Source organism: Oceaniglobus trochenteri, assembly GCF_020529025.1.
Taxonomy (GTDB): domain Bacteria; phylum Pseudomonadota; class Alphaproteobacteria; order Rhodobacterales; family Rhodobacteraceae; genus Oceaniglobus; species Oceaniglobus trochenteri.
Map to the genome: position 1 here is coordinate 219,942 of NZ_JACNMM010000003.1, position 56,041 is coordinate 275,982.

Annotated in this window: 56 protein-coding genes (2 of these 56 only partly in view); 30 read left to right on the top strand and 26 right to left on the bottom strand. The window is 63.8% G+C overall.

Features of this window, described 5'->3' with window-relative positions; translation table 11 throughout:
• From H7828_RS05360 to H7828_RS05380, 5 genes are all read right to left on the bottom strand, one after another.
• Window positions 1–304, bottom strand: partial view of a TRAP transporter large permease gene (locus H7828_RS05360; protein WP_226779976.1) — the start only. It extends 1,004 nt beyond the left edge of the window; 304 of the gene's 1,308 nt are visible here — the first part of the coding sequence; it begins with the start codon at window positions 302–304; its stop codon lies beyond the left edge, outside the window.
• Window positions 301–876: a TRAP transporter small permease subunit gene (locus H7828_RS05365; protein ID WP_226779977.1), complete on the bottom strand. Its 576-nt coding sequence runs from the start codon at window positions 874–876 to the stop codon at window positions 301–303. Before H7828_RS05365 ends, H7828_RS05360 begins: the two co-directional genes overlap by 4 nt.
• 162 nt (window positions 877–1,038) lie before the next feature.
• The gene (locus tag H7828_RS05370; protein ID WP_226779978.1) at window positions 1,039–2,673 is read right to left on the bottom strand and encodes a hydantoinase B/oxoprolinase family protein; all 1,635 of its coding nucleotides are present in this window, start codon (window positions 2,671–2,673) and stop codon (window positions 1,039–1,041) included.
• Window positions 2,670–4,730 (bottom strand): hydantoinase/oxoprolinase family protein, encoded by a 2,061-nt coding sequence (locus tag H7828_RS05375; RefSeq protein ID WP_226779979.1) that lies wholly within the window; start codon window positions 4,728–4,730, stop codon window positions 2,670–2,672. Before H7828_RS05375 ends, H7828_RS05370 begins: the two co-directional genes overlap by 4 nt.
• A gap of 92 nt (window positions 4,731–4,822) precedes the next feature.
• The gene (locus tag H7828_RS05380) at window positions 4,823–5,728 is read right to left on the bottom strand and encodes a LysR family transcriptional regulator (RefSeq protein ID WP_226779980.1); all 906 of its coding nucleotides are present in this window, start codon (window positions 5,726–5,728) and stop codon (window positions 4,823–4,825) included.
• Window positions 5,729–5,874: 146 nt separating this feature from the next.
• On the opposite strand from H7828_RS05380, the gene H7828_RS05385 reads away from it, so the two are divergent.
• Window positions 5,875–6,258, top strand: coding sequence for a DUF1761 domain-containing protein (locus tag H7828_RS05385; protein ID WP_226779981.1), 384 nt, complete (start codon window positions 5,875–5,877; stop codon window positions 6,256–6,258).
• Window positions 6,258–6,908 carry a hypothetical protein gene (locus tag H7828_RS05390; protein ID WP_226779982.1) on the top strand — a complete coding sequence of 217 codons (651 nt, stop codon included), beginning with the start codon at window positions 6,258–6,260 and terminating at the stop codon, window positions 6,906–6,908. The genes H7828_RS05385 and H7828_RS05390 overlap by 1 nt, the downstream gene beginning before the upstream one ends.
• Window positions 6,909–6,962: 54 nt before the next feature.
• On the opposite strand, the gene H7828_RS05395 is transcribed toward H7828_RS05390, so the two are convergent.
• The 3 genes from H7828_RS05395 to ahcY all read right to left on the bottom strand — a co-directional run bounded on the left by H7828_RS05395 (window position 6,963) and on the right by ahcY (window position 9,796).
• Window positions 6,963–7,304: a DUF2853 family protein gene (locus H7828_RS05395; RefSeq protein WP_226779983.1), complete on the bottom strand. Its 342-nt coding sequence runs from the start codon at window positions 7,302–7,304 to the stop codon at window positions 6,963–6,965.
• A 136-nt stretch (window positions 7,305–7,440) separates the two neighbouring features.
• Entirely contained in the window at window positions 7,441–8,409 is a 969-nt protein-coding gene (locus tag H7828_RS22925) for a ketopantoate reductase family protein (RefSeq protein WP_226779984.1), read from the bottom strand.
• Window position 8,410: 1 nt separating this feature from the next.
• A complete protein-coding gene (gene ahcY / locus H7828_RS05405; RefSeq protein WP_226779985.1) occupies window positions 8,411–9,796 on the bottom strand; it encodes an adenosylhomocysteinase in 1,386 nt (461 codons plus the stop codon).
• Window positions 9,797–9,877: 81 nt separating this feature from the next.
• On the opposite strand from ahcY, the gene H7828_RS05410 reads away from it, so the two are divergent.
• Window positions 9,878–10,468, top strand: coding sequence for an HD domain-containing protein (locus H7828_RS05410; protein WP_226779986.1), 591 nt, complete (start codon window positions 9,878–9,880; stop codon window positions 10,466–10,468).
• Between the two features lie 129 nt (window positions 10,469–10,597).
• Here the strand turns inward: H7828_RS05410 and H7828_RS05415 are convergent, their stop codons facing one another.
• Together H7828_RS05415 and H7828_RS05420 are read right to left on the bottom strand one after the other, a co-directional pair.
• A complete protein-coding gene (locus H7828_RS05415) occupies window positions 10,598–11,143 on the bottom strand; it encodes an ActR/PrrA/RegA family redox response regulator transcription factor (RefSeq protein ID WP_226779987.1) in 546 nt (181 codons plus the stop codon).
• Between the two features lie 68 nt (window positions 11,144–11,211).
• Complete coding sequence (locus H7828_RS05420) at window positions 11,212–11,862, bottom strand: SCO family protein (RefSeq protein WP_226779988.1); 651 nt, start codon at window positions 11,860–11,862, stop codon at window positions 11,212–11,214.
• 94 nt (window positions 11,863–11,956) lie between these two features.
• Between H7828_RS05420 and regB the strand changes: the two genes are divergently transcribed.
• From regB to trxA, 7 genes are all read left to right on the top strand, one after another.
• On the top strand, window positions 11,957–13,357 hold the full coding sequence (gene regB / locus H7828_RS05425) for a sensor histidine kinase RegB (RefSeq protein WP_226780363.1): 1,401 nt from the start codon (window positions 11,957–11,959) through the stop codon (window positions 13,355–13,357).
• 155 nt (window positions 13,358–13,512) lie between these two features.
• Window positions 13,513–15,078 (top strand): PAS domain-containing protein, encoded by a 1,566-nt coding sequence (locus H7828_RS05430; protein WP_226779989.1) that lies wholly within the window; start codon window positions 13,513–13,515, stop codon window positions 15,076–15,078.
• 41 nt (window positions 15,079–15,119) lie between these two features.
• Window positions 15,120–15,602: a tRNA (adenosine(37)-N6)-threonylcarbamoyltransferase complex ATPase subunit type 1 TsaE gene (tsaE, locus tag H7828_RS05435; RefSeq protein WP_226779990.1), complete on the top strand. Its 483-nt coding sequence runs from the start codon at window positions 15,120–15,122 to the stop codon at window positions 15,600–15,602.
• Entirely contained in the window at window positions 15,599–16,285 is a 687-nt protein-coding gene (locus tag H7828_RS05440; RefSeq protein ID WP_226779991.1) for a nucleotidyltransferase family protein, read from the top strand. Before tsaE ends, H7828_RS05440 begins: the two co-directional genes overlap by 4 nt.
• A complete protein-coding gene (gene addB, locus H7828_RS05445) occupies window positions 16,278–19,232 on the top strand; it encodes a double-strand break repair protein AddB (RefSeq protein ID WP_226779992.1) in 2,955 nt (984 codons plus the stop codon). Before H7828_RS05440 ends, addB begins: the two co-directional genes overlap by 8 nt.
• A complete protein-coding gene (gene addA, locus H7828_RS05450; RefSeq protein WP_226779993.1) occupies window positions 19,229–22,576 on the top strand; it encodes a double-strand break repair helicase AddA in 3,348 nt (1,115 codons plus the stop codon). The genes addB and addA overlap by 4 nt, the downstream gene beginning before the upstream one ends.
• 58 nt (window positions 22,577–22,634) lie before the next feature.
• Complete coding sequence (gene trxA / locus H7828_RS05455; RefSeq protein ID WP_226779994.1) at window positions 22,635–22,955, top strand: thioredoxin; 321 nt, start codon at window positions 22,635–22,637, stop codon at window positions 22,953–22,955.
• A 58-nt stretch (window positions 22,956–23,013) separates the two neighbouring features.
• Here trxA and H7828_RS05460 read toward each other — a convergent pair whose 3' ends face one another.
• Entirely contained in the window at window positions 23,014–23,931 is a 918-nt protein-coding gene (locus H7828_RS05460) for a hypothetical protein (protein WP_226779995.1), read from the bottom strand.
• A 67-nt stretch (window positions 23,932–23,998) separates the two neighbouring features.
• Between H7828_RS05460 and hslV the strand changes: the two genes are divergently transcribed.
• The 3 genes from hslV to H7828_RS05475 all read left to right on the top strand — a co-directional run bounded on the left by hslV (window position 23,999) and on the right by H7828_RS05475 (window position 27,213).
• Window positions 23,999–24,556: an ATP-dependent protease subunit HslV gene (gene hslV / locus H7828_RS05465; protein ID WP_226779996.1), complete on the top strand. Its 558-nt coding sequence runs from the start codon at window positions 23,999–24,001 to the stop codon at window positions 24,554–24,556.
• Window positions 24,557–24,620: 64 nt separating this feature from the next.
• Complete coding sequence (gene hslU / locus H7828_RS05470) at window positions 24,621–25,928, top strand: ATP-dependent protease ATPase subunit HslU (protein ID WP_226779997.1); 1,308 nt, start codon at window positions 24,621–24,623, stop codon at window positions 25,926–25,928.
• A gap of 40 nt (window positions 25,929–25,968) precedes the next feature.
• On the top strand, window positions 25,969–27,213 hold the full coding sequence (locus H7828_RS05475; RefSeq protein WP_226779998.1) for an MFS transporter: 1,245 nt from the start codon (window positions 25,969–25,971) through the stop codon (window positions 27,211–27,213).
• On the opposite strand, the gene H7828_RS05480 is transcribed toward H7828_RS05475, so the two are convergent.
• From H7828_RS05480 to H7828_RS05490, 3 genes are read right to left on the bottom strand one after another with little or no spacing between them, the layout of a single operon-like run.
• Window positions 27,175–27,771, bottom strand: coding sequence for a Smr/MutS family protein (locus H7828_RS05480; RefSeq protein WP_226779999.1), 597 nt, complete (start codon window positions 27,769–27,771; stop codon window positions 27,175–27,177). The genes H7828_RS05475 and H7828_RS05480 overlap by 39 nt on opposite strands.
• 3 nt (window positions 27,772–27,774) lie before the next feature.
• Window positions 27,775–28,761, bottom strand: a complete 987-nt coding sequence (gene mltA, locus H7828_RS05485; RefSeq protein WP_226780000.1) for a murein transglycosylase A — start codon at window positions 28,759–28,761, stop codon at window positions 27,775–27,777.
• Window positions 28,762–28,802: 41 nt separating this feature from the next.
• The gene (locus tag H7828_RS05490) at window positions 28,803–29,465 is read right to left on the bottom strand and encodes a Tim44/TimA family putative adaptor protein (RefSeq protein ID WP_226780001.1); all 663 of its coding nucleotides are present in this window, start codon (window positions 29,463–29,465) and stop codon (window positions 28,803–28,805) included.
• Between the two features lie 116 nt (window positions 29,466–29,581).
• Here H7828_RS05490 and H7828_RS05495 point away from each other — a divergent pair, with 116 nt between their 5' ends.
• On the top strand, window positions 29,582–30,085 hold the full coding sequence (locus H7828_RS05495; RefSeq protein ID WP_226780364.1) for an FxsA family protein: 504 nt from the start codon (window positions 29,582–29,584) through the stop codon (window positions 30,083–30,085).
• 45 nt (window positions 30,086–30,130) lie between these two features.
• Complete coding sequence (gene secB / locus H7828_RS05500; protein WP_226780002.1) at window positions 30,131–30,646, top strand: protein-export chaperone SecB; 516 nt, start codon at window positions 30,131–30,133, stop codon at window positions 30,644–30,646.
• Here secB and dnaQ read toward each other — a convergent pair.
• The 4 genes from dnaQ to H7828_RS05520 are packed head-to-tail and all read right to left on the bottom strand — an operon-like array spanning window position 30,643 to window position 33,356.
• Entirely contained in the window at window positions 30,643–31,335 is a 693-nt protein-coding gene (gene dnaQ, locus H7828_RS05505) for a DNA polymerase III subunit epsilon (RefSeq protein WP_226780003.1), read from the bottom strand. The genes secB and dnaQ overlap by 4 nt on opposite strands.
• A complete protein-coding gene (gene coaE / locus H7828_RS05510; protein WP_226780004.1) occupies window positions 31,328–31,927 on the bottom strand; it encodes a dephospho-CoA kinase in 600 nt (199 codons plus the stop codon). Before coaE ends, dnaQ begins: the two co-directional genes overlap by 8 nt.
• The gene (locus H7828_RS05515) at window positions 31,924–32,760 is read right to left on the bottom strand and encodes a shikimate dehydrogenase (RefSeq protein WP_226780005.1); all 837 of its coding nucleotides are present in this window, start codon (window positions 32,758–32,760) and stop codon (window positions 31,924–31,926) included. Before H7828_RS05515 ends, coaE begins: the two co-directional genes overlap by 4 nt.
• The gene (locus H7828_RS05520) at window positions 32,757–33,356 is read right to left on the bottom strand and encodes a Maf family protein (protein ID WP_226780006.1); all 600 of its coding nucleotides are present in this window, start codon (window positions 33,354–33,356) and stop codon (window positions 32,757–32,759) included. The genes H7828_RS05515 and H7828_RS05520 overlap by 4 nt, the downstream gene beginning before the upstream one ends.
• Window positions 33,357–33,774: 418 nt before the next feature.
• Here H7828_RS05520 and H7828_RS05525 point away from each other — a divergent pair, with 418 nt between their 5' ends.
• From H7828_RS05525 to H7828_RS05555, 7 genes are all read left to right on the top strand, one after another.
• Window positions 33,775–34,227, top strand: a complete 453-nt coding sequence (locus H7828_RS05525; RefSeq protein WP_226780007.1) for a CopD family protein — start codon at window positions 33,775–33,777, stop codon at window positions 34,225–34,227.
• 119 nt (window positions 34,228–34,346) lie between these two features.
• On the top strand, window positions 34,347–35,618 hold the full coding sequence (rho, locus tag H7828_RS05530; protein WP_226780008.1) for a transcription termination factor Rho: 1,272 nt from the start codon (window positions 34,347–34,349) through the stop codon (window positions 35,616–35,618).
• Between the two features lie 28 nt (window positions 35,619–35,646).
• Entirely contained in the window at window positions 35,647–36,936 is a 1,290-nt protein-coding gene (gene mnmE / locus H7828_RS05535; RefSeq protein WP_226780009.1) for a tRNA uridine-5-carboxymethylaminomethyl(34) synthesis GTPase MnmE, read from the top strand.
• Window positions 36,937–36,939: 3 nt separating this feature from the next.
• Window positions 36,940–38,817, top strand: coding sequence for a tRNA uridine-5-carboxymethylaminomethyl(34) synthesis enzyme MnmG (gene mnmG / locus H7828_RS05540; RefSeq protein ID WP_226780010.1), 1,878 nt, complete (start codon window positions 36,940–36,942; stop codon window positions 38,815–38,817).
• Between the two features lies 1 nt (window position 38,818).
• The gene (gene rsmG, locus H7828_RS05545; RefSeq protein ID WP_226780011.1) at window positions 38,819–39,448 is read left to right on the top strand and encodes a 16S rRNA (guanine(527)-N(7))-methyltransferase RsmG; all 630 of its coding nucleotides are present in this window, start codon (window positions 38,819–38,821) and stop codon (window positions 39,446–39,448) included.
• Entirely contained in the window at window positions 39,438–40,244 is an 807-nt protein-coding gene (locus H7828_RS05550; RefSeq protein WP_226780012.1) for a ParA family protein, read from the top strand. Before rsmG ends, H7828_RS05550 begins: the two co-directional genes overlap by 11 nt.
• Before the next feature lie 14 nt (window positions 40,245–40,258).
• Window positions 40,259–41,158 (top strand): ParB/RepB/Spo0J family partition protein, encoded by a 900-nt coding sequence (locus H7828_RS05555; RefSeq protein ID WP_226780013.1) that lies wholly within the window; start codon window positions 40,259–40,261, stop codon window positions 41,156–41,158.
• Here the strand turns inward: H7828_RS05555 and hemW are convergent.
• Genes hemW through rph form a run of 3 tightly spaced genes read right to left on the bottom strand, consistent with a single transcriptional unit; the run spans window position 41,155 to window position 43,626 of the window.
• A complete protein-coding gene (hemW, locus tag H7828_RS05560) occupies window positions 41,155–42,306 on the bottom strand; it encodes a radical SAM family heme chaperone HemW (RefSeq protein ID WP_226780014.1) in 1,152 nt (383 codons plus the stop codon). The genes H7828_RS05555 and hemW overlap by 4 nt on opposite strands.
• Window position 42,307: 1 nt before the next feature.
• Window positions 42,308–42,919 carry an RdgB/HAM1 family non-canonical purine NTP pyrophosphatase gene (rdgB, locus tag H7828_RS05565; RefSeq protein ID WP_226780015.1) on the bottom strand — a complete coding sequence of 204 codons (612 nt, stop codon included), beginning with the start codon at window positions 42,917–42,919 and terminating at the stop codon, window positions 42,308–42,310.
• A complete protein-coding gene (gene rph, locus H7828_RS05570; protein WP_226780016.1) occupies window positions 42,916–43,626 on the bottom strand; it encodes a ribonuclease PH in 711 nt (236 codons plus the stop codon). Before rph ends, rdgB begins: the two co-directional genes overlap by 4 nt.
• A gap of 119 nt (window positions 43,627–43,745) precedes the next feature.
• Between rph and hrcA the strand changes: the two genes are divergently transcribed.
• Window positions 43,746–44,810 carry a heat-inducible transcriptional repressor HrcA gene (gene hrcA / locus H7828_RS05575; RefSeq protein WP_226780017.1) on the top strand — a complete coding sequence of 355 codons (1,065 nt, stop codon included), beginning with the start codon at window positions 43,746–43,748 and terminating at the stop codon, window positions 44,808–44,810.
• Between the two features lie 12 nt (window positions 44,811–44,822).
• Entirely contained in the window at window positions 44,823–45,425 is a 603-nt protein-coding gene (locus H7828_RS05580; RefSeq protein ID WP_226780018.1) for a nucleotide exchange factor GrpE, read from the top strand.
• Here the strand turns inward: H7828_RS05580 and mutS are convergent.
• Window positions 45,403–48,066 (bottom strand): DNA mismatch repair protein MutS, encoded by a 2,664-nt coding sequence (mutS, locus tag H7828_RS05585; protein ID WP_226780019.1) that lies wholly within the window; start codon window positions 48,064–48,066, stop codon window positions 45,403–45,405. The genes H7828_RS05580 and mutS overlap by 23 nt on opposite strands.
• Before the next feature lie 66 nt (window positions 48,067–48,132).
• Entirely contained in the window at window positions 48,133–48,795 is a 663-nt protein-coding gene (msrA, locus tag H7828_RS05590) for a peptide-methionine (S)-S-oxide reductase MsrA (RefSeq protein WP_226780020.1), read from the bottom strand.
• 113 nt (window positions 48,796–48,908) lie between these two features.
• Here msrA and H7828_RS05595 point away from each other — a divergent pair, with 113 nt between their 5' ends.
• Both H7828_RS05595 and H7828_RS05600 read left to right on the top strand, forming a co-directional pair.
• Window positions 48,909–49,661, top strand: a complete 753-nt coding sequence (locus H7828_RS05595) for a sulfotransferase (RefSeq protein ID WP_226780021.1) — start codon at window positions 48,909–48,911, stop codon at window positions 49,659–49,661.
• Window positions 49,662–49,708: 47 nt separating this feature from the next.
• Complete coding sequence (locus H7828_RS05600; protein ID WP_226780022.1) at window positions 49,709–50,125, top strand: DUF7282 domain-containing protein; 417 nt, start codon at window positions 49,709–49,711, stop codon at window positions 50,123–50,125.
• Window positions 50,126–50,210: 85 nt separating this feature from the next.
• Here H7828_RS05600 and H7828_RS05605 read toward each other — a convergent pair whose 3' ends face one another.
• Complete coding sequence (locus H7828_RS05605) at window positions 50,211–51,428, bottom strand: argininosuccinate synthase (RefSeq protein ID WP_226780023.1); 1,218 nt, start codon at window positions 51,426–51,428, stop codon at window positions 50,211–50,213.
• A 173-nt stretch (window positions 51,429–51,601) separates the two neighbouring features.
• On the opposite strand from H7828_RS05605, the gene H7828_RS05610 reads away from it, so the two are divergent.
• Both H7828_RS05610 and ilvA read left to right on the top strand, forming a co-directional pair.
• Entirely contained in the window at window positions 51,602–51,835 is a 234-nt protein-coding gene (locus tag H7828_RS05610; RefSeq protein ID WP_226780024.1) for a hypothetical protein, read from the top strand.
• Window positions 51,836–51,876: 41 nt separating this feature from the next.
• A complete protein-coding gene (ilvA, locus tag H7828_RS05615; protein ID WP_226780025.1) occupies window positions 51,877–53,124 on the top strand; it encodes a threonine ammonia-lyase IlvA in 1,248 nt (415 codons plus the stop codon).
• Between the two features lie 16 nt (window positions 53,125–53,140).
• Here ilvA and H7828_RS05620 read toward each other — a convergent pair whose 3' ends face one another.
• Window positions 53,141–53,476: an Hpt domain-containing protein gene (locus H7828_RS05620; protein ID WP_226780026.1), complete on the bottom strand. Its 336-nt coding sequence runs from the start codon at window positions 53,474–53,476 to the stop codon at window positions 53,141–53,143.
• A 180-nt stretch (window positions 53,477–53,656) separates the two neighbouring features.
• Here H7828_RS05620 and H7828_RS05625 point away from each other — a divergent pair, with 180 nt between their 5' ends.
• A complete protein-coding gene (locus H7828_RS05625) occupies window positions 53,657–54,922 on the top strand; it encodes a PP2C family protein-serine/threonine phosphatase (RefSeq protein ID WP_226780027.1) in 1,266 nt (421 codons plus the stop codon).
• Between the two features lie 133 nt (window positions 54,923–55,055).
• Window positions 55,056–55,922 (top strand): polyprenyl synthetase family protein, encoded by an 867-nt coding sequence (locus tag H7828_RS05630; RefSeq protein WP_226780028.1) that lies wholly within the window; start codon window positions 55,056–55,058, stop codon window positions 55,920–55,922.
• 16 nt (window positions 55,923–55,938) lie between these two features.
• On the opposite strand, the gene H7828_RS05635 is transcribed toward H7828_RS05630, so the two are convergent.
• A protein-coding gene (locus tag H7828_RS05635; RefSeq protein WP_226780029.1) for a L,D-transpeptidase crosses the window boundary here: on the bottom strand, window positions 55,939–56,041 show its 3' end. The gene runs 467 nt beyond the window's last position; the window shows 103 of its 570 coding nt (coding positions 468–570); its start codon lies off the right edge, out of view; the stop codon is at window positions 55,939–55,941.

Below are 56,041 nucleotides of genomic sequence, written 5' to 3' on the forward strand. Positions count from 1 at the left end.
CGCTGGCGGCGATATTGGTGTGCATCAGCCGCCCGGGCAGGCGGGCGAACCAGGGCGTGAGTGCCGTGAACAGCCGCCCCGACACGCCGGAACGGTGCATGAGTTCGCCCATCATGATGAACATGGGTGCGGCGATCAGGATGAAATCTTCCGAACTGTTCCAGGCCAGTTCGCCGGCGGCCCCCGTCATCGGGAAAAAGGCATATTGCTCCGAAAGGATATAGCCGGTCAGGGCCAGCACCGCCGCGACAGGCAGGGACAGAACCAGCATCCCCAGCAGCAGAAGAAAGGCCGTGAGGATCATGGCCGATCCCCCGCGGCGTGCACCGCCTCGTCGATCTCGGCGTCCAGGTCGGCCGAGCCCACCGCCGCGTCGAACCCGCGCCGGTCGCGCCGCAACAGCCGCCAGATGGCCTGAAGCGGGGCCAGAACCGCGACACAGGCGAACCAGAACAGCCCGATCCACCAGATGCCTTGGGGAATGAAGATCGGGATCTGCAGGTTCGACATCGACCGCGCCCCCATGGACCAGGACTGCGAAACCGTGCCCCAGGCAAACCAGGCCAGCGCGACCGCCACCAGCGCCAGCGCGGATGAAGCCAACAGATCGCAGGCCGCACGTAACGGAAACGGCAGGTGCGAGACGATGAAATCGACCCGGATATGGGCCTTGGTGGTGACGGTATAGGCCATGCCCAGCCCGATGCAGGCGGCAAGGCCGTAACCCGAAATCTCGAAACTCTCGATCACCGAGCGGTTGAGGAAGAACCGTGCCAGCACGTCGATGGTGATAGGCACCGCGCAGCCGAACAGGATCACCGCGCCGGCCACCCAGGCCAGCCATCGTGAAACCCGATGCGTCAGCGGTTCGCTCATCCCATGCTCCCTTCCCGGTTCAGCCCAGCACGCGGGGCCGCCATTGTCCAGTTTGCCGGGGCCCTGGCAAAGGATTTGCACCGCCTGCGGCGGCACAAGGCCTCCGGCGGGAGTTTTTCAGGCAAGAAAGAGGGGGGCGCGGCGCCGGGGGCCAGGTGGGGTTCAGTCATCGACATAGCCATCGGCCCGATCCTCGGCGCTGGCCTTGGGGTCGCGCGCGGCGGGGTCGCCGTGGCCACCGCCGCCGGGGGTTTCCATACGCACCACGTCGCCCGGGCGCAGGGGGTGGCCGATGGTCTTGGCCGCCAGGGGCGTGGTGACGCCATCGCGGGTGACCGAAAGGCTGCCGCCGCGGCCCGGCTGCCCGCCGTCCAACCCGTAGGGCAGGGAATCGAAGGCGTCGAAGGCGCTGTTGAGCAACCCGCTTTCGGCCAGGAACTCCCATTCGCGCACAATGCCGAGGCCGCCGCGCATCCGGCCCGCGCCACCCGACCCGGGCACGAGGCCGTAACGGGTGAAGCGCAGGGGAAACAGCGCCTCGATCATTTCCACCGGCGTGTTCTGTCCATTGTGGAACCCGGCGGCCAGGCCATTTGGCCCGTCGCGTTCGGGGTGCGCACCCCAACCGCCCAACTCGCTGTCGAAATAGACCTGCCGCCGCCCATCGCTGTGGCGGATGTTGACCGCGTGGTTGAAGGTGGTGCCGTAGTAGGAGGCCGGTATCCGGTCGGGCAGAACTTGTGCAAAGGCCCGCAGCACGGCGGTGGCGATCTTGTGGCCCGGCAGCATCCGCATCGACACCGGCGCGGGAAAGGCGGCGTTCACAAGGCAGCCTTCCGGCGCGGTGACCGTGATCGGGCGATAGCAGCCGGCGTTCACCGTGCCCGTCACCCCGCAGGCGGCGATCACGGCGTAATAGACCGCCGATGTGGTGGTGGCCATGGTGGCGTTGATCGGACCCTTGGCCTGATCCGCCGTGCCGGTGAAATCCAGCGCGATGTCGCTGCCGCTGATCGTCAGGGCGACGCTGATCCGCTTGCGCCCTTCCTCCAACCCATCGCCATCGACGAAATCCTCGGCTTTGTAGGTGCCATCGGGCAGGGCCGAGAGGGCGGCGCGCATTTCGTGTTCGGCATGGTCCAGCAGGGCGCCGCCGATCTGTTCAAGCGCGGCGGCGCCGTATCGGTCGGCCAGCCGCAGCATCGCCCGCGCCCCCACGTCCAGCGCGGCGATCTGGGACAGGAAATCGCCGCGAAAGGTTTCAGGTTCGCGCACGTTCTGCAGGATCGTGGCAAAGAGATCCTCCTGCATCCTGCCATCGCGCACGATCCGGACGGGGGGCAGGCGCAGCCCCTCCTGGAATACCTCGACCGCATGGGCGTTGTAGCCGCCGGCCGCACCGCCCCCCACGTCGACGTGATGGATCAGCACGCAGGTGATGGCGATGCGTTCACCGTTGCGGAACACCGGCTTGAAGGCGATGAAATCGGGCAGATGCTGACCGCCGCAATAGGGATCGTTGGTGACGATGACATCGCCATCGCGCCAATCCTCCAGCGGGATATGGTGCTGCACGACGTGATGCAGGCACAGCTCCATCGAGTTCAGATGCACCGGCATCCGCGCCGCCTGGGCCACGTTGCGCCCCTGCCCGTCGAAGACGGCGGTGGAGTAATCCAGCAGTTCGCGCACAGTGGTGGAGCGCGAGGTGCGCCAGACCGTGACCGACATCTCCTCGGCCACCGAGACCAGCGCCGCCGAGACGATTTCAAGCAACACGGGATCGGGGCGGGTCATGGGGTTTTCCTTGCGGTCATGTCGCCGGTGTCGGTCATGGTCAGGGACCAGCCGCCGGGGATCAGAAGGGTGGTATAGGCCTGTTCGATGATGGCCGGGCCCTGCACTTCGGTGCCCGGGGGCAGCGAAAGCTGGCGATGCACGGGTGTGTCCTGCCATTGCCCGTCGATGTGAACCGGGCGATGGCCCGGCGCATCGGTTTCGCTGGGGGCATAGGGCGTGGCCCCTGTGGCGGTATCGCCCAGGGTGCCGATGGCGGTCAGGCGCAGGGTCACGATTTCCACCGCCTCGGCCGGGTCGTCGAAGGAAAACCGCTGGCGATGCTGATCCTCGAACCGGTCGCGCAGGGTTTGCAGACTGGCCTTGTCGGCCTCGCCCTCGGGCATCGCCACCAGCAATTCAAACGCCTGTCCGCGATAGCGCATATCGGCGGCCAGGGTCAGGGCGCGGCGATCCTCGGGCAATGCGTCACGGTCCAGCAGCGCCGCGCCCTGTGCGCGCAGATCGGCGGCAATGGCGTTGAGCGTCGGCAGGCTGTCGGGCGCAAGCGGCAGGATCTCGGTGCGCGACAGATCGTGCTGGATGTCCGAGAACAGGATGCCATGGGCCGAGAATGTCGAGGGATCGCGCGGAAAGATCACGCGGGTGATGCCCAGTTCCTCGGCCACCTCGCAGGCGTGCAATCCCCCGGCGCCACCAAAGCTCATCAAGGCGAAGTCGCGCGGGTCCAGCCCCTTGGCGAACAGCGAGAACTTGATCGAGGCGGCAAGTTTCGCGTTCACCACCGCAAGGATGCCCGCCGCCGCATGATCGGGGTCAAGGGACAGGGGCTGTTCCACCTTTTCGCGCAGGGCACGGCGCGCGCCGTCGAGGTCAAGCGCGAAGCTGCCGCCCAGGAAGGTGGCCGCGTCCAGCCGCCCGAGGATCAGGTTCACGTCGGTGACCGTGGGTTCCGTTCCGCCGCGCCCGTAACAGACCGGCCCCGGCACGGCGCCCGCGCTGCGCGGCCCCACCTGCAACCGGCCCGAGGGATCGACAAAGGCGATGGAGCCGCCCCCTGCCCCGATGGTGTGCATTTCCACCATGGGCACGCGCACCGGCAGGCCGTCGATTTCGCCCTGGGTCACAACCGTGCGTTCGCCGCCCGATACCACCGCCACGTCATAGCTGGTGCCGCCCATGTCGACGCCCACCACATCGGGGGCGTCCAGCCTGTTCGCCAGTTTCTGCGCCGCCAGAACCCCGCCCGATGGCCCCGACAACAACAGCTTCACCGGTGCCTGAACCGCCGCTTCAAGGCTGATCGCGCCGCCGTTGGACTGGATCAGATACAGCGGCGCCGTGATCCCGGCCTCGGACAGGCGGCGGCGCAGCGCCGCGACATAGCGCGAGATCACGGGCACCAGAAGGGCGTTCAGAACCGTGGTCGCCGTGCGTTCGAATTCGCGGATCTCGGGTGAAACCTCGTGACTACAGGACACCGCCATGTCGGGGCAGCGGGCCAGCAGGCGATCGCGGATGGCGATTTCATGTTCGGGGTTGGCAAAGGCGTTCAGCAGGCAGACCGCACAGGCCGTCACCCCCGATTGCGCCACCCGGTCGATCACCCCGTCCAGCGCGCCCATATCGATGTCGCGCACCACCTCGCCCGCGGCACCGATCCGCCCCGGTGCGCCGAACCGGTGACGGCGCGCAATCAGGATGCTGCGGTCGGGGCCTTTCAGGGCGTATATGTCCTGGCGGGCGTGGCGGCCGATTTCCAGCACATCCTCGAACCCTTCGGTGGTGATCAGCGCACCAGAGGGCAGATCGCGGGTCAGCACGGCGTTGGTGGCGATGGTGGTGCCATGGAGGATCAGCGCGATATCGGCGCTGGAAAAGCCGAACCTTTCGCCCGCCAGCGCGATGGCATCGGTCAGCCCGCGCGCCGGATCGTCGGGCGTTGTGGGCGATTTCAGGCTGTGCGCCGCGCCGGTCGTGGCGTCGCGAAACTCCAGATCGGTGAAGGTGCCGCCAATATCGACGGCAATGGTGATCCGGGGGGCGGTGGGCGGCATGAGAGAGGTTCATCCTGTTGATCGGCCTGTTCCGGGACAAGGTTTGCCGATGCCAGCCATAATATCAAATCGATTATTCTTGGCAGAAGTTATCAGGTTTTTCTATCACCCTGCCAATCGCGCGCCGTCCGCAGCGCCATCTGCGCCGCCGTCGACACCACGTGGCTTTTCGGATCGCCAAGATAGCTGGCGGTGAATTGCAGCGGCTGTGGTGTCCAGCCGGGTTCGAAGCGGCGCAGGGTGCCGCGCGCTACCATGGGATGGCCCAGGGCCGACGGCAGGGCGGCAACGCCCAGCCCCGCCTCGACCAGCCGGAAACAGGCCGAAAGCGACGACGACGAGAAAAGCTGCACCCCCGGCCCGACCCTTTCGAACAGGGCCGCCTTCAGTTCGCGGTGGGGGCGGGTGTTGCGGGCATAGGTGATGACCGGGCGGGTGGCGATCAGCGCGGCGTCACCCCCGGGCGGGGCGGGGCAATCGGCGGCGACATACCAGGCCAGGTCGAACCCCGGCAGCGCGACATTGTCGACGCTGGAATCCGACACCGGGCCCAGCAGGAAGGCCAGGTCGATCTCGCGGTTCACAAGTGCATTGCGCAGGTTCGACGACACATCGACGGCGATCTCGATCTCGACCTTGGGAAAGGCGCGATGCAGGGCGCCCACCAGATCGGGAAGCCAGCATTGCGCCACGGTTTCCGCCACGCCCAGCCGCAGGCGCATCTCGATCCCCTCGGGGGCGACAATGTCGGCGGCCACCTGCTCGGACAGGTGTTCGAACTGTTCGGCATAGCGGATCAGCATTTCACCCCGACGGGTAAGGGCAAGGCCGCCTGCCGTCCGGTCGAACAGCGGCACCGCCAGCGATTCCTCAAGGGCCTTGATCCTGGCACTGACGGCAGGCTGGGTCACGCCCAGGCTTTGCGCGGCGCGGCGCACACCGCCCAGGCGCACCACCTCGAGAAAGGTTCGCAGCTGTTCAAGGTTGAGCCGGGTCATCGGGTCTCCTGCCGGGTGGGCGATCGGTGTCACCATTGGCCGGCGCGGGCCGCTTGGCAACGCAAAGCCGCCCCGGCCCGGCAATGCGAAGGTGGATCGAATCCGCGAAGGGGCGCATAGTTCACCCCATAACCAGGGAGGGACAGATGGGTATTGTCAGCGTGATCGCCGCCGCTGTGGTGGCATGGCTGTTCGGGGCGGTGTGGTACGGGCTGATCGCCAAGCCCTGGATCGCCGCATCGGGCCTTGACGAAGAAAACCTGAACCGCAAGGATCCGGTGCCCTATATCGGCAGTTTCATCGCCACCCTTCTGGTTGCCGGCATCCTGCGGCAACTGCTGGGGATGAGCGGCGTCATGACCGTTTCGGGCGGTATCGTGACCGGGTTCTTCCTGGGGCTGTTCATGGTCACCCCCTGGATCGCCACCAACATCCTGTTCCAGGGGCGGCCGAAATCGCTGATCTGGATGGACGGGGCCTATCCCACTGTCGGCATGGCCCTGATGGGGCTGGTCCTGACACTGTTCTGATGCGCGCGATCACCAGTTTCGCCGCGCTTGAACGCCTTGGGCGCCAGCGCCTGTCGCGCCATTTCCACATGCGCGATTTCCTGATGAGCGAGATCGCCAGCTTTCACGCGATCCCGAACATTCCCGACGATCCGGCCCTGGCCCTTGCGGCGGGGCGTGGGCTGTGCCGGAACCTGCTTGATCCGCTGGTCGAAACCTTCGGCCCGCTGACCCTGCGTTCGGCCTTTCGCAGCGCCCGGGTGAACGGGTTCGGCAATGCCCATGGGCTGAACTGTTCGCGCAATGAGGCCAGCTTTGCCAACCACATCTGGGACAGGCGCGATGATGCGGGCGGCATGGGTGCCACGGCCTGCATCTCGATTGCGTGGTTTGCCGACCAGTACGACAGGGGGCGTGACTGGCGCGACCTGGCCTGGTGGCTGCACGATCATCTGCCCTATTCCGAGATCTTCTTTCACCCCGTCCGCGCCGCCTTCAACCTGACCTGGCATGAGATGCCCCGGCGCAGCATCTCATCCTATATCGCGCCGCGCGGCAAACTTCTTGCCGCCGGGGCCGAACCGGGCGAACCCCCGGACGTCCGGCGCCGCCGCTATGCCGATTTTCCGCCGCTGGGCGAGATCGCCTATCCGCCCGTGCCGTGCCCCTGAAACGACAACGCCGCCCGAAAGGGGCGGCGTCTCCGGCTGTTGGTGCGGGGCGGTTCAGCTATAGACCGCTTCCTTGCCGAAATGCTTGGTCAGCATGTAATAGATGACGGCGCGATACTTGTTGCGCTCGGACTTGCCGTAGATCTCGATCACCTTGTTGATCGCATCCATCAGCTCGGGGCTGTCGGGCAGGCCCAGCTTCTTGATGAGAAAGTTGTTCTTCACCGTCTCCAATTCGTCCGGCTGGGAACCGGCGACCGTCGAGGCATCGGCATTGTAAATCGCCGGGCCACAGCCCTTGGTGACCTTGGTCAGAAGATCCATGTCCGGCGTCATGCCGCATTTGTTCTTCAGGTCGTCCGCATATTGCGCGATCAGATCGTCACGTTTTCCCATCGGTCCCTCACTGTTGTCATTTCGCCGTCCATCGTTTGCGCCCCGCAGGTCACAGCCGGATAAAAGCGCAGGAGCCGCCCGTCTGACAATGGCCAATCTGCCCGAATGGCCCGGCAAGGCCGATTACCGCCGCAATTCAGCGCCCAAGAAGGCCTTCCAGGGCGTCGCGCCCGATGGACCCGGGGGCAAGACCTTCGCGCGCCATGCGGCGCCCCAGTGCGACAAGCGCCGCGTTCAGGGGTGTTTCCACCCCATGCGCCTTGCCCAGTTCCACGATTTCGCCGTTCAGGTAATCGGTTTCCACCGACCCGGTGCCGCGCAACAGGCTTTGCAGGGTCGATCCCCCCGGGCGCGGCACGCCTTCGATCTCGCCCGACCGCAGAAGGGTTTCGCGCCGCGGGTCCGAGGCATCCTTGTCGTCCCATGCAATGCCGGCGGCGGCAAGGACCGCCCGCGCCTCGGCCCGGACGGGGCCGGTCAGGTCGTCGGCGGGTTCGCCCGCCCCCAGCGCGGCCTGGATGATGTTGCCCAGGTTCAACAACAGCTTGCCATGCTTGCTGTCCATCACCCGGTCGAGAACGAAACAGGCCATGCCCGCCGCCTCAAGCGCCCCGGCAAGGGCGTGATCGTCCCTGTCGTTGCCCTGGGGGTATCGCCCGATGTCCAGGATCGCCAGGCGCGGGGTGGCGTGCACCGCAACGGTGCCGGGCGTCAGGTAGGTGCCGGGCATCATCACGGTGACGCCATGGGTGTTCATCCCCATGGACGCGGCAAGCCGTTCGTTGGCGACACCGTTCTGAAAGCAGAACACCGGCTGATCCCGCAACCCGCATTCCGCCAGCCGCGCCAGGGCGGCGGCGGTATCCTGCGATTTCATCGTCAGCAGGATCATGTCGCCCTCGCGCAGGTCGATCTCTTCCGGCCCGCCGACGCAGGGAAAATGCGCGTGGCGTTCGCCATCGGGGGTCAGCAGGCGCAAACCGCCCTTGCGGATCGCGTCCAGCTGCGCGCCGCGCGCGATCCCGATCACATCCTGCCCGCTGTCGGCAAGGGCGACGGCCAGGCCGCCGCCGATCCCGCCGACACCGTAGACGATGAACCGCACGTCAGTAGCGGTAGTGTTCGGGCTTGAACGGCCCTTCGGGCGACACGCCGATATAGGCGGCCTGTTCGGCGTTCAGCTTGCTCAGCTTCACGCCGATCCGGTCAAGGTGCAGGCGCGCGACCTTTTCATCCAGGTGCTTGGGCAGGATGTAGACCTCGTTCTTGTACTGCCCGCCGTTGGTCCAGAGTTCGATCTGCGCCAGCACCTGGTTGGTGAAGCTGGCCGACATCACGAAGCTGGGGTGACCGGTGGCATTCCCGAGGTTCAGAAGGCGGCCTTCGGACAGAAGGATCAACCGGTGCCCGTTGGGCATCTCGATCATGTCCACCTGTTCCTTGATGTTGGTCCACTTGTGGTTGCGCAGGCTGGCCACCTGGATTTCGTTGTCGAAGTGGCCGATGTTGCCGACGATGGCCATGTCCTTCATCTCGCGCATATGCTCGATGCGGATCACGTCCTTGTTGCCGGTGGTGGTGATGAAGATGTCGGCGGTGGACACCACGTCTTCCAGCAGGACCACCTCGAACCCGTCCATGGCGGCCTGAAGGGCGCAGATCGGGTCAACCTCGGTCACCTTCACCCGCGCACCGGCACCGCGCAGCGACGCGGCGCTGCCCTTGCCCACGTCGCCATAGCCCATGACGACGGCGACCTTGCCGGCCATCATGGTATCGGTGGCGCGGCGGATGCCGTCGACCAGGCTTTCCTTGCAGCCGTACTTGTTATCGAACTTCGACTTCGTGACGCTGTCGTTGACGTTGATGGCGGGGAAGGGCAGATCGCCTTTCTTCACCAGGTCGTACAGACGGTGAACGCCGGTCGTCGTTTCTTCGGAGACACCCTTGATCTGGTCGCGCATCTTCGTGAACCAGCCCGGCGACTGCTCCATCCGCTTCTTGATCTGCGCGTGGATCGCCACTTCTTCCTCGGACGAGGCAACGCCCAGGTCTTCGCCCGCCTCGGCCTTGGCGCCCAGCAGGATATAGAGGGTCGCGTCGCCGCCATCGTCCAGGATCAGGTTCGGGCCGTCGGCAAACTGGAAGGACCGGTCCAGGTAATCCCAATGCTCTTCCAGGCTCTGGCCCTTGATCGCGAAGACCGGAACGCCGGATTCGGCAATCGCCGCCGCCGCGTGATCCTGGGTCGAGAAGATGTTGCACGAGGCCCAGCGCACATCGGCGCCCAGTTCCACCAGCGTTTCGATCAGGACGGCGGTCTGGATCGTCATGTGCAGCGAACCGACGATGCGCGCGCCGCTCAGCGGTTTCTTCTGGCCGTATTCCTCGCGCAGGGCCATCAGGCCCGGCATTTCGGTTTCGGCAATATCCAGCTCCTTGCGGCCATAGGCGGCGAGTGAGATATCCTTTACGACGTAATCCTTGGCCATGGTGCCAGACTCCTGATGCAAACCCTCGGTTGCGGGGGGATTATCACCCTGTCCCCCCCGCCGCAATGAAAGGCAGCTGCGATGAAACAACCACGCGCATGGCAACGCATGCTGTCGGGGCGCCGGCTGGACCTGCTGGACCCGACGCCGGTGGATATCGAGATCGAGGATATCGCCCATGGCCTGGCCTTCGTGGCCCGCTGGAACGGCCAGACCCGGGGCGACCATGCCTATTCCGTGGCCGAACATTCGCTGCTGGTGGAAACGCTGTTCACGCGGATCGCGCCCGAGGCGCCGGTGAAATGGCGGCTGGCGGCGCTGCTGCATGACGCGCCGGAATACGTGATCGGCGACATGATTTCACCCGTGAAGGCAGCGGTCGGCCCCGGCTATGGCGCGCTGGACGATCGGCTGACGGCGGCGATCCACCTGCGGTTCGGCCTGCCCGCGACGATCCCGGCGACGATCAAGAAACAGATCAAGAGGGCCGACAAGATCAGCGCCTGGCTGGAGGCGACCCAGATCGCCGGATTTGCCGAAGCCGAGGCGTCGAAGTTCTTCGGCAGGCCCGATCCCGCGATGATCGAGGGGCTTGCCATCATCCTGCGCCCGCCGGTCCAGGTGCGAGCCGATTTCACCGCACGCCACCACGCCCTGCTGGCCCGGATCTGAAGGAGGCGCTTCGCGCCATTCCATACCCTGTCTGGCGCCCTTTTCCGATGGACCGCGCAACAACCTGTGATGCGCGCCCGGCCGACGCGCCTCCGGCGGGAGTATTTTCGGCAAGAAAGAGGGGGCGGTTCAGCGGGGCGAGCGTTTGGCCAGGATGCGCTGCAGGGTGCGGCGGTGCATGTTCAGGCGGCGGGCGGTTTCACTGACGTTGCGGTCGCATTGTTCATAGACGCGCTGGATATGCTCCCAACGCACCCTGTCGGCCGACATCGGGTTTTCGGGGGGCGGGGGCAGGGCATCGCCCTTGGCCAGAAGCGCCGCCGTGATCTCGTTCGCGTCGGCGGGTTTGCTGAGATAATCGGTCGCGCCGATCTTGACCGCCGCCACCGCCGTGGCGATCGCGCCATAGCCGGTCAGCACGACGATGCGGCTGTCGGGGCGGCGTTCGCGGATGGTTTCCACCACGTCCAGCCCGTTGCCGTCTTCCAGCCGCAGGTCGATCACCGCATAGGCCGGGGGGCGGGCGGTGGCGATGGCGCGCCCGCCGGCCACGGATTCCGCCGTCTCGACCTCGAACCCGCGCTTTTCCATGGCGCGGGCCAGGCGTTTCACGAAGGGTTCGTCGTCATCGACCAGAAGCAGCGTCCTGTCGTCACCGATTTCGTCTTCTGCCATCTGGACGCCCCTTTTCGGCACTGCGCTTTCCCCAACCAACTAGAGCGCCGGTGGCCGCGCGTCAATTTCTAGGCGGCCTTGTCGAGGAAACAGGCTGTCCGTTCGGCAACTTCCTGTTCTGTCACGCCTTCGTTGCCGTTCACGCCGGGTGCTCCGCGGAAGAATTCGACGAAGCCCTGTTCGGGCAGGACGAGATAGGTGAAGACCGAATGATCCATCAGGTAGAATTCATCGTCCTCGGCCCCGCGCCGGGCATAATAGGTCTTGAAGGCCTGCGACGCCGCCTTGATCTGTTCGGGCGAACCGGTCAGACCCAGCATCTCGGGGTGCATGTAATCGGTGAACTCGGCCAATACCTCGGGGGTGTCGCGGGCCGGGTCGATGGTGATGAAGACCGGCTGCACGTCGTATCCCTGTTCGGCCAGAAGATCGACAGCATAGGCGTTGCGCGTCGCATCCATGGGGCAGACATCGGGGCAGAAGGTATAGCCGAAGTAGATCAGCGACGGCTTGGTGATCACGTCCTTGTCGGTCACCGTTTCACCGGTTTCGGAAACCAGGGTGAAGGGCCCGCCGATGGCCGCCGATCCGCCCGCGATCTGGCTTTCGCGGCACGAGGCGAAAAGATCGCCCGAGGTGCCCGCCGTCACATACCACCACAAGGCGCCCAGCATCGCCAGCAGGGCCACGACCGCCGCGATTGCATATATCCTGATCATCCGTAACTCTCCAATTCGACCGCATTGCGTTGATCCGCCGCCCGGGCCGGACTTACAAGGGGACAACGTGACACATTCCCGCGACGCCGTGCGCATGAAGGGGGCCATCTTGCATTCTGCCTTTGACAATGCCCACCGCTCGAACTGGGTGCGGTTGCGCACCCTGATCTACCTGCGCTCCATCGCGGCACTGGGTCAGGCGGCGGCGATCCTTGTGGGCTATTACGGGTTCGGGCTGGCCTTGAACCTGGGGTGGTGCTTTGTCGCCGTGGGGGCGGCGGCGATTTCCAACATCGTGCCGCTGTTCATCTTTCCGGGCAACAAGCGCCTGTCGGAATCCGAGATGCTGGCCATCCTGCTGTTCGACATCACGCAGCTGAGCTGTCTGCTGTTCCTGACCGGCGGCATGCACAACCCCTTTGCCCTGCTGATCCTGGCGCCGGTGACGATTTCGGCTACCGCCCTGCAACTGCGTTCGACCGTTCTGGTGTCGGGGGTGGCCATCCTGGCCATGACCCTGGTGACCTGGTGGTACATCCCCCTGGCCACCCAGAGCGGTTACCTTCTGGAAATGCCCGAGATCTTCGTCTTCGGGTTCTGGACGGCGGTCATGATCGGCATCCTGTTCCTCGCCGCCTATGCCCGGCGCGTCACATCAGAAGTGAATGCCATGGCCGATGCCCTGGTGGCCACGCAACTGGCCCTGTCGCGCGAACAGAAGCTGACTGACCTGGGCGGCGTGGTGGCCGCAACCGCGCACGAGCTGGGCACGCCCCTGGCGACCATCAAGCTGGTCTCGGGCGAAATGCTGGACGATATCGAAGACCCCGACCTGCGCGACGACATCCTTCTGATCGCGCAGCAGGCCGACCGGTGCCGCGACATCCTTCGCTCCATGGGTCGGGCGGGCAAGGACGATCTGCACCTGCGCACGGCGCCCATCGCCACCGTCGTGCAGGAAGCGGCCGAACCGCACGGCACAAGGGGCAAGACCATCGTCTATCATGTGGCCCCGTTGCCCGGAGCAGATGAGCGCCAGCCCGAAATCTACCGCCGGCCGGAGATCATCCATGGGTTGCGCAACCTGGTACAGAACGCCGTTGATTTTGCCAGCACGACCGTGCGGATCGACATCACCTGGTCGAAAGACCAGATTCGCGTTCGCATTGCCGATGACGGGCCGGGCTATCCCGCGCATGTCCTGCCACGGCTGGGCGATCCCTTCCTGCGGTCGCGCGGCGCTGGCGACTCGAACCGGCAAAGACCGGGGTATGAGGGCATGGGGCTGGGTCTTTTCATCGCCAAGACGCTGCTTGAGCGGTCGGGGGCCGAGCTGAGCTTTGCCAACGGGCGCGAGGATGGGCCGGGCGGCGGACAACCCGGTGCATCGCCGGGGGCCATCGTCGAATCGCTTTGGCGCCATGACGAGATTGCCCTGTCGCCCCGTGACGGGCGAATCGCCCTAGGGTTGAATCGCCAGATTGAAACCCCATAGCGGCCAATCGGCATCTTTGGCGGTGAATTGATGACGATTCAGCGGCTTTCCGGGGCCGGAACGGGGGCGGTTAACCTTTCGTTAAGAAATGACTCAACAGGCTGCATCCGGGACGAGAGTAACGGTGCAAGACAATGACGCTTCAGGTTGTAGGAATGGCTGTGCTGGCCATGACTGCCGCCTTGATCGTGTCGTTCGGTGCGTTGATGGCGCTGAACGCATGGGACAGGTGGCGAATGGTGCAAGGCGCGGCGGCGGTCGATCCGGCGGGGTCGGCGGTGTCGTTCCTGTTCGATGGTCCGCAACTGGTGGATTACAGCCAGGCCGGGCAACTTCTGATGTCGTCCAGCGGGCGGGACATACAGGATTTCTCGGGCCTTGCCGGCCTTCTGGGGCAGCGGTTTCCCGACCTGGTGGACCAGCGCGACCGGCTGGGCCTTTTCGGACAGTGCAACCTCTATTCCGCCGACCGAAGCGAGATCGCAACGCTCAGCCGGCACCGCGACCGGCTTCGCCTTGCCCTGGCCGAGGTCGAGGCGCCGGGCGACCGCATCAGCCTGGACCGCCCGACCCTGCTTTCGATCGAGCGTGAGCTGGGCAATCTGCGCGACACCACCGAGAACATGCCCTTCCTTGTCTGGCGCCAGGATGGCGAGGGCAACATCACCTGGGTCAACCGCGCCTATCTTGACACCTGCAGGGCCCATGGCGATCCGGCGCGCCTGGGGGTCTGGCCGCCGATCCGCCTGTTCGACATCGACATGGGGCAGATCGCCACTGCCCAGCGCCAGAGGCTGACCACAAAGGGCGACGCGCCCGACCGGTGGTTCCAGTTCCATATCACGCCGCTGGGGGATGAATTCCTGATCTCGGGGATGAATGTCGACACCGTGGTCAAGGCCGAGGAATCGCAGCGCACCTTCGTTCAGACCCTGTCGAAGACATTTGCCGATCTGCCCGTCGGTCTTGCCGTCTTCACCCGCGACCGGCGGCTGGCCCTGTTCAACCCGGCCCTTGCCGACCTGACGACGCTGGCCCCCGAAAAGCTGATCATGCGGCCCACGATCTTCGGGTTCTTCGACATGCTGCGCGATCTTCAGATGATGCCCGAACCCAAGGACTACAACTCGTGGCGCGAACAGATCGTCGATCTCGAGGCATCGGCGGCCAATGGCACCTACCGCGACACATGGCACCTGCCCTTCGGGCGCACCTTCCGCGTGACGGGCCGCCCGCAGATCGATGGCGCCGTCGCGCTGCTGTTCGAGGATATCAGCGACGAAATCGGGATGAGCCGCCGCTTCCGCACCGAGCTTGAGATCGGGCAATCGGTGCTGGATAGCCTGGAGGACGGCCTGGCCGTCTTTACCCCCAACGGCGTGCTGACCCTGACCAATGCCGCCTACGACAGCTTGTGGAAGACGGAAACGCGCGAAGGGCTGGACACGCCCTATGTCGATGATGCCACGCGCCATTGGGCCGCGCTCAGCGCGCCCAGCGCCATCTGGGGCGAGGTGCGCGATTACATCCTGTCGGACCGTCGCGGCGAGGCATGGATGGGCGAGGCGATGCTTCTGGATGGCCGGCCGATCCGCGCCACGCTCAGCCCGGTCGTGGGGGGGTCGACCCTTGCGCGCTTTGAAATATGCACCGACCGGATGAAGCCGATCCGCCCGACACAGCCCGTCGCCCGCAGCAGGCGGGCCACACAGGGCGCCTGATCCGGCTTGCGATGGCGCCAGCGCGGCGGCAAGGTGGCGCCATGTTCGATCTTCGCCTCACCACCGCTTCGCCCGCGCAGACCGCCGATCTGGCCGCCGACCTTGCCCGCCTGCTTTCGCCGGGGGACGTGGTGTTGTTGCAGGGGCCCATCGGGGCCGGGAAAACCCACCTGGCCCGCAGCCTGATCCGGGTCTTGCAGGGGCCGGACATGGCCGAGGACATCCCCTCGCCCACGTTCACGCTGGTGCAGACCTATGACACCCCCCGGGGCGAGGTCTGGCATGCCGATCTCTATCGCCTGACCGATCTGACCGAGGTGCTGGAACTGGGCCTGGACGAGGCTTTCGAGACCGCGATCTGCCTTGTGGAATGGCCCGACCGGCTGGGCGATGCGGCACCGGAAGATGCCCTGACCATCACCCTTGCCCCTGCGGGCGAAACCGAACGCGCAATCGCGGTGTCCGGCTCGGCCGATTGGGCCGCGCGGATGGCGGATCTTGCCGCCAGATGGGCCGCCCCGTGACCGGTGACCTTCCGGCCGTCATGGTCTTTGCCGCCGGCCTTGGAACACGGATGGCCCCGCTGACCCGGACCATGCCCAAACCGATGGTGCCCGTGGCCGGACGCCCCCTGATCGACCATGCGCTGGCGCTTTGCGATGGCTTCGCGCGGCGGGTCGTGAACCTGCACCACATGGGCGATCAGCTGGCCCGCCATCTTGCGGGGCGCGATGTTCTTCTGTCGTGGGAAACCGATGGGCTGCGCGATACCGGGGGCGGGCTGCGCCAGGCCCTGCCGCTTCTTCGGGCCGAAACGGTGGCCACCCTGAACACCGATGCCGTCTGGACCGGCGCCAACCCCTTTCAGGCGCTTCGCACCGCCTGGGCCCCCGACAGGATGGACGCGCTTTTGCTGGTGATCCCTGCCAGCCGGGCGCAGGGGCATGGCGGGGCGGGCGATTTCGCCCGCGCCGCCAATGGCAGCTTGCGCCGGGGTGGCCACCTGGTGTTCACCGGCGCGCAGATCATCAAGACCGCGCTTCTTGACGGGATCGAGGGCGATGCCTTCTCTCTCAACCTGGCGTGGAACATCGCCGCGTCGCGCCATCGGCTGTTCGGTGTGGAACATTCCGGCGGATGGTGCGATGTGGGGCATCCCGCCGCCATTCCCCTGGCCGAAGAACTGCTGAGCGCCCCCCATGTTTGACCCCCAGGATCACCCCCGCGTCCTTGCCCTGCCCCCCGGCGCGGATTTTCCCGCGCAACTGGTCGCCGGGCTGAAATCGCGCCTTTCGGGCCAACCGCCCGAAGCCATGGCAAGGGTCGAACTGGTGCTGAACACCACGCGGATGCGCCGCCGGGTCACGGCCCTGTTCCAGCAGGAACAGGCGCTGTTGCTGCCCCGGTTGCGGCTGCTGACCGACCTGGCCACGCAGGTGCCGCTGGCCGGGCTGAAACCGCCCGTGTCGCCCCTGCGCCGCCGCCTGGAACTGGCCCAGCTGATTTCCGGCCTGATCGCCCGCGACGAAACCCTGGCCCCCCGCGCGGCCGTCTTCGAACTGGCCGACAGCCTGGCCGGGTTGATGGATGAAATGCAGGGCGAAGGCGTGCCGCCTGAGGTATTGCAGAACCTGGATGTGAGCGACGAATCCGGCCATTGGGCGCGCAGCCTGTCGTTCATTTCCATCGTCCAGCCCTATTTCGATACCGAAGGCGCCCCCGATGCCGAAACCCGCCAGCGCCGCGCGATCGAGGCCCTGATCGAAGGCTGGCAGGTGGCACCGCCCGAACACCCTGTCATCCTGGCCGGATCGACCGGGTCACGCGGGGCGACGGCGCTGCTGATGGCGGCGGTGGCGCGCCTGCCCCAGGGCGCTGTCGTGCTGCCCGGGTTCGATTTCGAAATGCCCGCCGCGATCTGGGATAATCTCGACGATGCGCTGGTGTCCGAGGATCACCCCCAGTTCCGCTTTGCCCGCCTGATGCAATCGCTGAACCTGCGCCCCGACCAGATCGCCCGCTGGAGCGATCACGACCCGCAACAGCCGCGCAACCGGCTGGTGTCGCTGGCCCTGCGCCCGGCCCCGGTGACCGATCAGTGGATGCACGAAGGCCCGATGCTGGGCGATCTGTCGCTGGCCACCCGCAACATCGCCCTGATCGAGGCCCAGACCCCCCGGCAAGAGGCGCTGGCCATCGCCCTGCGCCTGCGCCAGGCCGCCGAAGACGGCCAGACCGCCGCGCTGATCACGCCTGACCGGATGCTGACCCGCCAGGTGACGGCGGCGCTTGACCGCTGGTCACTGACCCCCGATGACAGCGCCGGGCGGCCGCTGCACCTTTCAGCCCCGGGGCGGTTCCTGCGCCATGTGGCCGCCCTGTTCGGTGAGCGGTTGACGGCCGAACCGCTGCTGACCCTGCTGAAACACCCGATCTGCAACACCGGCAGCGCCGAACGCGGCCCCCACCTGCGCCTGACCCGCGAGTTGGAACTGTGGCTGCGCCGCAAGGGGCCGCCCTTCCTGACGCCGCAAACCCTGACCTCTTGGGCCGCCGAAACCGAAACCCCCGAGGCTCTGGCCTGGGCGAACTGGCTGGCCGATCTGCTGGCGGGGCTTGAAGATGTGGCCACCCGCCCCCTGACCGAACACCTGGATCAACACATTTCGGTGGCCGAGCGTCTGTCGTCTGGCCCCGATGGCCACGCCGGCGAGTTGTGGCTGAAGGATGCCGGCATCGCCGCGCTGCGCCAGGTGGATGCCCTGCGCGCCGAGGCCGGGCATGGCGGCGATATGGGGCCGCGCGAATACCAGGCGCTGTTCCTGACCGTGATCACCGGCGAGGTGCGCGAACCGCTGGCCGCACATCCCGGCATCATGATCTGGGGCACGCTCGAAGCGCGGGTGCAGGGCGCCGACCTGGTGATCCTGGGCGGGCTGAACGATGGTGTCTGGCCCGAACTGCCCGCCCCCGACCCCTGGCTGAACCGGCGGATGCGCCAGCAGGCCGGGTTGTTGCTGCCCGAACGGCGTGTCGGGCTGTCGGCCCACGATTTCCAACAGGCCATCGCCGCCCCCGAGGTGGTGCTGACCCGCGCCACCCGCGACGCCGAGGCCGAAACCGTCGTGTCGCGCTGGCTGAACCGGATGACCAACCTGCTGAGCGGGCTGCCCGACACCGGCGGACCCCAAGCGCTGGTCGGGATGCGGACCAGGGGGCGCACATGGCTGGACATGGCCCGCGCTGTCGAGGCGAACTTTGCCCCCGTGGCGCCCGAACCCCGCCCCTCGCCCCGCCCGCCCGTGGCGGCACGGCCGAAACAGCTTTCGGTGACGCAGATCAAGACGCTGATCCGCGATCCCTATGCCATCTATGCCCGCCATGTGCTGGGGCTGCGCCCGCTTGATCCGCTGCGCCAGGCGCCCGACGCGCCCCTGCGCGGTACGGTCATTCACGCGATCTTCGAAGAGTTCATCCGCGCCTGCCCCGACCCCTCGGCACCCGATGCCCGCGACCTGCTGATCGGCATCGCCCGCGATACCCTGGAAATCGAGGTGCCCTGGCCCACCGCCCGGCGCATCTGGATGGCCAAGCTGGGCCGCGTGATCGACTGGTTCCTGAACGGCGAGATCGAGAGGCGCCAGCAAGCCACGCCGCTTCTTTCCATGCTGGAGGGCAAGGGCGCCCTGCCCCTGCCCGACCCCGAATTCACCCTGACCGGCAAGGCCGACCGTTTCGACCTGCGCGAGGATGGCACGCTGGTGATCTACGATTACAAGACCGGCACACCGCCCAGTGCCGCCGAGATGCAGTATTTCGACAAACAACTGCTGCTTGAGGCCGCCATGGCCGAAGCGGGCGCCTTCGAGGGGCTGGCACCGCGCCGCGTGGCCGAGGTGGCCTATATCGGGCTGGGGTCGAAACCCGCCTTCGCGCCCCTGGCCCTGCGCGATCACGGCGCCAAGGTGGTGCTGGACCCCGATCAGACCATTGCCGAACTGGGCAAGCTGCTGAACGCCTATGCCCGCCGCAACCGCGGCTACACCAGCCGCCGCGCCATGCACAAGACATGGAATACGGGCGACTACGATCACCTTGCCCGTTTCGGAGAATGGGACGAAAGCCAGCCCCCCGAACCGGAGGACGTGGGATGACCGCCCCGAACGAAGCCACCGCCCGCCAGATCCAGGCCGCCCGCCCCGGCACCTCGACCTGGCTTTCGGCCAATGCCGGGTCGGGCAAGACGCGGGTTCTGACCGACCGTGTGGCGCGGCTTTTGCTGGATGGCGCGTCGCCGCAGAACATCCTTTGTCTGACCTATACCAAGGCCGCCGCATCCGAGATGCAGAACCGCCTGTTCAAGCGGCTGGGCGAATGGGCGATGACCAGCGACACCGCCCTTCTGGGCAAGCTGCGCGACCTTGGCGTCGAAGGCACGCTTTCGCCCGAACGACTGGGCCTGGCGCGCACGCTGTTCGCCCGCGCCATCGAAACGCCCGGCGGGCTGAAGATTCAGACGATCCATTCGTTCTGCGCCTCGCTTCTGCGCCGCTTCCCGCTTGAGGCCGGGGTGTCGCCGCAATTCACCGAGATGGACGAACGCGCCGCCCAGCTTCTGACCGCCGAGATCGTCGAGGAAATGGCCGATACCCTGGCCCCCGATATCATCGACGAGGTGGCCCGCCACTATACCGCCGAGGATTTCTCGGCCCTCACCGCCGAGATCGCCAAGCACCGCGACAGCTTTGCCGCGATGCAGGACGACACGGCCATCCGGGCGCAGTTCGGCCTGCCTGACGGGTTGACCACCGACAGCCTGCTTTCCGCCGTTCTGGGCGAGGGTGAGATTGCCCTGCTGGGCCGGGTTGCCAGGGTGATGGCAGGCGGCACCGTAACCGACGCGAAGAACGCCGCCATCCTGGCCGAGGTGGCAAAGGCCCCCGTCACGCTTGACAGCCTGGCCAGACTGGAAGGCGCGATGTTGTTCGGATCGGGCGCCAAGGCGCCCTTCGGGGCCAAGGTCGGAACCTTTCCCACCAAGAAGACGCAAGGCGCCATCGCCGAGGATCTGGATGATCTGAACGACCTGATGCTGCGCATCGAAGACGCGCGCGAAACGCGTCTGGCCCTTCTGGCCGCGCAGAAATCCATCGCCCTGCACCGCTTTGCCCGGGCCTTCCTGCCGCTTTACGAGGCGCGGAAGCTGGCGCGCGGCTGGCTGGATTTCGAGGATCTGATCCTCAAGGCGCGGGCGCTGATGACCGACCCCGCCGTCGCGGCCTGGGTGCTTTACCGGCTGGATGGCGGCATCGACCACGTCCTGGTGGACGAGGCGCAGGACACCAGCCCCGAACAATGGCGCGTGATCGAGCTGTTGACCCAGGAATTCACCGCCGGGGTGGGCGCACGCGAACCGGGCGAACGGTCGCTGTTCGTGGTGGGGGATCGCAAGCAGTCGATCTATTCATTCCAGGGCGCCGACCCCGAGGCGTTCTCGCGGATGTTCGATCTGTTCCGCGAAAGGCTGGACGGGTCGGCGCCACTGCAACGGCTGGAACTGCAACATTCGTTCCGGTCGTCCGCCGCGGTCCTTACGGCGGTGGATGCGGTGTTTCACGGTGACGGCGACGGCCCGCTTGACCTGGCCTCGAACCACCGGGCCTTTCACGAAGACCTGCCGGGCCGTGTCGATCTGTGGCCGATCATCGAAACCGAAGACACCCCCGAAGAGGCGGAATGGCACGATCCGGTGGATCGGGTCAGCCCCGGGGCCGCCGATGTGAAACTGGCCCAGACCATCGCCGACGAAATCCACCGCCTGATCTCGACGGGCGAGACCATTCCCGGCGAAAAAGGAACGCGGCGCCGGGTGCAGCCCGGCGATTTCCTGATCCTCGTGCAGCGGCGCAAGCGGTTGTTCACCGAGATCATCCGCGCCTGCAAGCAGCGCAACCTGGATATCGCCGGGGCCGACCGCCTGAAACTGGGGGCCGAACTGGCGGTGCGCGATCTGCGTGCCCTGCTGGCCTTTCTGGCCACCCCCGAAGACAGCCTGTCCCTGGCCGCCGCCCTGCGTTCGCCGCTCTTCGGCTGGCGCGAGGGGCAGCTTTACGATCTGGCCGCCGGGCGCAGCGAAACCTACCTGTGGGAAACCCTGCGCCGCGCCGGGGCCGCCTATCCGGCGACCATGGACATTCTCAGGGATCTTCGCGCCAGTGCCGATTTCCTGCGGCCGTTCGATCTGCTGGAACGCATCCTGCTGCGCCACGGGGGCCGCGCGAACCTTCTGGCGCGGCTTGGCCCCGAGGCGCAGGACGGGCTGGATGAACTGCTGAACCAGGCGCTGGCCTACGAGAGGATGGACATTCCCAGCCTCACCGGATTTCTGGCCTGGCTGGATGCCGATGACGTCGAGGTCAAGCGCCAGGCCGACAGTGCCGGCAACCGCATTCGCGTGATGTCGGTGCATGGGGCCAAGGGGCTTGAGGCGCCGATCGTGATCCTGCCCGACACCCTGCGCGCCAAATCCGACGTGCGCGATCAGCTTTTCCCGGCCGAGGACGGCACGCTGTTGTGGCGCACGGCGGCCGACGACATGCCCGAGGTTCTGGCCCAGTCGAAGGCCGGGATGGTCGCCGCCGACGATGCCGAACGGGCGCGGCTGCTTTACGTGGCGATGACGCGGGCCGAAACCTGGCTGATCGTCTGCGGGGCGGGCAAGCCGGTCAGCCCTTCGTGGTACGAGGCGGTGCAGACCGGGTTGGAAAGCCTCACCGCCCTGCCCTGCCCCTTTCCCACCGGCGAGGGGCTGCGCCTTGCCCATGGCGCATGGGAGTCAGGCGCGCTGGTCGATCTGCCGCCCCCCTCGGCCAATGCGGCGGCCCTGCCCGACTGGCTGGACCGCGCCGCGCCCCCGGTGCCCGAGGTGACGTTGTTGAACCCGTCAAAGCTGGGCGGGGCCAAGGTTCTGTTCGGCGACGCCGGGGAACAGGACAGCGAGGCGGCGAAGGAACGCGGCACCGCGCTTCACCTGCTGCTGGAACATCTGCCCGCCCTGCCCGAGGCCGATTGGGAAACCGCCGCGGCAAGCCTTCTGGATGGTGCACGGGCGGGCGAACTTCTGCCCGAGGTGCGCGCCATCCTCACCGCGCCCGACCTGGCGCACCTGTTCCGGCCCGGCACCCTGGCCGAAGTGGCCATCACCGCCGAACTGCCCGAACGCGACGGTGAGCGGATGTTCGGTACCATCGACCGGCTGATCCTTGGCGAGGATTCGATGCTGGCGGTGGATTTCAAATCCAACGCCCTGGTGCCCGACACCCCGGCCCAGGTGCCCGACGGGCTGTTGCGGCAGATGGGCGCCTATGCCGCCGCCCTGCGCGCCGTCTATCCCGACCGCCGGATCGACACCGCGATCCTGTGGACGACAACCGCCCGCCTGATGCCCCTGCCGCACGACATCGTGAGTGCCGCCCTGCAAAGGGCCACGACATCTTGACGCCATGCCGGGCTGTCCATAGGTTTCGGCTTCAAATTCATCCGCTGGGAGACTATCCATGGCAACCGTAGCCGTCACCGACGACACCTTCGACGCCGAAGTGAAGCAATCCGACATTCCCGTGGTCGTCGACTTCTGGGCCGAATGGTGCGGCCCCTGCAAACAGATCGGCCCCGCGCTGGAAGAACTGAGCGATCAGTACGAAGGCAAGGTCAAGATCGTGAAGGTGAACGTCGACGAGAACCCGAATTCCCCCGCCCAGATGGGTGTGCGCGGCATTCCGGCCCTGTTCATGTTCAAGAACGGCGCAGTGGTGTCCAACAAGGTGGGCGCCGCCCCCAAGGCCGCGCTGGAAAGCTGGATCAAGGAAGAAATCTGAGCGGGTTCACCTGCCGGATCATGGGGCGCCTTGCGGGGCGCCCCTTTTCGTTTGCGCCCTATACCTGCCAGCCATGGCGCCGCACCGCCGCCAGAATCTGATCCTCGGCCTCGGGGGCGCCGGCGTTCAGCGTGTTCTGTTTCAGGAACCAGTAAAGATAGCGGGCAAAATCGGGCCGGTGATCTGCGATGGCGGCAAAGGCCGGGGCAATGCCGATGTCCTGCACGTTCAGCGCGACATGGTGAAAATCGATCCGCGCGAACAGGATCGCGGGCTTGTCCACCAGCCCGGCAAAAAGCGCCACCGACGAATTCTGAGACACCACATAGGCACATCCGCGCAAAAGCGGCGCCATCTGGCCTGTCACCACGCTCAGGCGCCTGTCGCCCTCGCGCAGGGCGTCCAGCGCGGCAAGATCGCCCCTTGAATAGCTTTCCTTGGGGTGCAGCCCGGCAATGACCCGGCGATCGCCGCAATGGGCCAGGGTCTGGGCGATCATCTCGACCGGGCTGCACATCTGAAAGCTGCGATGTTTGCGCAGCATGCCCTGAAGCGGAACATAGACGAAGCCCCCCGGTTCACGGGCCGTATCATCGCCCCCCAGAATGGCCTGGGCCTGGCGACGCTGAAACTGGCGCGCTTCCCCGGGTTCGACCGTTTCGGGATGGAAGGGCGCACGCGCCACCTCCCACTCCCAGCGTTTTGCCGATGCCTCGATCTGCCAGAAGGGCGCGGCATAGACGAGCCGCGTCGTAAGCGCATTTCGATGGAACGGCGCATCCATGTGGAACAGGGCATAGCCCGGCTGCACCGCCGAAAGCGCGCGGGCGGCGGGGGTGTTGCGACACAACCGCACCTCGACGCCCACGCGATCGAACGCTGCCCTCAACCTGTTGGTGAAGTTGTGTTTTCCCGCCTCGGCCCGGGCCACGAGATGTTCGTGGAAAAAGACGCGCAGCACCCGCTGTCCGCTCAACTGTCACCCCCGTACGGTTGGCAAATAGGCTTGTTCCCTCCATATACCCGGAAACGGAGTAGAAAATATGGCAAAGCAAGAATTTCCCGGATGGCACGGCACCACGATCATCGGCGTGCGCAAGGGCGGCGAAGTGGTGATCGCGGGCGACGGACAGGTTTCGCTGGGCCAGACGGTGATCAAGGGCACGGCGCGCAAGGTGCGGCGCCTGAAGCCCGGCGGCCACGAAGTGGTGGCGGGGTTTGCCGGTTCGACCGCCGATGCCTTTACGCTGCTGGAACGCCTGGAAGCAAAGCTTGAGGCGACCCCGGGCCAGTTGCAGCGCGCGGCCGTCGAACTGGCCAAGGACTGGCGCACCGACAAGTATCTTCAGAAGCTCGAGGCGATGCTGATCGTCACCGACGGATCGGATCTCTATGTCGTCACCGGTGCCGGCGACGTTCTGGAGCCCGAGCATGACATCGCCGCCATCGGATCGGGGGGCAACTATGCCCTGGCGGCCGGGCGAGCGATGATGGACACCGACCGCAGCGCCGAAGACATCGCCCGGCGCGCCATGTCCATCGCCTCGGACATCTGCGTTTATACCAACGGCAACCTGACGGTGGAAAAGATCGCCCGCTGAGGCGCCCATCCTGCGGGGCGAAACCCGCCCCCACCTGACACAGAACAGAGACAAGGCCCCCCCAATGAGTGATCTGACCCCCCGCGAGATCGTTTCGGAACTGGACCGGTTCATCATCGGCCAGAAGGACGCCAAGCGCGCCGTCGCCGTGGCCCTGCGCAACCGCTGGCGCCGCAAGCAGCTGGGCGATGACCTGCGTGACGAGGTTTACCCCAAGAACATCCTGATGATCGGCCCCACCGGCGTGGGCAAGACCGAGATCTCCCGCCGCCTGGCGAAACTGGCCCGCGCGCCCTTCCTGAAGGTCGAGGCGACGAAGTTCACCGAGGTCGGATATGTCGGCCGCGATGTCGAACAGATCATCCGCGACCTGGTGGAATCCGCCATCACCATGACCCGCGACCACATGCGCGAGGATGTCCGATCCCGCGCCCAGGAGAACGCCGAGAACCGCGTGCTTGAGGCGATCGCGGGCGAGGGTGCGCGCGAACAGACGCGCGAGATGTTCCGAAAGAAACTGCGCAACGGCGAACTGGACGATACCGAGATCGAACTTGAGGTGACCGACACCTCGAACCCCCTGGGCGGAATGGAGATTCCCGGAATGCAGCCCGGCCAGATGGGTGGCATGATGAACCTGGGCGATCTGTTCGGCAAGCTGGGCCAGCGCAAGGTGCGCAAGAAGCTGACCGTCGCGCAAAGCTATGACGTGCTTCTGGGCGAAGAGGCCGACAAGCTGCTGGACGATGAAACGGTGCATAAGGCCGCGCTTGAGGCGGTGCAGGAAAACGGCATCGTCTTCCTGGACGAGATCGACAAGGTCTGTGCCCGCAAGGATGCCCGCGGCGGCGACGTGTCGCGCGAAGGCGTGCAGCGCGACCTGCTGCCCCTGATCGAGGGCACGACCGTTTCAACCAAGTATGGCCCGGTGAAGACCGACCATATCCTGTTCATCGCCTCGGGCGCCTTCCACATCGCCAAACCTTCGGACCTGCTGCCTGAATTGCAGGGGCGTCTGCCGATCCGGGTGGAACTGCGCGCCCTGACCGAGGATGACTTCGTGCGCATCCTGACCGACACCGACAACGCGCTGACCCTGCAATATACCGCGCTGATGAAGACCGAAGAGGTGGCGGTGACATTCACCGAAGACGGGATCAAGGCCCTGGCCAAGATCGCGTTCGAGGTCAACGAAAGCATCGAGAACATCGGCGCCCGCCGCCTTTACACGATCATGGAGCGTGTCTTCGAGGAACTGTCCTTCACCGCACCCGACCGTGGGGGCGAGGAAATCGTCGTAAACGACGCATTCGTCGAACAGAACCTGGGCGAACTGGCAAGATCGGCAGATATGAGTCGCTACGTGCTTTAATGCCTCTTCACATTCGGCGCTAACAGGCCGAAAGAGAAGCATGAGCTTTTTCAGATTCCTGCGCGAGAACTGGCTGTTCCTGACAGCCGGTGTTCTCATCTCGTTTTCGTCCAGCTATGGGCAGACCTTTTTCATCTCGCTTTTCGCGGGCGAGATCATGGCCGATTACGGCCTGTCCCATGGGCAGTGGGGGATGATCTACATGATCGCCACCACCGCCTCGGCGATCACGATGATCTGGGCGGGGGTGCTGACCGACAGGTTCAGGGTGCGCCAGCTGAGCATTTTCGTCTGCCTTGCCCTGGCGGCCACCTGTCTTGCCATGGCAGTGGGGCAGGGGATGCTGGTGCTGGTGGTGCTGATCTACGCGCTGCGCCTTCTGGGCCAGGGCATGATGAGCCAGCTTAGCCTTGTCACCATGGCGCGCTGGTTCGTGGCCACGCGGGGGCGGGCGCTTTCGATTGCGGCCATGGGGTTTGCCCTGGGCCAGGCGGTGCTGCCGCTGATCTTCGTTTCGCTGCTGGAAACCTATGACTGGCGCTGGTTGTGGGTTCTGGCCGCCGGGCTGGTCTTGCTGGCGATGCCGGTGATCTATCGGCTGATGAAGGCGGAACGCACGCCGCAATCAGCCGCGCAAAGCACCGCTTCGGCGGGCATGTCAGGGCGCCACTGGAACCGGCACGACGTTCTGCATCACTGGCTGTTCTGGGCGATGATCCCGCTTCTTCTGGGCCCGCCGGCCTGGGGCACCGCGCTGTTCTTTCACCAGGTCCACATGACCGAGGTAAAGGGTTGGGCGCTGCTTGAATTCGTGGCGATCCTGCCGCTGTTCACCGCGGTTTCCATCGCCACGACCTTCACCACGGGTTCGCTGATCGACCGGTTCGGCACCCCCCGGCTGGTGCAGCTTTACATGGTGCCCTTCGCCATCGGGTTCTTCCTGCTGGCCAGCGCTCAAACCATCCTGGGGGCCACCGTGGCGATGGTGGTTCTGGCCTTCGGGATCGGATCGCAGGCCACCGTTCCGGCCGCCTTCTGGGCCGAATTCTACGGCACCCGCAATATCGGCGCGATCAAGGCGATGGCCGCCGCGGTGATGGTGTTCGGATCGGCCATCGGGCCGGGCATCACGGCAATCGTCATTGACCACGGCATCGACTTTCCTTTGCAGATGTTCGCGATTTCGGCCTATTTCGCCTTTGCCGCCGCCCTGTCGACCGCAGCCATCGGCAAGGCCCGCCACAGCCTAGCGCCGACGCCTGAGGTAGACATAGTAAGCGCCTGAGCCACCGTGGCTTCGGTGTGCTTCGCTGACCTGAAGCACGGCACCGGACAGCGGCGCCATGCGCAGCCAATGGGGCACCTGACGTTTCAGCGCGCCGTGGCCACGGTGCCATTCATCACGCTGGCGCTGGGTCTGCCCCTTGCCGGTGATCACCAGCACCAGCCGCTTGCCCGCAATCTGTGACCCCAGGATGAAGTTCGTCAGCGTCGGTTGCGCCTGATCCAGGGTCATGCCGTGCAGGTCGATCCGGCCCTCCAACGGCAACTTGCCCCGGCGCATCCGGGTGAAGGCCTTGTGATCCATCGACAGCGGCTGTTGCGCGATACCCTGAGACAGGGGTGGCGCGGTGTCGGTGGTAACGCGGCTGGGGGCCGGTGTGCCACCGATCTGAAAGGGTGCGATGGGGTCGGGCATCCGGGGTTTTGCCGGGGGGGCCTTGGGGGGTATCGGCGTCGGCACCGGCTTGGTCGGGTGCATGGGAACGGCACGCTTGACCACCGCGCGCCAAAGCTCGGTTTCCTCGGCACTCAGCCGACGGGGTTCGCGCCGCCGGGACACCGCCTAGATATCCGGTGCAAGGGCATAGGCCCGCTGAATCGGCATCAACACCACCATCCGCCCCGGATCGCGCACCCGACCGGCGGCGCGGCCTGCCTTGTGGCCGGTGCCGAAAAAGATGTCGGCCCGTTGCGCACCCTTGATCGCGCTCCCGGTATCCTGCGCCACCATCAACTGGCGCAAGGGCCCTTGCCCGCCCTTTTCGATCCAGACCGGCGCTCCAAGGGGCGTGTGGGCCGGATCGACGGCGATTGACCGCATTGCGGTGATCGACCGGTTCATCGCGCCCAGTGGCCCCTTGTCGGCCGGCACTTCGCTGACTTCGCGAAAGAAAACGTAGGACGGGTTGTGGCGCAAAAGCTCGGCGCCCTCTTCGGGGTTGCGTTTCACCCAGTTGCGGATCACCTGTGCCGAAACCTGGTGGGGTTCATAAACGCCCTGACGCACCAGCTCCTGCCCGATCGAGCGATAATTGTGGCCGTTCTTTCCGCCATATCCAACCCGCAGATACGACCCGTCAGGCAGTTTCACCCGCCCCGACCCCTGCACCTGAAGGAAATAGACATCCACCGGATCGTCGATCCATGCGATCTCAAGCCCGCGATCATCGAGAAGGGCCTGTTCCTCGATATCGCGGCGGGAAAACCAGGTGCTGCCCGACGATGCCTCTTCGGGCAGACGATAGAGCGGGTACTGGTACGGCCCGCCCCTTGTGCGCGATCCCCTGAGTTCGGGTTCGAAATAGCCGGTGAACAGCATGTCCTGCCCGTCCTCGATCAGGACGGGGCGGAAGAACAGTTCAAAGAAGGTTTTCGCGTTGGTCTGATGGCGCGCCACGGCGCAGACCCCGCGCCAGTCGGGGTCGGGCATGTCGCCGCAGGTGTCCAGGAAGACCGAAAGGGCGGCTTCGTGATCGTCCTCGGCCCAGCCGTTCAGATCGTCGAACGATAGAATGGTATGCGTCACCTCGGACGCGGCGGGGGTTGTCATCGCCATGGCCCCCGCAACACATGCTGCAAGCAGCGCACGCATCATTCCCCGGTGGCGACAAGCTGCCAGTTGGGGTCATTCGCGCCCATGGTGCGCCCGAAGGTCCAGACATCGCGCTGGCGCTTGATCTCGCTGGCGCTGCCTTCGATGATGTCGCCGCCCTTGTCGCGGACGACATAGGTAAGTTCGCCGGTAAAGCGCACCGTCAGTTCGCCGAACTTGGCGTCGCGGTCGAACTCGGCCTCGGAAAGGGCAATGTCGCGCAACCCGATGAAATTCGCCTCGACCGTCAGGCCCTGTTCGCGCCGCTGGGCGATCACGTCGTCGAAGGCTTCGGCCACTTCCGGGCTCAGGAAGCTGCGGACCTCGGAGATGTCGCCATTCTCGAAGGCCATGAGGATCATCTCGTAGGCGCCGCGCGCGCCATGCAGGAATTCGCCCACGTTGAAGCCCGGCTCGGCCAGCTTCATCGCCGCGAGGGCCTTGGCGCTCGGGCTGCCATCCTCGACGTGGTCGGTGATGTCACGATCGGGCCCGCCTTCGATCACCTCGAATTCGGGGCGGTTTTTCTTGCCGGCCGGGGTGGGCCCGGTGACCGGCGGTTTTTCAAATCCATCCCGCGTGCCCAGCACGTTGCGAAGCCGCAGGATCAGGAACACTGCGATTGCGGCCAAAACCAGAAGCTGGATCACGGCAGAACTCATCTAAACCTCTTTCGGGTGCCATCTGTCGGTGACAGGGTTGGTAACGGGCGTCATTGCTCCCTATGTAGGGGCGGGGCGTGGCCAAGTCCACTGTTGCCCCTGATCTGGAGGTTGTCATGTGGCTCTTTGCCCTGTTTCTTGCGGTGCCCATCGTGGAAATCGCGCTGTTCATTCAGGTTGGCGGATGGATCGGGCTTTGGCCGACCCTTGGAATCGTCATCCTGACCGCCGTTCTGGGCACCTGGCTGGTGCGCACCCAGGGGGCGTTGGCCATGTCACAGCTGCGCGGATCCTTCAATGAACTGCGCGATCCGACCGAACCTCTGGCCCATGGTGCCATGATCCTGCTGGCGGGCGCGCTTTTGCTGACGCCCGGCTTCTTCACCGATGCCACCGGTTTTGCCCTGCTGATCCCGCCGGTGCGCCAGGCGGTGTTCCGGTTCCTGCGGGCGCGGATCAAGGTGCAGACCTTCGAATACGGGCAGGCCCGTGGCCCCGGCGCGCGGCCCGGCCCGGCAGGGCGGGGCGACGTGATCGATGGCGATTATGTCGAGGTCGATCCGCCCAAGAAGCCCACACACGACACATCGAATTCGCCTTCGGGCTGGACCCGGCATTGAGCGCCCTGCTAGACATCCACGAAAGAAATGATTGAGGAGCCACAGATGGCTGAATCCGACACGACTCCCGCCGCCAATTCGGAAACCCCCAAGGCGCCCACGCCGCCGCAACTGCGCATCCTGGGCCAGTTCATCCGCGACATGTCGTTCGAGAACATCGTCGCGCGCAACGGGACCGGCGGCAACGTGACTCCGGACGTTCAGGTGCAGGTGGCGCTGGATGCCAAGAAGCGTGCCGAGGGCCAGTTCGAGGTCGTGGGCAAGTTCAACATCACCTCGAAGGACAAGGAATCGGGTTCCACCCTGTTCCTGCTTGAGCTGGAATACGGCGGCATCTTCGCTGTGGAAAACGTGCCCGACGAACAGCTGCACCCCTTCTTGCTGATCGAATGCCCCCGGATGCTGTTTCCCTTCATCCGCCGCATCGTCAGCGACATCACCCATGACGGCGGTTTTGCCCCGCTGAACCTGGACACGATCGATTTCGTCGGTCTGTACCGCCAGAGCCTTCAGCAGCGCGCGGCCGCCGCCAAGGCCGAAAGCGAAGGGAAGCCGAACTAGGCTTTCCTGCGCCACAGCGCGCCGTCGCCCATGCCGTCGACAAAGGCATCGTGGGCGGCGGATTCCGCTTCGGTTATCCGGGGCGGCAAGGCTTTGGCGCGCGGGCGGGGACGCCATGCGCCCAGTGTTTCGGAACCCGAGGATTCGCTGTTGGTCGGTGCCAGCACCAGATCGGGTTGCCGCCCCCCGATCAGCTCAAGATAGACCTCGGCCAGGATTTCCGAGTCGAGCAGGGCGCCGTGCAGGGTGCGCGACGAGTTGTCGATCCCAAAGCGGCGGCACAGCGCATCCAGTGACGCGGGCGATCCGGGAAACCGCTTTTTCGCAATGGCCAGCGTATCGATTGCCTGTTCCCAGGGCAGCTTGGGCAGGCCCATCCAGCCCAGTTCGGCATTCAGGAACTTGATGTCGAAGGCGGCATTGTGGATCACCAGCTTGGCATCACCGACGAAATCCAGGAATTTCTGCCCGATGGCCGCGAACTTGGGCTTGTCGCGCAGGAAATCGTCGCCCAGCCCGTGCACCTCGAACGCCTCCTGCGGCATGAACCGTTCGGGGTTGATGTATTCGTGAAAGGTTCGGCCCGTCGGCATGTGGTTCAAAAGCTCGACCGCGCCGATTTCGACGATCCGGTCGCCTGTTTCGGGGTCAAAGCCTGTGGTTTCCGTGTCCAGAACGATTTCACGCATCGCCGTATTCCTTTCTCAGCCGCGCAACCAGCATGTCCACATCGTGGCGCGCGCTTTCCATGGTGGTGGTGTCGATCACCACATCGGCCCGTTCGCGTTTCTGGGCATCGGGCAGCTGCTTGGCAAGGATGCTTTGGAACATCTGTTCGCTCATCCCCGGGCGGGCCATGACGCGGCGGCGCTGTTCCTCGGGGGTTGTCGAGACCACCGCGACCAGATCGAACCTTTCTTCGGCGCCGGTTTCGAACAACAGCGGAATGTCGAGAAGGATGAACCGCGCGGATTGTGCCGCGATGAATTCGGCCCGGTCGGCGGCGACAAGTGGGTGGACCACCGCCTCGATCCTGCCAAAGGCTGCCGGATCGTCCCTGATCCATTGTTTCAGGGCGGCGCGGTCGATCTCTCCGTCCTTCAATGCAGCGGGGCAGAGGGCGGCAAGCGGCGCAACGGCCGCGCCCCCTTCGGCGTAAAGACGATGCACCGCTGCATCGGCATCCCAGACGGGCAGGCCATGGGCGGCGAACATGGCCGCGGTCGTCGATTTGCCCATTCCGATCGAACCGGTCAGCCCGATCAGCACCGGCGCGCTCATTGGCCCAGCACCACCTCGCGCGTGCGCTCGTCCACCTCGGGGCGCAGACCGAACCAGCGTTCGAAGGCGGGCGCGGCCTGATAGATCAGCATGCCCAGACCATCCACCGTGGTTGCACCGAAGGCGCGGGCGCGTTGCAGGAAGGTGGTGTCAAGCGGGGTATAGACCAGGTCGGTGACCACGGCATCGGGCGACAGGCCATCCAGCGGCACGCGGAAATCGGGCTTGCCCACCATGCCCAGCGAACTGGCATTCACCACGGTGGCGGCATCATCCAGCGTATTGCCGGCCTTGACCCAGTCATAGACCACGATTTTCGCCCCGAATTCGGCCCGCAGCGATTCCGAACGTGCCCGGGTGCGGTTCGTCAGGCGGATTTCCGGCACCCCGGCGTCGATCAGCGAGGTGATGACCGCCCGCGCCGCGCCACCCGCGCCGAAGATTGCGGCCGGCCCTGTCCGCGGATCCCAGTCGGGGGCGGATTCGCGCAGGTTCTGGATGAAGCCATAGCCATCGGTGTTGTCGGCGTGGATCTTGCCATCGGCACGAAAGATCAGGGTATTGGCCGCCCCGATGAGCGCCGCGCGGTCTGTCACCAGGTCGGCCAGGTCAAGCACCGCTTCCTTGTGGGGGATGGTGACATTGCAGCCGACAAAGCCCATCTTCGGCATCATCCGAATGACCTCGGGGAGGTCGGCCTGCGCCACGTCCATCGGAATGTAATAGCCCTTGATGCCCATGGTGCGCAGCCAATGCTGGTGCAACGCGGGGGAACGGCTGTGCGAGATCGGCGATCCGATGACGCCGGCGAGGGGAATTTTCACATCGCTCATGATGACAGAATGCCTCTCAGGGTTAGGTAGGACAAGAGATCAAGCAACGGCAGGCCCAGGACCGTAAAGTAATCGCCCTGGACCCGACTGAACAACCGGGCGCCTTCTTCCTCAAGCTTGTATCCGCCGACCGAGTGGCGGATGCTTTCCCAGTTGCGTGAGACATAATCATCGATGAACCCGTCGGACAGGGGGCGCATCTGCATCTGCACCACGCCCACATGGCGCCAGACCGGCTTGCCCTCGTCATATATGACCGCCGCCGACAAAAGGCGATGCCCCTGGCCCGCCAGGGCGCGCAGCTGGGCGGCGACCTCTTGGGCGTCGGCGGGTTTGGACAGGATCGTTCCCTTGAAATCAAGAACCTGGTCACAGCCGATCACCATGGCCTCGGGGCGTTTCTCGGACACCTTGCGCGCCTTGAACTGGGCAAGTGCATCGGCCACGTCACGCGGCGTCGCCTCTTCCGCAAGAAGCGAGGCGCGGATGGCGTCTTCATCGACACGGGCGGGCAGGGTCTCGAACGTCAGTCCGGCGTTCTGCAACAACTGCCGGCGGATGGACGAGGAGGAGGCAAGGATCAGCGGGCGGGTCATGGGATAAATCCGGGGATAAATCGAGGTAGAGTTGCGGGACGACTCGGATGATTCAGGGCGGCAGCGGGGTTTCGCGCGATACCGCCTGTCTTGTCACCTTTCCTCGTCGATATGTCCACCGTGCAGCGTTTGAACCGCGCCCCTGTGAACAACCTTCTTCTCCCTGTTTCCCCTGTGCTTCGCCCACAAGAATATCCACAGGTCTGAATTGTCAAGTATTTGATTTTGCTTTAATAAATATGATCTAGGCCGATTCGTCCACAGCCAGTGGAGATTCAGGGCCCGCCGGAAACCATCTGTGGATCATCCTTTGGATATGGCATTAATCCCCGTTATCCACCGGACCTACAAACAACATCATCTTTTCTTCTCTTTTATATAATGAGAAGAGTTCACCGGCCCGGAACAGGTGAACCCCATGCAAGACCTCCTCAGCGCAGCTTATCCCTGGATCAAATCCCTGCATGTCATCGCGGTGATCTCGTGGATGGCGGGAATCTTCTATCTGCCCCGGCTTTTCGTGCATCACATCGAAAAGGTGGCGCCCAACAGCGAGACCGACCAGTTGTTCCAGATGATGGAGCGCAAACTGCTTCGTGTCATCATGACCCCTGCCATGATCGCCACATGGCTGTTCGGGCTGATGCTGGTTGCGATCCCCGGCGTGATCGACTGGTCGGCCATCTGGCCCTGGACCAAGGCGCTGGCGGTTGTCGGCATGACCTGGTTTCACATGTGGTGCGCGGCACAACTCAAGACCTTCGTTGCGGGCAAGGTGAACCACCCTGGAAGCTATTTTCGCAAGATGAACGAGGTTCCGACGCTTTTGATGTTCGTCATCGTCTTTTCCGTGATCGCCCGGCCGTTCTGAGCATCGTTGACTTTGCGCGCACCAGAGGGTAGGTGGCTGCTGTCGATCGTCCGATCGATCATTTTCCCTTTACCGTTCGATAGCGCGTGCCATTCGGTGTGTGACAAGGATTTACGACGATGAGCCAAGACCGACTGAACCTTGCCGATCTGAAAGTGCAAAGCCCCAAGGATCTTCTGGCGCTGGCCGAAGAGCTTGAGATCGAAAACGCATCGACCATGCGCAAGGGCGAGATGATGTTCTCGATCCTGAAAGAGCGGGCGGACGATGAATGGGTCATCGGTGGCGATGGCGTGCTTGAGGTCTTGCAGGACGGGTTCGGTTTCCTCCGCTCGCCCGAGGCGAACTATCTGCCCGGCCCGGATGATATCTATGTCTCTCCTGACATGATCCGTCAGTATGCCCTGCGGACCGGCGACACGGTGGAAGGCGTCATTCGCGGCCCGGACGAGAACGAGCGTTACTTTGCCCTTACCGATGTTGAATCCATCAACTTCGAAGAGCCGGAAAAGGCACGCCACAAGGTCGCCTTCGACAACCTGACGCCGCTGTACCCGGATGAGCGGATGACGATGGAACTGGACGATCCGACGGTCAAGGACCGGTCGGCCCGGATCATCGACCTGGTGGCGCCCATCGGCAAGGGCCAGCGGTCGTTGATCGTGGCGCCGCCACGGACCGGTAAGACGGTTCTTCTTCAGAACATCGCCAACTCGATCGAAAAGAACCACCCCGAGATCTACCTGATCGTCTTGCTGATCGACGAACGGCCCGAAGAAGTGACCGACATGCAGCGTTCGGTGAAGGGCGAGGTGGTTTCGTCAACCTTCGATGAACCCGCCACCCGTCACGTCGCGGTTTCGGAAATGGTGATCGAAAAGGCCAAGCGCTTGGTGGAACACAAGCGCGACGTGGTGATCCTGCTTGATTCGATCACCCGACTGGGCCGCGCCTTCAATACCGTGGTGCCGTCGTCCGGCAAGGTTCTGACAGGCGGCGTCGATGCGAACGCCCTGCAGCGGCCCAAGCGGTTCTTCGGCGCGGCACGCAACATCGAAGAAGGTGGTTCGCTGACCATCATCGCCACGGCGCTGATCGACACGGGCAGCCGAATGGACGAGGTGATCTTTGAAGAATTCAAGGGCACCGGCAACAGCGAGATCGTCCTGGACCGCAAGGTGGCGGACAAGCGGGTTTATCCCGCCATGGACATCCTGAAATCCGGCACCCGGAAAGAGGAACTTCTGGTCGACAAGGGCGATCTTCAGAAGACCTATGTCCTTCGCCGCATCCTTAACCCGATGGGCACGACTGACGCCATCGAGTTCTTGATCTCGAAGCTGAAACAGACCAAATCGAATTCTGACTTCTTCGATTCCATGAATACCTGACGCGCGACCCTGAAACCGGATCAAAGCTATGGACACGATTTTTGCCCCCGCCACCGCGCGGGGCAAGGCGGGCGTGACAGTGATCCGGATTTCGGGTCCCGATGCCTTTTCCGCCAGTGAACGCCTTGTCGGGCGCTTGCCCCCCAGCCATCGCGCCGCGCTGAGAACGGTCCGCGCGCTCGATGGCGATTTCCTGGACGAAGCGCTGGTCATCGCCTTTGACGAGGGGCGGAGTTTTACGGGCGAGGAGACGGTGGAACTGCAACTGCACGGCAGCATCGCGATCACGAACGCGGTTCTCGCTGAGCTGGCCGATGTTCCTGGCGTCCGGTTGGCCGAGCCCGGCGAATTTACCCGACGCGCGCTTGAGAACAACCGCCTGGATCTGACGCAGGTCGAAGGCCTGGCCGATCTGATCGAAGCGGAAACCGAAGCCCAGCGAAAACAGGCGCAACGCGTTCTGTCTGGTGCCGTAGGCAAGCAGGCGGCAATCTGGCGGGCCGATCTGGTGCGGGCCGCTGCACTTCTAGAAGCGACAATTGATTTCGCGGATGAGGAAGTGCCCGTCGACGTTTCGCCGGAAGTTCGCGATCTGGTTGACCGAACCTTGAACAGTCTTCGGCAACAGGCGAGGGGGTATCACTCCGCTGAGAGGCTTAGGGACAGCTTTGAGGTGGCAATTGTTGGCCCGCCGAACATCGGAAAATCGACGCTACTGAACGCGCTTGCGGGGCGCGAGGCGGCCATCACTTCGGAGGTTGCCGGAACGACCAGAGATGTGATCGAAGTGCGTATGGATTTAGCCGGAATACCTGTCACGGTGCTTGATACGGCGGGCCTGCACGAATCGACGGACGTTGTCGAAAAGATCGGGATCCATCGCGCGCGCGAGCGGGCGGCCGATGCGGATGTTCGCGTTATACTTATTGCGAAACCGGGTGATGTTCCGGGCATCGAACCCGACGAAGACGACTTGGTATTGGTCGGAAAATGCGATACCGCTGGCGCCAAGTTGAAAGGTATCTCGGGCCATACGGGGGCAGGGGTCGATCACCTGATAGATGCGTTGATCGATATTCTGTCTCGCCGCGTTTCATCCATCGGCGTAATCACGCGCGAACGTCATCGTGTCGCGGTTCAGCAGGGAATTGCGGCTTTGGAAGCGGCGAGAATCGATATAGACGAGGGCGAGGAACGGGCCGAGTTTGCAGCGGAGAATCTGCGTTACGTCGTCCGCGCACTGGATAGCCTGGTCGGACGGATCGGCGTTGAGGATATCCTGGACGAAGTCTTCTCGAGCTTTTGCCTTGGCAAGTAAGGAGTGTTTCACGTGGAACAATGTGAATTCGACGTCATCGTGATCGGCGGCGGCCACGCAGGTTCGGAAGCTGCAGCGGCCAGCGCGCAAATGGGCGCGCGAACTGCTTTGGTCACCATGGATCGCTCTACAATCGGGGTCATGTCTTGCAACCCTGCCATCGGTGGATTGGGGAAAGGCCATCTTGTGCGCGAGATCGACGCGCTTGATGGCATCATGGGACGCGCCGCTGATGTCGCGGGAATTCAGTTCCGCCTCCTGAACCGCCGAAAGGGGCCTGCCGTTCAAGGGCCGCGTGCTCAGGCAGACCGCGACTTATACCGTGTTGCGATCCAGAATCTTCTGGCCGCCAACCCGAATCTGAGCGTGGTTGAAGGTGAAGTTGTTGATTTGATCATGACAGGAAATACCGTTGGCGGCGTTGTTCTTGCTGACGGGACCTGTCTTCGAGGCCGGGCCGTGGTGGTCACGACGGGTACTTTCCTGCGTGGCGTCATCCACATCGGAGACCGGAAAATCGAAGGCGGGCGGATGGGAAGCAAGGCTTCCACGCGGCTGGCAGTCAGATTTGACGCGCTTGGCGCACCGCTTGGACGTCTGAAGACCGGCACTCCCCCGCGGCTGGAAAGCTCCACCATCGATTGGGAAAGACTTGATCGCCAAGAGGGGGATGACGAACCGACGCTGTTCTCATTCCTGTCCAAAAGTGTTTCGGCGCGTCAGATTGCTTGCGGGATCACGCATACGAACGAGAAGACCCACGATATCATTCGCGCCAACCTCGAGCGTTCAGCGATGTACGGCGGGCATATCGATGGCGTCGGACCGCGCTATTGCCCTTCGATTGAAGACAAGGTTGTTCGGTTCGCGGAAAAGAACTCACATCAGATTTTTCTGGAGCCGGAAGGGCTGAGCCGTTCGACGGTTTATCCGAATGGTATCTCAACATCATTGCCAGAAGATGTGCAGATTTCTTATGTCCAGTCCATCTCCGGCCTTGAGCGCGCCCAGATCACGACGCCGGGCTACGCCATCGAGTATGACTATGTCGATCCACGGGCTCTGGACCGCTCCTTGGCGTTCCAAGGTGTTGAGGGGCTTTTCCTGGCGGGTCAGATCAATGGAACGACGGGTTACGAAGAGGCCGGCGCGCAGGGCTTGGTCGCGGGGTTGAATGCCGCGCGTCGCTCGAAGTCCTGTGATCCTGTGATCTTCCAAAGGTCCGAGAGCTATATCGGCGTGATGATTGATGATCTTGTCCTGCGCGGTGTGACCGAACCATATCGGATGTTCACGTCCCGCGCAGAGTTCCGGTTGTCGTTGCGAGCCGACAATGCGGATCAACGATTGACGCCGCTGGGGGTATCAATCGGTGTAGTCGGTGAGAAACGGCGGGCCGTGTTTGAACGCAAGATGGAGCAACTGTCAGGGGCAAGGGCAACCTTGAGCAACATGCACTGGACCCCAAGGGAGATTGCGGAGGTTGGGATCAAGATCTCAAATGATGGCGCGCGCCGTAATGGCCTTCAGCTGCTCAGCTTCAAGGACGTATTTTTCGATCATCTCATCGACTTGGATAGCGAATTGGCCACGACGCCAAGAGAGGTCCAGCAGCAGTTGAAGCGGGATGCGACCTATATGAATTACCTGGATCGGCAACAGCGCGATGTCGATGCTCTTGCGCGAGATGAAGCGATTACCATCCCGAAGGATCTGGATTTTGATTCTCTTGGTGGCCTATCGTATGAACTCTGTTCGAAATTGAAAAGGTTGAAGCCGGACTCGATGGCGCAGGCGGCGCGGATTGATGGGATGACGCCTGCGGCGCTGGTGATCATTCTTTCAGCGGTTCGGGCGCATCAACGGGGTGTGGCTGTCTGATATGAGATCGGAGTTTGAAGACCTTGTCCGCGTTGCTCCGGATGTTTCACGTGAAACATTTGAGAAGATGGCAATCTACGCTGACCTACTGAAAAAATGGAACCCGAAGATCAATCTCGTATCGGGCCCAACATTGGATGAGATTTGGCATCGCCATATTCTGGATTCCGCTCAGATCTATCGCCATCTGCCCCACGATACCGCCTCATTGGTCGACTTCGGTTCGGGCGGAGGGTTTCCGGGGATGGTTCTTGCGATCCTGGCTGGACGATCGAAGCCGGATATCAAGATTACACTGGTGGACAGCGATCAACGCAAGTGCGCTTTTCTCCGAAATGTGGCGCGCGAGACGGCCACTTCGGTTGAAGTAGCCGCGGCCCGGATTGCCGATCTGCCCGCCTTCAATGCGTCGGTGGTGACAGCCCGAGCTTTGGCACCGCTGACCTCGTTGATTGGTTTCGCCGATCATCACCTGGCGGAAGGCGGGATCGCCTTTTTCCTCAAGGGACAGCAGGCGGAGAATGAGTTGGCCGAAGCCAGGGTGCGATGGTTTTTTGATGTCGAGGCCCTGCCCAGTGTTACTGACAGTGGTGGATCCATTTTGAAGGTCGAGAATATCAATGCACGCTGATCCAACACGCGCACCGAGTGCGCGCATCATTGCGGTTGTGAACCAGAAGGGTGGGGTGGGTAAGACGACAACCGCCATCAATCTCGGCGCTGCATTGGCCGAAGATGGTTTCAATGTCTTGATCGTCGATCTCGATCCCCAAGGAAATGCATCGACAGGGTTGGGAATTGCGCCGGAGAGCAGGCAGCTCAGCAGTTATGATCTTCTCCTTGATGAGGCGGAACTTGCCGATGTCATTTACCCGTCGCAACTGGAAGGCCTCTGGATTACACCAGCGACGGCCGATCTCAGTTCGGCCGATATCGAGATGGTGGCAAACGAGAAGCGGAGTTTCCTGCTTTATGACGCCCTGCGCCAACCGGCGATTGATCGTTATGCCTTTGACTACGTCCTGATCGACTGCCCGCCATCACTCAGCCTCCTGACAGTCAACGCTATGGTGGCCGCGCATTCCGTTCTTGTTCCGCTGCAAAGTGAGTTCTTTGCTTTGGAAGGTCTGTCGCAATTGATGCTGACGATCCGGGAGGTTCGCCAGGTTGCAAACCCCGATCTGCGTATCGAAGGGGTGGTGTTGACGATGTACGATGGCCGGAACCGGCTGGCGCAACAGGTAGAAAGTGACTCGCGTGAAACCCTGGGTGACCTGGTGTTCAAGACAGTCATTCCGAGGAACGTGAGGGTCAGTGAGGCCCCTTCCTATGCGCAATCGGTCCTCACTTATGATAGCGGATCGAAGGGCAGCCTTGCCTATCGGGCGTTGGCCGAAGAACTGGTTCGCAGGCACCATGAAAGTTGAACGGAGAGAGACCTATGTCGGATAAGAAGAATGAACGCCGGGGGCTGGGCCGTGGTCTGTCGGCCCTGATGGCGGATGTGGGTGTCGCGGATGAGCGTCAGAACGCCAACCGTCCAACGCGTCGTGCCGATCAACTTATTCCGGTCGAACGGATTGTACCCAACCCCGATCAGCCGCGTCGAACCTTTGCACCTGAGCTCTTGGATGAACTCGCTGCCTCGATCAAGGAGAAGGGGGTCATCCAGCCGCTGATCCTGCGTCAGAATCCCAGGAATCCTGAGCAGTACGAGATTGTCGCGGGTGAACGCCGGTGGCGCGCCGCGCAGATGGCCAAGGTTCATGCACTGCCGGCCATCATCCGAGAACTCGACGATACCGAGGTCTTGGAACTCGCGATCATTGAAAACATTCAGCGCAGCGATCTGAACCCCGTGGAAGAAGCGGCTGGCTTTCGCCAGCTGATGGACAAGTTCGGCCATACGCAGGAGAAGCTGGCCGAGGCGTTGGGGAAAAGCCGTAGCCATATTGCCAACCTGTTGCGTTTGCTAAACCTACCAGAGGATGTGCTGGCATTGCTGCGTGACGGCAAGATTTCCATGGGGCATGCGCGGGCCTTGATTACCGCTGACGATCCGTCGGCGCTCGCGAAGATCGTCGTTGCCAAGGGGCTTTCGGTGCGTCAGACGGAAGCCTTGGTCAAGGCACCGAAGGGCGGCGACGTTCCACGTGAAACAAAACCGAAGCGTGAAAAAGATGCTGATACCCGTGCACTGGAGCAGGATCTGGCCGCTGCCGTTGGCATGTCGGTGAGCATCGACCATGACACGGGAATGGAATCGGGCAGGGTTTCCATTCGTTATGCGACGCTTGAAGAGTTGGACGAGCTTTGCCGGATGCTGTCGTCTGGTCGCTAACGGGCCAGCAACTCCCGAAGGATTGCATTCAGCAGCGGACGGCCTGAATTGGTTGTTCGCAGCCGGCCGTCTTCGAAGCTGATCAATTCCTGTTCTGCCAATTGGCGGATGGTCGAGGCACAAAGGGGTGTGCCGCCAATCTCTTCATAGCGGGGGAGGGAGATCCCCTCGGCCAGGCGCATGCCCATCATCAGCATTTCGGTTGCCTGGTCCAGATTCGTCAGGATCTCCTGGCGATCAGCAACCAGCTCCGGGTTTTCGACGGCCGCCAGCCATTTGCCGGGCTGCATGATCGCATCGGTGGCGATCTTCTGGCCATCGATCGTCAGACGCCCGTGGGCGCCCGGGCCCACGCCGACGTAATCGCCATAGCGCCAATAGATCAGGTTGTGACGCGATTCCGATCCTGGCTTGGCGTGGTTTGATGTTTCATATCCGTTCAGCCCGTGGGCGTCGCAAATCTCTTGCGTGGCGAAGTACATGTCGGCGGCGCGGTCTTCATCGGGCAATCCGCGCAGCAGGCCGCGCGCCATGCGATCACCAAAGGCGGTCCCGTCCTCGATGGTCAACTGGTAAAGGGACAGGTGATCGACAGCCATTCCGATCGCCTCGGTCAATTCGCTGCGCCAGTTCTCCAGCGTCTGGTTCTGACGGGAATAGATCAGATCAAAGCTGACCCTGTCGAAATTCTGGCGGGCGATGCCGAAAGCGGCCTTGGCATCCTTCACGCTGTGGAGCCGGCCAAGGGCGCGGAGGTCGGTGTCATTCAGGGCCTGAATGCCCATGGATACACGGTTCACGCCCGCTTCGCGAAACGCCTTGAAGCGTCCAGCCTCGACAGAGGTTGGATTGGCCTCAAGGCTGATCTCCATGTCGTTGGCGCAGGGCCAGGCCGCACGGGCAGCCTCGATCACGGCATGGGTGGTGTCGGGGTCCATGAGGCTGGGCGTGCCGCCACCAAAAAAGATGGTTTGCAAGACGCGATCAGGGACAAGTCGGGCGTAACGCTGAACCTCGGCCACCAAGGCGTCACGCCAGCGGCTGTGATCGACATGGGCCGTGACATGGCTGTTGAAGTCGCAATAGGGGCACTTCGATTGGCAGAAGGGCCAATGGACGTACAGGCCAAAGCCGCCTTCGATCATCATCTCAGGCAAAACACCCTTTGATCAGCTTGGCGAAGGCATCGGCGCGATGGCTGATGCGGTTCTTTTCGGCCTGATCCATTTCCCCAAATGTTATACTATAACCTTCCGGCTGGAAGATCGGGTCATATCCGTGGCCCTGTTGGCCCCGCATGGGCCAGACCACCTGGCCGGGCATGACACCTGCAAACACCTCGTCATGGCCATCGGGCCAGGCCATGACCAGCGTGCAGCAGAAGCGCGCGCGACGGGGGTGAGGGGCATTCTTCGCCTCAAGCATCTGTTGCGTCTTCGTCATCGCCATGACGAAATCACGCCCCTCCGGCGTCTCGGCCCAATCGGCGGTATAGACGCCGGGGGCATTGTCGAGCGCGTCGATCTCGATCCCGGAATCGTCGGAAAGGGTGACAAGCCCGGTTGCCTTGGCACCGGCGTGGGCCTTGATGCGCGCATTCTCGACGAAGGTCGTGCCATTTTCGACCGGTTCAGGCAGCCCGAGGGCGCCGGCAGAGACCGTTGCAACTCCATAGGGCGCGAGAAGGGATGTGATCTCATCCAGCTTGCCGGCGTTATGGGTCGCAACCAGAAGCCGATCGCCCTCGAACCGGCGGGTCATGCCACGGCGGCCTTCTGTGCGGCGACCAGATCCTTCATGCCCTTGTCGGCAAGATCCAGCAGTTCGTCCATTTCCCCGCGCGAGAAGGTCGCGCCTTCCGCCGACATCTGCACTTCGATCAGCCGGCCCGAACCGGTAAGCACGAAGTTGCCGTCGACGCCCGCTTCGCTGTCTTCGGGATAGTCGAGATCAAGAACCGGCTGACCGGCGTAAAGGCCGCAGGATACGGCGGCAACGTGATCGACCATCGGGTCGGTGACGATATCGCCGGCCTTCATCAGCTTGTTCACCGCCAGCCGCAGGGCCACCCAGCCACCGGTGATCGAGGCACAGCGCGTGCCGCCATCGGCCTGGATCACATCGCAGTCGATGGAAATCTGGCGTTCGCCCAGGGCAACCCGGTCAACCCCGGCGCGCAGGGCGCGGCCGATCAGGCGCTGGATTTCCTGCGTGCGGCCAGATTGGCCATTCTTCGCCTCGCGGCGCATCCGGGTGTGGGTGGCGCGGGGCAACATGCCGTATTCGGCGGTGACCCAGCCAAGACCGGTGTTTTTCAGAAACGGCGGAACACGTTCTTCCAACGAGGCGGTACACAGGACATGGGTATCGCCACATTTGATGAGGCAGGAGCCTTCGGCGTGTTTCGTGATCCCGACTTCGATTGAAATCGGGCGCATTTCGTCTAACTTACGGCCAGAGGGGCGCATGGGAATTCCTTTGCAGATTTGCCCGTGGTGATACCCACGGCATCGGCCCCGGCGCAACCCCGATTGACGTTCGGAGGTCGGCACGGTTTCGTGTTGCGACAATCCAGAGGCAGAGGCAGATGAAAGAAGGCTCGAAAGTTCTGGCCCAGATGAACGACCGGTCCCGCGAGGTGTTTCGCCGGGTGGTCGAGGGATATCTCGATACCGGCGATCCGGTCGGCTCGCGCACCTTGACCCGGACGATGAACGAAAAGGTCAGCGCGGCCACGATCCGCAACGTGATGCAGGATCTGGAATACCTGGGCTTGTTGGACAGCCCCCATGTATCGGCCGGGCGCATCCCGACCCAGCAGGGCCTGCGCATGTTCGTGGATGGCCTGCTTGAGGTCGGCAACCTGACCGACACCGACCGCGAAAGCATCGATGCCACCCTGGGGCGCAGCGAATCCGACGTGGGGTCATTGCTTGATCGCGTGGGAAGCGCGCTGTCCGGCGCGACGCGGGGGGCAAGCGTGGTTCTGGCGCCCAAGCACGAGGCGCCGATCAAGCACCTGGAGTTCGTCAGCCTTTCGGCCGACCGGGCGCTGGTGGTCATCGTCTTTGCCGACGGCCATGTCGAGAACCGCATCTTCCAGCCCCCCGCCGGGCAGACGCCCAGTTCCATGCGCGAAGCGGCAAACTTCCTGAACGCCCTGGCCGAGGGCAAGACCCTGAGCGAGCTGCGCAAGGCGACCGAGCGCGAAATCGTCGCCCGGCGCCGCGAACTTGACACGCTGGCGGCCGACCTGGTGGAAAGCGGGCTGGCCATCTGGGAAAACGAAGGCGAGCGTTACGAGCGGCTTATCGTGCGCGGGCGCGCCAACCTTCTGGCCGGAACGACCGAGGCGGAAGACCTTGAGCGCATCCGATCCCTGTTCGACGATCTTGAACGCAAGCGCGACATCGCCGAATTCCTCGAACTGACCGAGGACGGCGAGGGGGTGCGCATATTTATTGGCTCGGAGAACAAGCTTTTCTCACTTTCGGGTTCCTCTTTGGTGGTTTCCCCATATATGAACGCTGACCGTAAGATCATTGGCGCCGTTGGCGTGATCGGGCCGACCCGGCTGAATTATGGGCGGATCGTTCCGATCGTGGATTACACGGCGCAGATGGTGGGCAGGCTGCTCACCGACCGAGGCTAGTTGGGTGAAAGAATGACGAAACAGCAAGACGATATAGACAGCCAGATCGAAGAGCTGTTGGCCCAGGAAGGGTATGGCGAGGCAGGCGAGGCAATCGCGCCCGAGGCCGGCGAAGGTGAAACCGTCACCGACTCGGCCGATCTGCGCGATGAGCTTGAGGCCCTGCGCGCCGAACGCGACCAGTTCCGCGACCGGTTCATGCGGGCCCTTGCCGATGCCGAGAACGCGCGCAAGCGGTCCGAGCGCGACCGCAAGGAGGCCGAGAACTACGGCGGTTCGAAACTCTCGCGCGACATGCTTCCGGTGTATGACAACCTCAAGCGGGCGCTTGAAGTCGTCACCGACGAACAGCGCGCCGCGAACCCCGCGCTTCTGGAGGGGATCGAATTGACGATGCGCGAACTGATCTCGGTTTTCGCCAAGCACGGGATCGAGGCGATCGCGCCCGAGGTGGGCGACCGGTTCGACCCGAAGATCCACCAGGCCATGTTCGAAGCCCCCGTGCCCAACACCAGGGCCGGCGACATCATCCAGGTGATGAACACCGGCTTCATGCTGCATGACCGCCTGCTGCGCGCCGCCCAGGTGGGGGTCAGTTCGACTCCGAAGTCGTAAGGGCCTTCAGCTCGTAAATCAGGTTCAGGGCATCCTTGGGCGAAAGCTCATCGGGGTGCACCTGTTCCAGCCTTTCGCTCAGCCGCGATGGTTTCACCGCGGCTGGGGCTGGCGTGGCGGTGGCCATGGCCGAAAACAGCGGCAGGTCGTCGATCAGGGCCGCCTGCCGTCCGCCGCCCTCACGCTCTCCTTTTTCCAGCGCTTCCAGAACCACCTTGGCGCGGGCCACCACCGCTTCGGGCAGGCCGGCAAGGCGCGCCACCTGCACACCATAGCTGCGGTCGGCAGACCCCTTGCGCACCTCGTGCAGGAAGACGACATCGCCCTGCCACTCCTTCACGGCCACTGTCGCGTTCTGGGCGCCGTCCAGACGGTCGGCCAGCTGTGTCATTTCGTGGTAATGGGTGGCGAACAGGGCGCGGCAGCGGTTCTTGTCGTGCAGATGTTCCATCGTGGCCCAGGCAATCGACAACCCGTCGTATGTGGCCGTGCCGCGCCCGATCTCGTCCAGGATCACCAGCGCGCGGTCATCGGCCTGGTTCAGGATCGCGGCGGTTTCAACCATTTCCACCATGAAGGTCGACCGCCCGCGCGCCAGGTCATCGGCGGCACCAACCCGGCTGAACAGTTGCGACACGATGCCAATATGCGCGCTTTGCGCCGGTACGAAACTGCCCATCTGGGCCAGGAGCGCGATCAGGGCATTCTGGCGCAGGAAGGTGGATTTACCCGCCATGTTCGGCCCGGTCAGAAGCCAGATCGCCGACGCGCTGTCGGGCTGGGCCAGGGCGCAATCATTGGCCACGAAACCGCCCGCCCCCTGGCGGCGCAGGGCCAGTTCCACCACCGGATGGCGCCCCTGCACGATGTCGAAGCTGCGGCTGTCGTCGATGCGGGGGCGGGTCCAGTCTTCGCCGCGCGCCAGATCGGCCAGCGCTGCCATCACGTCAAGTTCCGAAAGCGCGGCCGCCGTCAGCCCGATCTGCGCCGCCGCATCAAGTATGGCACCTTTCAGGCTGTCGAACAGCCGCTTCTCGATCTCAAGCGCGCGACTTCCCGCATTCAGGATCTTCGTTTCCATCTCGTTCAGGGGAACGGTGGTGAAGCGGACGGCATTGGCCGTGGTCTGGCGATGGATGAAGGTATCGGACAGCGGCGGCGACAGCATCTTTTCGGCATGGGTGGCCGTGGTTTCGATGAAATAGCCCAGCACGTTGTTGTGCTTGATCTTCAGCGAGGCGATGCTGGTCTGCTGTGCATACTCTGCCTGCAACCCCGCGATGACGCTGCGCCCCTCGTCGCGCAGGGTGCGGGCCTCGTCCAGTTCGGTGTCGAACCCCTTGGCGATGAACCCGCCATCGCGGGTCAACAGGGGCGGTTCGGCGATCAAGGCACGATCCAGCAGCGCGATCAGGTCGTCATGGCCGGTCAGATCGGCAATGGCCGATGTCATCAGCGGCGGGAGGGTGTCCGAAGGCATCGCGGCGATATCGCGTGCCCGCTCCAACCCGGCGCGCATGGCTGTCAGATCGCGCGGCCCGCCCCGATCCAGCGCCAGCCGCGAAAGGGCGCGGTCCATGTCGGGCACCCGGCGCAGCGCAGACCTGAGCGTTTCGCAGAAGCCCGCATCCTCCACCAGGAACCCCACGGCATCATGGCGCTGCTTGATGGTGTCGAGGTTGCGTGACGGGCTGGACAGGCGACGTTCAAGCAACCGCCCGCCACCGGGCGTCAGCGTGCGGTCGATGGCCGCCAGAAGCGATCCGTCGCGCCCGCCGGACAGGGCATGGGTCAGCTCCAGGTTGCGCCGGGTCGAACCGTCGATCTGCACCACCTGTTCGGCGGTTTCGCGCAGCGGCGGGCGCAGCAGGGGGAGTTTTCCCTTCTGGGTGATTTCAAGATAATCGACGATGGCGGCCATGGCCGAAACCTCGGCCCGCGAAAACATCGCGAAGGATTCAAGCGAGGCGACGCCGAACAGATCGCACAGCCGCTTTTCTCCGCCGGTGGAATCAAAGCTGCTGCGCGACAGGGGCGTCAGGGCGGCGCCGGTATCGCCCACCAGTTCGGCAAGGTCGCCCTCGCGGTTGTCGGTGACAAGAACCTCGCGCGGGGCAAGGCGCGACAGTTCGGGCCCCAGCCGGACAAGAGGGCAGGGCGAGACGCGGAATTCACCGGTGGATATGTCCACCCAGGCCAGCGCACCTTCGCCGCGCACGTCGGCATGGGCCGCCAGAAAGTTGTGGCGCCGCGCCTCAAGCAGGGAATCCTCGGTCAGGGTGCCGGGGGTAACCAGCCGGACGACACCGCGTTTGACAACCGATTTGCTGCCGCGCTTCTTGGCCTCGGCAGGGTTTTCCTGTTGTTCGCAGACGGCCACGCGAAACCCCTTGCGGATCAGCGTCAGAAGATAGCCTTCCGCGGAATGCACCGGCACGCCGCACATGGGAATGTCTTCGCCCTGATGCTTGCCCCGCTTGGTCAGGGCAATATCCAGCGCCTGCGCCGCCGCGACGGCATCATCGAAGAACATCTCGTAGAAGTCGCCCATGCGGTAAAACAAGAGCGCCTCGGGATATTCGGATTTTATCTCAAGAAACTGCGCCATCATCGGTGTGACGGCTGTGTTCGTGCTGCTCATGACGCCCCCGGGATCGACCGGGGGCACCTTACAAATCGCACCGGCAAGACGAAAGCCGAAAACCCGTTACGACGCGAAAGGCGCCTTGTCGCCCCACAGCTCTTTCACCCGCTGATCGCGGCCACAGGCATCGCGGTATTTCTTGTAGGCGTCCTTCTTTTCCTCGAACCCGAAGCGGGTCAGGATCGTGTCGTCGCTCTTGTAGTAATCCTGGTGATAATCCTCGGCCGGATAGAAGGCGGCCTCGTCCAGGATCGGGGTGACGATCTTCTGGCCCAGGGCCTTCTGCGCCTTGGCCAGCTCGGCCTCGGCGGTTTTGCGTTCTTCGCCATTCTCGACGAAGATCGCGGTACGATAGCTTTCGCCCCGGTCGCAGAATTGCCCGCCGGCATCCGTCGCATCGACCGAGCGCAGGAAAAGGTCGATGATCTGCGCGAACTTGATCTGGTCGGCGTCATAGGTGATCTTCACCGCCTCGTAATGGCCGGTGCCGCCGCGCGTCACCTGCTTGTAGGTCGGGTTTTCCACGGTGCCGCCGGTAAAGCCCGACACAGCCGAGGTGACACCCTTCACCTTTTCGAAATCCGCTTCGACACACCAGAAACAGCCACCGGCCAGCACCACGGTTTCGGTCTGGGCGGCCTGTGCACGGTCGGCCTGTCCGGCAATGCCCGTCATCAAGGCAACGCCAAGAATGGCGGGCTTCATCGCTTTTGTCATTTTCAGCATCGGAACTCTCCCTTTCTTCATAATACTGTGGCGGGGAGATTGACCTTCAATGCCGGTTCGGGCGATCTCACGCAGCAGTGACTGTTGTTTCACCATGCCGGAAAGGGAAAATCATGCGCATTGCCATGTGGTCGGGGCCACGCAACCTGTCGACCGCGATGATGTATGCCTTCGGGGCGCGGCCCGATTGCGCCGTGGTCGATGAACCCTTCTATGCCGCCTATCTGACGCGGACCGGAATCGACCATCCGCTGCGCGATGAGATCCTTGCCTCGCAACCCTCTGACCCGGCCAGTGTGGCTGCGGCGCTGACCGGTGCGGTGCCGCAGGGGCGCGCCCATTTCTATCAAAAGCACATGGTCCACCACATGCGTGATGGTTTCATGCCCGACTGGCCCCGGGATACCCGGCATGTCTTCCTGATCCGCCATCCGGCCCGTGTGGTCGCCAGCTATGCGGTGAAACGCGAGGCGCCCACCGATGCCGACCTGGGCTTTACCGATCAATGGCGGGTCTACCAGGAGCTTGCGGCGGCCGGTGCACGCCCGCTGGTGATCGACAGTGTCGACATTCGCGCCAACCCCCGCGGCGCGCTGGAGGCCCTTTGCGGCGCTCTGGGCCTGCCCTTTGACGACAGGATGCTGTCGTGGCCCGCAGGCGGGCACGCGGATGATGGCGTCTGGGCGCGGCACTGGTATGGCGCGGCGCATCGTTCGACCGGCTTTGCCGGCGACGAAGGCGACCTGCCCGTTTTGCCACCCGAATATGCCAAACTGGCCGAAACCGGGCTTGAGCCTTACCGCGCGCTGGCATCCCTGCCGGAAAGAATCGTCGTTCCTGAAACTTTCCGGGCACCGCCTTCGTGACTGGGGCAATCGCGGAATGATCCGCGGCCCCAATTTCGGAGGATACGATGAAAATTCTTGCTTGTTCCGCCCTTGCCCTGACCACCATGGCAGGCGCTGCCTTTGCCGATGCCCATGCCATGGCACCCAAGGTGATGGCCGCAGATCAGGACGTGTCGAACGGCGTCGTCAGTGCCGATTCGGTCATGGCGGGCGAAAACGGCTGGCTGGTGGTGCACCGCACCGATGCCGAGATGAAGCCGGGCCCCGTTGTCGGTTATGCGCCGCTGCGCAAGGGTGAAAACACCGATGTCGCCGCCATCCTTCAGGAAGATGTCGCCTCGGGCGACATGCTGATGCTGATGGTGCATTCCGAAGAGGGCGGCATGAAGACCGGCGTCTTCGAATATACGCTGGGCGCCAAGGAAGACGGCCCGATCAAGCCGGACGGAAAGCTGGTGATGCAGGTCATCACGGCCAAGTAATCACGGCGCAGGATGCTGATGGAGGCTCCTTCACTCCGTCGGCCGGGCCCGAACCACCACAGGAGGTGGTTCGGGCCTTTCTGTTTCAGCCTGTCCGCTTGTTGCGGTTGGCCACCAGTTTCAGGCGCAGGGCGTTCAGGTGGATGAAGCCTGCGGCATCCTTCTGATCGTAGGCGCCGGCGTCATCCTCGAAGGTCACATGGGCCTCGGAGTAGAGGCTGTGATCGGACCAGCGGGCGACGGTGCGCACCGAACCCTTGTACAGCTTCAGCCGGACGGTGCCGGTCACATGTTCCTGGCTCTTGTCGATCAGGGCCTGCAGCATCTCGCGCTCGGGGCTGAACCAGAAGCCGTTGTAGATCAGCTCGGCATAGCGGGGCATGATGCTGTCTTTCAGGTGGCCCGCACCGGAATCCAGCGTGATCTGTTCGATACCGCGATGCGCCTCAAGCAGCAGCGTACCGCCGGGCGTTTCATAGATGCCCCGTGATTTCATGCCGACAAAGCGGTTTTCCACCAGGTCCAGCCGGCCGATGCCGTGCTTGCCGCCCAGTTCGTTCAGCTTGGTCAGGATCGTTGCCGGGCTCATCGCTTCGCCGTTGATCGCCACCGCATCCCCACGCTCGAAGGTGATTTCCACCATTTCGGGGGTGTCGGGCGCATCTTCGGGGTGCACGGTGCGCTGATAGACGTAATCGGGCGCTTCCTGCGCCGGGTCTTCCAGAACCTTGCCCTCGGAGGAAGTGTGCAGAAGGTTCGCATCGACTGAAAACGGCGCTTCGCCGCGCTTGTCCTTGGCGATGGGAATCTGGTTCTTCTCGGCAAAATCGATCAGCTTGGTGCGGCTGGACAGGTCCCATTCGCGCCAGGGGGCGATCACCTTGATGTCGGGGTTCAGGGCATAGCAGGCCAGTTCGAAACGCACCTGATCGTTGCCCTTGCCGGTGGCGCCATGGGCCACGGCATCCGCACCCTCGGCGGCGGCGATTTCCACCAGCCGCTTGGAAATCAACGGCCGCGCGATCGAGGTGCCCAGCAGATACAGCCCTTCGTAAAGCGCATTGGCCCGGAACATCGGGAAGACGAAATCGCGCACGAACTCCTCGCGCAGGTCTTCGATGTGGATGCTGGAGGCGCCCATCATCTCGGCCTTGGCGCGGGCGGGTTCCAGTTCTTCACCCTGGCCCAGATCGGCGGTGAAGGTGACCACTTCACAGCCATATTCGGTTTGCAGCCATTTCAGGATGATCGAGGTGTCCAGACCCCCGGAATAGGCCAGGACAACTTTCTTGGGTACGGACATCGGGGTTCTCCATGGGACAACAGGTCAGCGGCGGCGATAGCCTGTTTGCGCCGCAAGGGCAAGTTGGCGCTTGGGGTAAGGAAGACCCCACCCCGGGGTATGGCGCACCCGACTGTGCCGCCTTGCCCCGGCGTGGTTTGATCGTGGCAGATTGAAACAGAGGAGATTTCGCCATGAAGATCACCCTTGCCCTGAGCGCCGCCGCCCTTCTGGCCGCCCTGCCGGCCCTGGCCGATATCAGTGGCCCGCCCGCCACGGCGCTTGACAAAGCCTCGCCGAAGATCGGATCGGCCGTATCGCTCGACAAAAGCTCGACCAAGCTCAGCCCGCGCCCCGGCGGGTTGGACAAAAGTTCGCCGAAGATCGCGACCGGCGGCCCGGGCACGACCACCACGCCCCAGCGCTAAGCCTTCTTGTTCCGGGCGAGGTTCTGCGCCACTTAGGGGGTATGGATGATTTCGCCGATACCGCCCTTGCCACCACCGCCCGGATGCGCGCGCTGTTCGCGGCCACGCCGCTGCAACGCAACGATTTCCTGTCCGAACGGTTCGATGCCGACATCTGGCTGAAGCGCGAGGATTTGTCGCCGGTCCGTTCCTACAAGATAAGGGGTGCCTTCAACGCCATGCGCAAGGTGCGGGCCGACAATCCCGAACAGGGGCTGTTCGTCTGTGCCAGTGCGGGCAACCATGCCCAGGGCGTTGCCTTTGTCTGTCGTCATTTCGATGTGCGCGGCGTGATCTTCATGCCGGTGACGACACCCCAGCAAAAGATCGACAAGACCCGCACCTTCGGGGGCGATAATGTGGAAATCCGCCTTATCGGCGATTACTTCGACGACACGCTGGCCGCCGCCCAGGAATACTGCGTTCAGGCCGGGGGGCATTTCCTGTCGCCCTTCGACGATGCCCATGTGATCGAGGGCCAGTCCAGCGTCGCGGTCGAGATGCTGGCCGAACTGCCCGCACCGCCCGACATTGTGATCCTGCCGGTGGGGGGTGGGGGGCTTTCGGCCGGCGTGAAAAGCTATCTCGATGTCATGTCGCCCGACACCCGCCTGATCTATGTCGAACCCGAAGGCGGGGCCAGCCTGACTGCGGCCCTCGCCGCTGGTGAGCCTGTGTCGATTCCCGGCGTCGACAGTTTTGTCGATGGCGCCGCGGTGGCGCGGATCGGGCAGAAGACATTCGCGGTTCTGAAGAACGCTCCGCCGGAAGATGTGCTGCAAGCCCCGGAAGATCGGATCTGCATGACGATCCTTGAAATGCTGAACGTCGAGGGAATCGTCCTCGAACCCGCCGGTGCGCTGTCGATCAACGTGCTGGGCGATCTTGCCGAAAGCATCCGGGGCAAGCGGGTGGTCTGTGTCACCTCGGGCGGCAATTTCGATTTCGAACGCCTGCCCGAGGTGAAGGAACGTGCGCAGCGCTATTCGGGGGTGAAGAAATATTTCATCCTGCGGATGCCGCAACGGCCCGGCGCGCTGCGCGATTTTCTCGAACTGCTTGGCCCCGAGGATGATATCGCACGCTTCGAGTATCTGAAGAAATCGGCGCGCAACTACGGTTCGGTCCTGATAGGGATCGAAACCAAGAGGTCCGCCAATTTCGCCAAGCTGACGGCGCGTCTGGAGGCCGCCGACTTCATCTATCGCGACATCACCAACGACACGACACTGGCGGAATTCCTGATCTGATCGCCGGGCGCGCGGATCATTCGGGCGCCAGCCTTGCGTCAAGTTCGGCCAGAAAGGTGGCGCGAGAGAAGGCATAGCCCGATTTCGTCCGCGCGACGATTTCGGCCGTGGCGCGGCCTTCGCGCGCGGCGTTTTCGCCTTCCTGGCACATCCCGGCAAAGCCCTGGAACCCCAGGTTCATCGCGCTGCCCTTCAGGAAATGGAACGCGGCGCCAAGGCTGTCCTGCGAATCCTGCGCATCCAGACCTTCGATCACCTCGTCCACCTCTTCAAGGAACAGGCTGACGATTTCGCTGAAATCGGGATCGCCGATTTCATCGCGCAGTTGCGTCACACGTTTCCAGGCGATCATCGGATCATTTCCTGTTGCTTCATCCCGCCAGTCTTGCGCGGAAAGGTTAATGTTCGGTGATCGCCGCACCTGCGGTTCATCTGCGGGATTTCACCGATTCTTAATGCGGTGGCGGCAAAAGATCGTATGGACTTCGACAACTCAATTTTCGACGATGATTCTGCAAGAACAGGCGCTTCCGTGCAGGGGCAGGCTGTTGGCGATGCCATCGAACGGGTGCTGGTCGTCGATGACAGCCGCCTGCAACGCAAGATCCTGACGACATCGCTTGAAAAATGGGGGTTCGAGGTTCATCAGGCCGAATCCGGCGAACAGGCCATCGAACTTTGCCGCAGCCTTGATATGGACCTGATCATCAGCGACTGGATGATGCCGGGCATGACGGGGCTTGAATTCTGCTGCGAATTCAGGCGCCTGGTGCGTGACAGGTATGTCTATTTCATCCTTCTCACCTCGAAATCCGAAAAGAACGAGGTCGCCAAGGGCCTGCAAAGCGGGGCCGATGATTTCATCACCAAACCGGTGAGCGCCGAAGAACTGCGCGCCCGCATCGCGGCGGCGGCGCGAATCATGTCGAACGAACGGGAATTGTCGGAAAAGAACCGCATGATCTCGGCCGCCTATGCCGAGATCAAGGCGCTTTATGCCGCGGTCGACAGGGATCTGAACGAGGCGCGCAAGTTGCAGCACTCGCTGCTGCGGGAACGCTCGGTCGATTTCGGCACGGCGCGGGCGTCGCTTGTCCTGCGGTCGTGCGGGCATGTTGGGGGCGATCTGGTGGGGCATTTCCGGATCGACGACAGCCGCGTCGGGCTGTTCTCGCTTGACGTGTCGGGGCATGGAATCGCCTCGGCCCTGCTGACGGCGCGTCTGGCCGGGTATCTTTCGGGCAGTTCGCCGGATCAGAACATGGCCCTGATCAACACCGGGCCGGGCACCTATGCGGCGCGTGACCTGGGTGAGGTGGCCGATCGGCTGAACCGCATGATGCTGGACGATGTGGACACCGAACATTACTTCACGATGCTGCTGGCCTATGTCGATCTGACGACGGGTGAGGTTGAGTTCATCCAGGCCGGGCATCCCCACCCCATCGTGCAGCGCCGCGATGGCGCGATCTCGGTCCTGGGCGAGGGCGGGATGCCCATCGGCCTGCTGGCCGACCCGGAGTTCGGCCGGTGCCGGGTGAAACTGTCGAAAGGTGACCGCCTTTTGCTGGCCTCGGACGGGATAACCGAATGCGCCGACGAGGCGGGCAACCTTCTGGGCGACGACGGTCTTATCGACATCATGCAGGCCAGCGCCCATATCGGGGGCGAATCCTTCTTTCAGGCGCTGCTGTGGGATCTGGCATCCTTCGCCACCAAGGAGGATATGGACGACGATGTCTCTGGCGTATTGCTGGAGTTTCTGGGCGATGACGGGGCAGGGCACCCGCCTTCGTAAACCCACCGGCGCAAAGCCGCCGTCGCCGCGATCTTGCGACAATCCTTGACGACATTCCCGAAACCACCTGTCATGAAGCATGCCGGGCCGATCACCGGCCCCGGTTCTTCGCCGTTCCCGCAGGAGTTTTCCAATGTCGCTTGCCTGCCGCATCGAAACCGCACTTGCGGCGGCCATTCGCAAGCGACAGTCGGCCCTTGCGCCACCGCGTCTGGCCGCCGCCCTTGAATATGCGGTCCTTCCCGGGGGCGCGCGCATCCGTCCGACAATCTGCCTCAGCGTGGCCAGCGCCTGCACCGAGGATCAGCCGGCGCTGGGCGATGCTGCGGCGGTGGCGCTGGAACTGGTCCATTGCGCCAGCCTGGTGCATGACGATCTGCCCTGTTTCGACAATGCCGACATGCGCCGGGGCAAACCGTCGGTGCATCGCGCCTTTTCACAGCCGCTTGCCGTGCTGGCCGGTGACAGCCTGATCGTCATGGCCTTCGAGGGGCTGGCCGAAACCGGCTGCGCGCCCGAACGCGCCCTGCGGTTGCTGCGTATCCTGGGCCGCCACGTGGGAATGCCGGGCGGTATCTGCGCCGGCCAGGGCTGGGAAAGCGAAGACAGCATCGACCTGGCCGCCTATCACCGCGCCAAGACCGGGGCGCTGTTCACCGCGGCAACCCAGATGGGCGCCGTTTCGGCAGGCCAGGACCCCGAGCCATGGGAGGAACTGGGCGCGAGGATCGGCGAAGCCTTCCAGATCGCCGATGATCTTCGCGATGCCCTGACGGATGGCGGGGCGCTGGGCAAACCGGCGGGCCAGGATCACCTGCACGGCCGCCCGAACGCGGTTGCGCAACTGGGTGTCGATGGCGCCATGGGGCGGTTTCGCGATGTGCTGGGTGGTGCGATTGCCAGCATCCCCTCTTGCGCGGGTGAGGCGATGCTGGCCGACATGGTGCGCCGCTATGCCGAACGCCTTGCGCCCAGCGTACCGGCGCGACGGGGAAGCTGAGCGGCAGGCGTCGGCCTCAGCTTGGCCAGACCTTGACCTGCGCGCCCACCTCGACCTGATTGTAAAGCTGGATGACGTGTTCGTTCTTCAACCGGATGCAGCCCGAGGATACGGCGGTG

Coding starts and splice junctions, on each gene's coding strand:
- H7828_RS05365 (WP_226779977.1), bottom strand. CDS start 876: ATGAGCGAACCGCTGACGCATCGGGTTTCACGATGGCTGGCCTGGGTG.
- H7828_RS05370 (WP_226779978.1), bottom strand. CDS start 2,673: ATGACCCGCCCCGATCCCGTGTTGCTTGAAATCGTCTCGGCGGCGCTG.
- H7828_RS05375 (WP_226779979.1), bottom strand. CDS start 4,730: ATGCCGCCCACCGCCCCCCGGATCACCATTGCCGTCGATATTGGCGGC.
- H7828_RS05380 (WP_226779980.1), bottom strand. CDS start 5,728: ATGACCCGGCTCAACCTTGAACAGCTGCGAACCTTTCTCGAGGTGGTG.
- H7828_RS05385 (WP_226779981.1), top strand. CDS start 5,875: ATGGGTATTGTCAGCGTGATCGCCGCCGCTGTGGTGGCATGGCTGTTC.
- H7828_RS05390 (WP_226779982.1), top strand. CDS start 6,258: ATGCGCGCGATCACCAGTTTCGCCGCGCTTGAACGCCTTGGGCGCCAG.
- H7828_RS05395 (WP_226779983.1), bottom strand. CDS start 7,304: ATGGGAAAACGTGACGATCTGATCGCGCAATATGCGGACGACCTGAAG.
- ahcY (WP_226779985.1), bottom strand. CDS start 9,796: ATGGCCAAGGATTACGTCGTAAAGGATATCTCACTCGCCGCCTATGGC.
- H7828_RS05410 (WP_226779986.1), top strand. CDS start 9,878: ATGAAACAACCACGCGCATGGCAACGCATGCTGTCGGGGCGCCGGCTG.
- H7828_RS05415 (WP_226779987.1), bottom strand. CDS start 11,143: ATGGCAGAAGACGAAATCGGTGACGACAGGACGCTGCTTCTGGTCGAT.
- H7828_RS05420 (WP_226779988.1), bottom strand. CDS start 11,862: ATGATCAGGATATATGCAATCGCGGCGGTCGTGGCCCTGCTGGCGATG.
- regB (WP_226780363.1), top strand. CDS start 11,957: ATGAAGGGGGCCATCTTGCATTCTGCCTTTGACAATGCCCACCGCTCG.
- H7828_RS05430 (WP_226779989.1), top strand. CDS start 13,513: ATGGCTGTGCTGGCCATGACTGCCGCCTTGATCGTGTCGTTCGGTGCG.
- tsaE (WP_226779990.1), top strand. CDS start 15,120: ATGTTCGATCTTCGCCTCACCACCGCTTCGCCCGCGCAGACCGCCGAT.
- addB (WP_226779992.1), top strand. CDS start 16,278: ATGTTTGACCCCCAGGATCACCCCCGCGTCCTTGCCCTGCCCCCCGGC.
- addA (WP_226779993.1), top strand. CDS start 19,229: ATGACCGCCCCGAACGAAGCCACCGCCCGCCAGATCCAGGCCGCCCGC.
- trxA (WP_226779994.1), top strand. CDS start 22,635: ATGGCAACCGTAGCCGTCACCGACGACACCTTCGACGCCGAAGTGAAG.
- hslV (WP_226779996.1), top strand. CDS start 23,999: ATGGCAAAGCAAGAATTTCCCGGATGGCACGGCACCACGATCATCGGC.
- hslU (WP_226779997.1), top strand. CDS start 24,621: ATGAGTGATCTGACCCCCCGCGAGATCGTTTCGGAACTGGACCGGTTC.
- H7828_RS05475 (WP_226779998.1), top strand. CDS start 25,969: ATGAGCTTTTTCAGATTCCTGCGCGAGAACTGGCTGTTCCTGACAGCC.
- mltA (WP_226780000.1), bottom strand. CDS start 28,761: ATGACAACCCCCGCCGCGTCCGAGGTGACGCATACCATTCTATCGTTC.
- H7828_RS05490 (WP_226780001.1), bottom strand. CDS start 29,465: ATGAGTTCTGCCGTGATCCAGCTTCTGGTTTTGGCCGCAATCGCAGTG.
- H7828_RS05495 (WP_226780364.1), top strand. CDS start 29,582: ATGTGGCTCTTTGCCCTGTTTCTTGCGGTGCCCATCGTGGAAATCGCG.
- secB (WP_226780002.1), top strand. CDS start 30,131: ATGGCTGAATCCGACACGACTCCCGCCGCCAATTCGGAAACCCCCAAG.
- dnaQ (WP_226780003.1), bottom strand. CDS start 31,335: ATGCGTGAAATCGTTCTGGACACGGAAACCACAGGCTTTGACCCCGAA.
- coaE (WP_226780004.1), bottom strand. CDS start 31,927: ATGAGCGCGCCGGTGCTGATCGGGCTGACCGGTTCGATCGGAATGGGC.
- H7828_RS05515 (WP_226780005.1), bottom strand. CDS start 32,760: ATGAGCGATGTGAAAATTCCCCTCGCCGGCGTCATCGGATCGCCGATC.
- H7828_RS05520 (WP_226780006.1), bottom strand. CDS start 33,356: ATGACCCGCCCGCTGATCCTTGCCTCCTCCTCGTCCATCCGCCGGCAG.
- H7828_RS05525 (WP_226780007.1), top strand. CDS start 33,775: ATGCAAGACCTCCTCAGCGCAGCTTATCCCTGGATCAAATCCCTGCAT.
- rho (WP_226780008.1), top strand. CDS start 34,347: ATGAGCCAAGACCGACTGAACCTTGCCGATCTGAAAGTGCAAAGCCCC.
- mnmE (WP_226780009.1), top strand. CDS start 35,647: ATGGACACGATTTTTGCCCCCGCCACCGCGCGGGGCAAGGCGGGCGTG.
- rsmG (WP_226780011.1), top strand. CDS start 38,819: ATGAGATCGGAGTTTGAAGACCTTGTCCGCGTTGCTCCGGATGTTTCA.
- H7828_RS05550 (WP_226780012.1), top strand. CDS start 39,438: ATGCACGCTGATCCAACACGCGCACCGAGTGCGCGCATCATTGCGGTT.
- H7828_RS05555 (WP_226780013.1), top strand. CDS start 40,259: ATGTCGGATAAGAAGAATGAACGCCGGGGGCTGGGCCGTGGTCTGTCG.
- hemW (WP_226780014.1), bottom strand. CDS start 42,306: ATGATGATCGAAGGCGGCTTTGGCCTGTACGTCCATTGGCCCTTCTGC.
- rdgB (WP_226780015.1), bottom strand. CDS start 42,919: ATGACCCGCCGGTTCGAGGGCGATCGGCTTCTGGTTGCGACCCATAAC.
- rph (WP_226780016.1), bottom strand. CDS start 43,626: ATGCGCCCCTCTGGCCGTAAGTTAGACGAAATGCGCCCGATTTCAATC.
- hrcA (WP_226780017.1), top strand. CDS start 43,746: ATGAAAGAAGGCTCGAAAGTTCTGGCCCAGATGAACGACCGGTCCCGC.
- H7828_RS05580 (WP_226780018.1), top strand. CDS start 44,823: ATGACGAAACAGCAAGACGATATAGACAGCCAGATCGAAGAGCTGTTG.
- mutS (WP_226780019.1), bottom strand. CDS start 48,066: ATGAGCAGCACGAACACAGCCGTCACACCGATGATGGCGCAGTTTCTT.
- msrA (WP_226780020.1), bottom strand. CDS start 48,795: ATGCTGAAAATGACAAAAGCGATGAAGCCCGCCATTCTTGGCGTTGCC.
- H7828_RS05595 (WP_226780021.1), top strand. CDS start 48,909: ATGCGCATTGCCATGTGGTCGGGGCCACGCAACCTGTCGACCGCGATG.
- H7828_RS05600 (WP_226780022.1), top strand. CDS start 49,709: ATGAAAATTCTTGCTTGTTCCGCCCTTGCCCTGACCACCATGGCAGGC.
- H7828_RS05605 (WP_226780023.1), bottom strand. CDS start 51,428: ATGTCCGTACCCAAGAAAGTTGTCCTGGCCTATTCCGGGGGTCTGGAC.
- H7828_RS05610 (WP_226780024.1), top strand. CDS start 51,602: ATGAAGATCACCCTTGCCCTGAGCGCCGCCGCCCTTCTGGCCGCCCTG.
- ilvA (WP_226780025.1), top strand. CDS start 51,877: ATGGATGATTTCGCCGATACCGCCCTTGCCACCACCGCCCGGATGCGC.
- H7828_RS05620 (WP_226780026.1), bottom strand. CDS start 53,476: ATGATCGCCTGGAAACGTGTGACGCAACTGCGCGATGAAATCGGCGAT.
- H7828_RS05630 (WP_226780028.1), top strand. CDS start 55,056: ATGTCGCTTGCCTGCCGCATCGAAACCGCACTTGCGGCGGCCATTCGC.